Annotated in this window: 54 protein-coding genes (1 of these 54 cut by a window edge); 19 read left to right on the top strand and 35 right to left on the bottom strand. The window is 66.2% G+C overall.

Annotated elements, in window-relative coordinates:
• Positions 1-3 precede the first annotated feature (3 nt).
• The gene (rsmI, locus tag J6U32_RS09500) at positions 4-855 is read right to left on the bottom strand and encodes a 16S rRNA (cytidine(1402)-2'-O)-methyltransferase (protein WP_208794989.1); all 852 of its coding nucleotides are present in this window, start codon (positions 853-855) and stop codon (positions 4-6) included.
• Between the two features lie 109 nt (positions 856-964).
• Here rsmI and J6U32_RS09495 point away from each other — a divergent pair, with 109 nt between their 5' ends.
• Positions 965-2509, top strand: coding sequence for a dolichyl-phosphate-mannose--protein mannosyltransferase (locus J6U32_RS09495; RefSeq protein WP_244332909.1), 1545 nt, complete (start codon positions 965-967; stop codon positions 2507-2509).
• Positions 2510-2530: 21 nt separating this feature from the next.
• On the opposite strand, the gene J6U32_RS09490 is transcribed toward J6U32_RS09495, so the two are convergent.
• Positions 2531-3355, bottom strand: a complete 825-nt coding sequence (locus J6U32_RS09490; protein ID WP_208794985.1) for an alpha/beta fold hydrolase — start codon at positions 3353-3355, stop codon at positions 2531-2533.
• Positions 3356-3469: 114 nt separating this feature from the next.
• The gene (locus tag J6U32_RS09485) at positions 3470-4531 is read right to left on the bottom strand and encodes a GlxA family transcriptional regulator (RefSeq protein WP_208794983.1); all 1062 of its coding nucleotides are present in this window, start codon (positions 4529-4531) and stop codon (positions 3470-3472) included.
• A gap of 173 nt (positions 4532-4704) precedes the next feature.
• On the opposite strand from J6U32_RS09485, the gene J6U32_RS09480 reads away from it, so the two are divergent.
• On the top strand, positions 4705-5328 hold the full coding sequence (locus J6U32_RS09480) for a TetR/AcrR family transcriptional regulator (protein WP_208794981.1): 624 nt from the start codon (positions 4705-4707) through the stop codon (positions 5326-5328).
• 24 nt (positions 5329-5352) lie between these two features.
• On the opposite strand, the gene J6U32_RS09475 is transcribed toward J6U32_RS09480, so the two are convergent.
• The 7 genes from J6U32_RS09475 to J6U32_RS09445 all read right to left on the bottom strand — a co-directional run bounded on the left by J6U32_RS09475 (position 5353) and on the right by J6U32_RS09445 (position 12483).
• The gene (locus J6U32_RS09475; RefSeq protein ID WP_208796035.1) at positions 5353-7047 is read right to left on the bottom strand and encodes a BCCT family transporter; all 1695 of its coding nucleotides are present in this window, start codon (positions 7045-7047) and stop codon (positions 5353-5355) included.
• A gap of 73 nt (positions 7048-7120) precedes the next feature.
• Entirely contained in the window at positions 7121-7516 is a 396-nt protein-coding gene (locus J6U32_RS09470) for a GntR family transcriptional regulator (RefSeq protein WP_208794979.1), read from the bottom strand.
• Between the two features lie 7 nt (positions 7517-7523).
• On the bottom strand, positions 7524-8789 hold the full coding sequence (locus tag J6U32_RS09465; RefSeq protein ID WP_208794977.1) for an arginine deiminase: 1266 nt from the start codon (positions 8787-8789) through the stop codon (positions 7524-7526).
• An 11-nt stretch (positions 8790-8800) separates the two neighbouring features.
• Positions 8801-10024 (bottom strand): MFS transporter, encoded by a 1224-nt coding sequence (locus J6U32_RS09460; protein WP_208794975.1) that lies wholly within the window; start codon positions 10022-10024, stop codon positions 8801-8803.
• Between the two features lie 10 nt (positions 10025-10034).
• Entirely contained in the window at positions 10035-11060 is a 1026-nt protein-coding gene (locus tag J6U32_RS09455; RefSeq protein ID WP_208794973.1) for a patatin-like phospholipase family protein, read from the bottom strand.
• 47 nt (positions 11061-11107) lie between these two features.
• Positions 11108-11554 (bottom strand): redox-sensitive transcriptional activator SoxR, encoded by a 447-nt coding sequence (gene soxR / locus J6U32_RS09450; protein ID WP_208794972.1) that lies wholly within the window; start codon positions 11552-11554, stop codon positions 11108-11110.
• Positions 11555-11616: 62 nt separating this feature from the next.
• Positions 11617-12483: a universal stress protein gene (locus tag J6U32_RS09445; protein WP_208794970.1), complete on the bottom strand. Its 867-nt coding sequence runs from the start codon at positions 12481-12483 to the stop codon at positions 11617-11619.
• A gap of 178 nt (positions 12484-12661) precedes the next feature.
• Here J6U32_RS09445 and J6U32_RS09440 point away from each other — a divergent pair, with 178 nt between their 5' ends.
• Both J6U32_RS09440 and J6U32_RS09435 read left to right on the top strand, forming a co-directional pair.
• Positions 12662-13024 (top strand): hypothetical protein, encoded by a 363-nt coding sequence (locus tag J6U32_RS09440; RefSeq protein ID WP_208794967.1) that lies wholly within the window; start codon positions 12662-12664, stop codon positions 13022-13024.
• Between the two features lie 69 nt (positions 13025-13093).
• Positions 13094-14854 carry a serine/threonine-protein kinase gene (locus J6U32_RS09435; RefSeq protein WP_208794965.1) on the top strand — a complete coding sequence of 587 codons (1761 nt, stop codon included), beginning with the start codon at positions 13094-13096 and terminating at the stop codon, positions 14852-14854.
• Positions 14855-14895: 41 nt separating this feature from the next.
• Here J6U32_RS09435 and J6U32_RS09430 read toward each other — a convergent pair whose 3' ends face one another.
• The 8 genes from J6U32_RS09430 to mrf form a co-directional block, all read right to left on the bottom strand.
• Positions 14896-15726 carry a protein kinase domain-containing protein gene (locus J6U32_RS09430; RefSeq protein WP_208794963.1) on the bottom strand — a complete coding sequence of 277 codons (831 nt, stop codon included), beginning with the start codon at positions 15724-15726 and terminating at the stop codon, positions 14896-14898.
• 1 nt (position 15727) lies between these two features.
• A complete protein-coding gene (locus tag J6U32_RS09425; protein WP_208794962.1) occupies positions 15728-17908 on the bottom strand; it encodes a cation:proton antiporter in 2181 nt (726 codons plus the stop codon).
• Between the two features lie 34 nt (positions 17909-17942).
• Complete coding sequence (locus J6U32_RS09420; RefSeq protein ID WP_208794961.1) at positions 17943-19511, bottom strand: FHA domain-containing protein; 1569 nt, start codon at positions 19509-19511, stop codon at positions 17943-17945.
• Positions 19508-19948: a hypothetical protein gene (locus tag J6U32_RS09415; protein ID WP_208794960.1), complete on the bottom strand. Its 441-nt coding sequence runs from the start codon at positions 19946-19948 to the stop codon at positions 19508-19510. The genes J6U32_RS09420 and J6U32_RS09415 overlap by 4 nt, the downstream gene beginning before the upstream one ends.
• A gap of 1 nt (position 19949) precedes the next feature.
• Complete coding sequence (locus tag J6U32_RS09410; protein WP_244332754.1) at positions 19950-21836, bottom strand: hypothetical protein; 1887 nt, start codon at positions 21834-21836, stop codon at positions 19950-19952.
• The gene (locus J6U32_RS09405) at positions 21833-22438 is read right to left on the bottom strand and encodes a hypothetical protein (protein ID WP_208794958.1); all 606 of its coding nucleotides are present in this window, start codon (positions 22436-22438) and stop codon (positions 21833-21835) included. Before J6U32_RS09405 ends, J6U32_RS09410 begins: the two co-directional genes overlap by 4 nt.
• An 86-nt stretch (positions 22439-22524) precedes the next feature.
• Positions 22525-22809, bottom strand: coding sequence for a type B 50S ribosomal protein L31 (locus J6U32_RS09400; RefSeq protein ID WP_208794957.1), 285 nt, complete (start codon positions 22807-22809; stop codon positions 22525-22527).
• Complete coding sequence (gene mrf / locus J6U32_RS09395; protein ID WP_432276988.1) at positions 22806-24155, bottom strand: ribosome hibernation factor-recruiting GTPase MRF; 1350 nt, start codon at positions 24153-24155, stop codon at positions 22806-22808. The genes J6U32_RS09400 and mrf overlap by 4 nt, the downstream gene beginning before the upstream one ends.
• An 85-nt stretch (positions 24156-24240) precedes the next feature.
• Here mrf and rpmB point away from each other — a divergent pair, with 85 nt between their 5' ends.
• The 4 genes from rpmB to rpsR are packed head-to-tail and all read left to right on the top strand — an operon-like array spanning position 24241 to position 25274.
• Positions 24241-24477 (top strand): 50S ribosomal protein L28, encoded by a 237-nt coding sequence (gene rpmB / locus J6U32_RS09390; protein ID WP_020172065.1) that lies wholly within the window; start codon positions 24241-24243, stop codon positions 24475-24477.
• Entirely contained in the window at positions 24477-24641 is a 165-nt protein-coding gene (gene rpmG / locus J6U32_RS09385) for a 50S ribosomal protein L33 (protein ID WP_006369586.1), read from the top strand. Before rpmB ends, rpmG begins: the two co-directional genes overlap by 1 nt.
• A complete protein-coding gene (rpsN, locus tag J6U32_RS09380; protein ID WP_208794954.1) occupies positions 24641-24946 on the top strand; it encodes a 30S ribosomal protein S14 in 306 nt (101 codons plus the stop codon). Before rpmG ends, rpsN begins: the two co-directional genes overlap by 1 nt.
• A 58-nt stretch (positions 24947-25004) precedes the next feature.
• The gene (rpsR, locus tag J6U32_RS09375; RefSeq protein WP_208794952.1) at positions 25005-25274 is read left to right on the top strand and encodes a 30S ribosomal protein S18; all 270 of its coding nucleotides are present in this window, start codon (positions 25005-25007) and stop codon (positions 25272-25274) included.
• Between the two features lie 8 nt (positions 25275-25282).
• On the opposite strand, the gene J6U32_RS09370 is transcribed toward rpsR, so the two are convergent.
• The gene (locus tag J6U32_RS09370) at positions 25283-27205 is read right to left on the bottom strand and encodes a cation:proton antiporter (RefSeq protein WP_208794950.1); all 1923 of its coding nucleotides are present in this window, start codon (positions 27203-27205) and stop codon (positions 25283-25285) included.
• Positions 27206-27449: 244 nt separating this feature from the next.
• Between J6U32_RS09370 and J6U32_RS09365 the strand changes: the two genes are divergently transcribed.
• The 3 genes from J6U32_RS09365 (at position 27450) to J6U32_RS09355 (ending at position 31074) form a co-directional block, all read left to right on the top strand.
• Positions 27450-28451 carry an AurF N-oxygenase family protein gene (locus J6U32_RS09365; RefSeq protein ID WP_208794948.1) on the top strand — a complete coding sequence of 334 codons (1002 nt, stop codon included), beginning with the start codon at positions 27450-27452 and terminating at the stop codon, positions 28449-28451.
• A gap of 94 nt (positions 28452-28545) precedes the next feature.
• Positions 28546-30087 (top strand): 4Fe-4S binding protein, encoded by a 1542-nt coding sequence (locus J6U32_RS09360; protein WP_208794946.1) that lies wholly within the window; start codon positions 28546-28548, stop codon positions 30085-30087.
• Between the two features lie 159 nt (positions 30088-30246).
• Positions 30247-31074, top strand: coding sequence for a maleylpyruvate isomerase N-terminal domain-containing protein (locus J6U32_RS09355; RefSeq protein WP_244332753.1), 828 nt, complete (start codon positions 30247-30249; stop codon positions 31072-31074).
• Between the two features lie 3 nt (positions 31075-31077).
• On the opposite strand, the gene J6U32_RS09350 is transcribed toward J6U32_RS09355, so the two are convergent.
• Positions 31078-31695, bottom strand: a complete 618-nt coding sequence (locus tag J6U32_RS09350; RefSeq protein ID WP_208794942.1) for a helix-turn-helix domain-containing protein — start codon at positions 31693-31695, stop codon at positions 31078-31080.
• 18 nt (positions 31696-31713) lie between these two features.
• Between J6U32_RS09350 and J6U32_RS09345 the strand changes: the two genes are divergently transcribed.
• A complete protein-coding gene (locus J6U32_RS09345) occupies positions 31714-32472 on the top strand; it encodes an AzlC family ABC transporter permease (RefSeq protein ID WP_208794940.1) in 759 nt (252 codons plus the stop codon).
• Entirely contained in the window at positions 32469-32792 is a 324-nt protein-coding gene (locus tag J6U32_RS09340; RefSeq protein ID WP_208794938.1) for an AzlD domain-containing protein, read from the top strand. Before J6U32_RS09345 ends, J6U32_RS09340 begins: the two co-directional genes overlap by 4 nt.
• Before the next feature lie 7 nt (positions 32793-32799).
• Here J6U32_RS09340 and J6U32_RS09335 read toward each other — a convergent pair whose 3' ends face one another.
• Positions 32800-33750, bottom strand: coding sequence for an esterase/lipase family protein (locus tag J6U32_RS09335; RefSeq protein WP_208794936.1), 951 nt, complete (start codon positions 33748-33750; stop codon positions 32800-32802).
• A gap of 76 nt (positions 33751-33826) precedes the next feature.
• Positions 33827-34045, bottom strand: a complete 219-nt coding sequence (locus tag J6U32_RS09330) for a hypothetical protein (RefSeq protein WP_208794934.1) — start codon at positions 34043-34045, stop codon at positions 33827-33829.
• 108 nt (positions 34046-34153) lie between these two features.
• Between J6U32_RS09330 and J6U32_RS09325 the strand changes: the two genes are divergently transcribed.
• Entirely contained in the window at positions 34154-34357 is a 204-nt protein-coding gene (locus tag J6U32_RS09325) for a cold-shock protein (RefSeq protein ID WP_006369600.1), read from the top strand.
• A 757-nt stretch (positions 34358-35114) separates the two neighbouring features.
• Complete coding sequence (locus tag J6U32_RS09320; RefSeq protein WP_208794932.1) at positions 35115-36179, top strand: fatty acid desaturase family protein; 1065 nt, start codon at positions 35115-35117, stop codon at positions 36177-36179.
• 17 nt (positions 36180-36196) lie between these two features.
• On the opposite strand, the gene J6U32_RS09315 is transcribed toward J6U32_RS09320, so the two are convergent.
• Positions 36197-37315, bottom strand: a complete 1119-nt coding sequence (locus J6U32_RS09315) for a hypothetical protein (RefSeq protein WP_208794930.1) — start codon at positions 37313-37315, stop codon at positions 36197-36199.
• A 257-nt stretch (positions 37316-37572) separates the two neighbouring features.
• On the bottom strand, positions 37573-38301 hold the full coding sequence (locus J6U32_RS09310; protein ID WP_208794929.1) for a hypothetical protein: 729 nt from the start codon (positions 38299-38301) through the stop codon (positions 37573-37575).
• A 234-nt stretch (positions 38302-38535) separates the two neighbouring features.
• Between J6U32_RS09310 and J6U32_RS09305 the strand changes: the two genes are divergently transcribed.
• Positions 38536-39021, top strand: a complete 486-nt coding sequence (locus J6U32_RS09305; RefSeq protein WP_244332751.1) for an excalibur calcium-binding domain-containing protein — start codon at positions 38536-38538, stop codon at positions 39019-39021.
• 783 nt (positions 39022-39804) lie between these two features.
• Here J6U32_RS09305 and J6U32_RS09300 read toward each other — a convergent pair.
• The 9 genes from J6U32_RS09300 to J6U32_RS09260 all read right to left on the bottom strand — a co-directional run bounded on the left by J6U32_RS09300 (position 39805) and on the right by J6U32_RS09260 (position 49464).
• Positions 39805-40293: an Lrp/AsnC family transcriptional regulator gene (locus J6U32_RS09300; RefSeq protein ID WP_208794927.1), complete on the bottom strand. Its 489-nt coding sequence runs from the start codon at positions 40291-40293 to the stop codon at positions 39805-39807.
• Positions 40294-40473: 180 nt separating this feature from the next.
• Positions 40474-42096: an AMP-binding protein gene (locus J6U32_RS09295; protein ID WP_208794925.1), complete on the bottom strand. Its 1623-nt coding sequence runs from the start codon at positions 42094-42096 to the stop codon at positions 40474-40476.
• A gap of 84 nt (positions 42097-42180) precedes the next feature.
• Positions 42181-43200: a 3,4-dihydroxy-2-butanone-4-phosphate synthase gene (locus J6U32_RS09290; protein ID WP_208794915.1), complete on the bottom strand. Its 1020-nt coding sequence runs from the start codon at positions 43198-43200 to the stop codon at positions 42181-42183.
• A gap of 65 nt (positions 43201-43265) precedes the next feature.
• Positions 43266-43784 carry a flavin reductase family protein gene (locus J6U32_RS09285; RefSeq protein WP_208794913.1) on the bottom strand — a complete coding sequence of 173 codons (519 nt, stop codon included), beginning with the start codon at positions 43782-43784 and terminating at the stop codon, positions 43266-43268.
• Positions 43785-43808: 24 nt separating this feature from the next.
• A complete protein-coding gene (locus J6U32_RS09280; protein WP_244332749.1) occupies positions 43809-44567 on the bottom strand; it encodes a creatininase family protein in 759 nt (252 codons plus the stop codon).
• Between the two features lie 88 nt (positions 44568-44655).
• Positions 44656-46602, bottom strand: a complete 1947-nt coding sequence (locus J6U32_RS09275) for an AMP-dependent synthetase/ligase (protein ID WP_244332747.1) — start codon at positions 46600-46602, stop codon at positions 44656-44658.
• Between the two features lie 30 nt (positions 46603-46632).
• On the bottom strand, positions 46633-47415 hold the full coding sequence (locus tag J6U32_RS09270; RefSeq protein WP_244332745.1) for an enoyl-CoA hydratase/isomerase family protein: 783 nt from the start codon (positions 47413-47415) through the stop codon (positions 46633-46635).
• 4 nt (positions 47416-47419) lie between these two features.
• Positions 47420-48277: an enoyl-CoA hydratase/isomerase family protein gene (locus J6U32_RS09265; protein ID WP_208794911.1), complete on the bottom strand. Its 858-nt coding sequence runs from the start codon at positions 48275-48277 to the stop codon at positions 47420-47422.
• Complete coding sequence (locus tag J6U32_RS09260; protein WP_208794909.1) at positions 48274-49464, bottom strand: LLM class flavin-dependent oxidoreductase; 1191 nt, start codon at positions 49462-49464, stop codon at positions 48274-48276. Before J6U32_RS09260 ends, J6U32_RS09265 begins: the two co-directional genes overlap by 4 nt.
• Before the next feature lie 311 nt (positions 49465-49775).
• Here J6U32_RS09260 and J6U32_RS09255 point away from each other — a divergent pair, with 311 nt between their 5' ends.
• Together J6U32_RS09255 and J6U32_RS09250 are read left to right on the top strand one after the other, a co-directional pair.
• A complete protein-coding gene (locus tag J6U32_RS09255; protein ID WP_208794908.1) occupies positions 49776-50384 on the top strand; it encodes a TetR/AcrR family transcriptional regulator in 609 nt (202 codons plus the stop codon).
• 576 nt (positions 50385-50960) lie between these two features.
• Entirely contained in the window at positions 50961-52376 is a 1416-nt protein-coding gene (locus tag J6U32_RS09250; protein WP_208794906.1) for an MFS transporter, read from the top strand.
• 68 nt (positions 52377-52444) lie between these two features.
• On the opposite strand, the gene J6U32_RS09245 is transcribed toward J6U32_RS09250, so the two are convergent.
• Positions 52445-53689 (bottom strand): MFS transporter, encoded by a 1245-nt coding sequence (locus J6U32_RS09245; RefSeq protein ID WP_208794904.1) that lies wholly within the window; start codon positions 53687-53689, stop codon positions 52445-52447.
• Positions 53686-54291, bottom strand: coding sequence for a FadR/GntR family transcriptional regulator (locus J6U32_RS09240; protein ID WP_244332743.1), 606 nt, complete (start codon positions 54289-54291; stop codon positions 53686-53688). Before J6U32_RS09240 ends, J6U32_RS09245 begins: the two co-directional genes overlap by 4 nt.
• A gap of 767 nt (positions 54292-55058) precedes the next feature.
• Between J6U32_RS09240 and J6U32_RS09235 the strand changes: the two genes are divergently transcribed.
• A protein-coding gene (locus J6U32_RS09235) for a transketolase-like TK C-terminal-containing protein (RefSeq protein ID WP_208794900.1) crosses the window boundary here: on the top strand, positions 55059-56545 show its 5' portion. The gene runs 853 nt beyond the window's last position; the window shows 1487 of its 2340 coding nt (coding positions 1-1487); it begins with the start codon at positions 55059-55061; its stop codon lies beyond the right edge, outside the window.

Raw genomic sequence — 56545 nt, 5'->3', positions numbered from 1 at the left:
CGGTCAGTCCGGTGACCGCGCCGCCAGCACCGCCTCGTACACGTCGCGTCGAGAGGCGTTGGTGCCCTTGACGACCTGCGCGCACGCATCTTTCAAACGCATTCCGTCATCGGTGAGTGCTGTTGCGCGGGCGACGAGTTGTCCGAGGTCGGGTTCGCCTGCCACGGCGCCGGCCACCACCACGGTGATCTCCCCTTTGACCCCGTCGGCGGCCCACGCAGCCAGCTCGGCGAGCGTTCCGCGCCGCACCTCCTCGTAAGTCTTGGTCAGCTCACGACACACCGCCGCCCGACGCTCCGGGCCGAGAACCTCCACGGCGTCGGCGAGACAGTCGGCGAGTCGGTGCGGCGATTCGAAGAACACGGCGCTGCGTGACTCGTCGCGCAACGCGCCCAGCCAGTCGCGGCGGGCCCCGGACTTGCGGGGCGCGAACCCCTCGAAGCAGAACCGTTCCGACGGCATCCCCGACACCGCCAGCGCGGTGGTGACCGCCGACGGCCCGGGCAGTGCGGTCACCCGCAGTCCGGCGTCGGCGCAGGCCACGACGATGCGATAGCCGGGGTCGCTGACCGATGGCATGCCGGCGTCGGTGATCAGCAGCACCGTGGCGCCGCCGGCGATGGCCTCCACGAGGCGCGGAGTGCGGGCGGCCTCGACCTGGTCGTAGTAGCTGATGAGTTCACCGGCGATGGTCACCTCCAGCCCGGCGGCCAGGGCCCGGGCGCGACGGGTGTCCTCGGCGGCGACGATGTCGGCGGTGCGCAGGGCCTCGACCAGGCGAGGTGACGCGTCGTCGTATCGGCCCATCGGGGTGGCCGCGAGCACCAGGGCACCCGTCGGCGACGGCGAAGTCATCCCGCAAGCCTACGGCTTGGCCGGTCACCGTTCGGCGACCATTACGATCGGACGAGTGACCCTCACCGCCGGCGACGTCGCCCAGCGCGACCGACACCTCAGCGCCGAGATCACGGCGTCGGCGCACCCGACCGCTCCACGACCCGGTCCGGAGATCCCGACGCCCCTGTTCGGCGCTCCCGATCGCGTTCGCGGACTGATCGTCGGCCTCGTCATCACGTTGCTCGCGACGATCACACGCTTCTGGTCGCTGAACACGCCGACCGACGACGGCACCCCCATCTTCGACGAGAAGCACTACGTCCCGCAGGGCTGGCAGGTGCTCACCGGCGGCAATTGGATCGAGGACAACCCGGCCTACGGGCTGGTCGTGCATCCGCCGGTCGGCAAATGGCTGCTCGCCGCCGGCGAGGCCATGTTCGGCTACACCCCCCTCGGGTGGCGGGTGATCTCGGCGCTGTCGGGCATCGCGATCGTGGTGATGATCTACCTCGTGGTGCGGCGCATGACGCGGTCCACCCTGATCGGCGCGATCGCCGGGATCTTCGCGATCTGCGACGGCGTGCTCGTCGTCCAGTCACGGCTGGGCATGCTCGACATCTTCCAGGCACTGTTCGTCGTGGCGACCTTCGCCGCGCTGATCGCCGACCGCGACCAGGTGCGGGCCCGCATGCACAAGGTGTATCTGGAAGGCCGCATCCACGATTCGGTGTTCGGGCCGCGCCTGGGTTTTCGCTGGTATCGCTTCACCGCGGGCGTCATGCTCGGGCTGACCTGCGGTACCAAGTGGTCGGGGATCTACTACATCATCTTCTTCGGGCTGCTCTCGGTGGGCTTCGACGTCGCCGCCCGCAAGGCCTATCACGTGCAGCGCCCGTGGCTGGGCACGCTGCGTCGCGACGTCGTCCCGGCGGGCATGAGCCTTGCGGTGATGCCCATCGCCATCTACCTGGCCACGTTCATCCCGTGGTTCTCCAGCGAGACGTCGGTGTATCGCTATCAGGTCGGCAACACCATCGGCACCGGCGGCACGTGGTCATGGGTGCCGGGCGCGTGGCGCTCACTCTGGTATTACGAGGCCGGTGTCCTGAATTTCCACGAGCATCTCACCAACTCGGCGGGCAACCACCACCCGTGGGAATCCAAACCATGGACGTGGCCGATGAGCCTGCGGCCCATGCTCTATGCCCTGGAGAACGGACCCGACCAATGCGGCGGCGGCGAATGTGTCCGCGCGCAGATGCTCATCGGCTCACCGGCGATGTGGTGGTTGTCGGTGCCGATGCTGCTCTGGGGCATGTGGTCGTGGTTCGTGCGACGCGACTGGCGCTACGCCGCGGTCGTCACCGCCTACGCCGCCGGCTACCTGCCGTGGTTCATCGAACTCGACCGCCAGATGTACTTCTTCTACGCGACGGTGCTCGCGCCGTTCCTGGTGATGGGATTGGCCCTGGCATGCGGCGACATCCTGCGCGGATCGCGACGCGCCGTGCCGGGCACGAGACCGGAGAGACAGGCGCTCGCGGTCATCGTAGTCGCCCTCTATGTGGGACTCGTCGTCGCCAACTTCGTCTGGCTGTGGCCGATCCTGACCGCCTCCCCCATCTCGCCGACGATGTGGCGGCAGGAGATCTGGTTGCCCAGCTGGGGCTGAGCCACCAGATCTCCGGCGCACTCACGACGTGATGAACTTCAGGAGGTCGGTATTGATCACCTCGGCGTGCGTGGTCGGCATGCCGTGGGGGTACCCCGGGTAGCTCTTGAGTGTCCCGTTCGGTAGCAGTTCCGCCGACAACGGTCCCGAATCGGCATACGGCACAACTTGATCGTCTTCACCGTGCATCACCAAGGTGGGCACGGTGACGGCCCGCAGATCGGCGGTGAAGTCGGTCTGGGAGAACGCCACCACCCCGTCGAAGTGGGCCTTGGCACCGCCGGCCATGCCCTGCCGCCACCAGTTGGCGATGACGCCTTCTTTGGGTTCTGCGCCCGGGCGGTTGTACCCATAGAAGGGACCCTCCGCGAATTCACGGAAGAAGTCCGCGCGACGAGTCGCCACCTGCTCCTGTACATCGTCGAAGAACTCCTTGGGCAGTCCGCCCGGGTTGTTCTCGGTCTTGACCATGATCGGTGGTACCGCACTGATCAACACCGCCTTGTCGGCTCGGTCCTGCCCGTGCCGCGCCAAGTAGTGGACCACCTCGCCACCGCCTGTGGAATGACCCACGTGCACCGCATCGGTGAGATCGAGGTGCTCGACGACCGCCGCGAGGTCGTCGGCGTAGTGATGCATGTCGTGACCGTCGGCGACTTGCTGCGATCGGCCGTGTCCTCGTCGATCATGAGCGACGACCCGAAATCCCCGGCGAACGAAGAACATCATCTGCGCGTCCCAGTCGTCGGACGACAGTGGCCACCCATGACTGAAGACAATGGGTTGCCCACTGCCCCAATCCTTGTAGAAGATCTCGACGTCGTCCTTCGTGGTGATGGTGGGCATGATTTCTCCTTCAGAGATGGTGATCGATGCACTTGCGCATTGCCCCGGTATCCACCCGGGATGACGCCACGCGACACGACGGCGGTTCCCGGATCGCGTCACTGCCAACAGTATTCACCCCTGCGAGCCTCTCCCACCCACACCAGACGGGACCGAAATCCCTCGGTTTGCGACATGGCGGACCGGTACGCCCTGCGCAGTGCGCGACCGGCTCTCGACCTGTCGCGCGAAGGCACTGGGCGAGATGCCGATTCGCGCGATGAACGCTCGCCGCATGATCTCCGCGCTCGAGTATCCGGCGCCATGCGCGGCCGCGGCGACGTCGTATCCGCCGCGGAGCCGATCACAGGCGATCTCGAAACGAAGGTCGGCCACATAGCTCGCGGGAGTCGTCTGCAGCTCCTGTCGGAAGAGTCTGGTCAGCTGGCGCTCACTGAGATTGGCTGCGGCAGCCATGGTTCGGACGGTGTGCGGCGACGCGGGGTCGGCCCGTACCTGATCGATCACCTGCCGAACGAGGTCGAGCGCGCTGACCGGCCCGGCGTACACCGGAGAGATCTGCGACTGATGTCCCCGCCGCTGTGTGTACACCAGGAGGTCGCGAGCAATCCGATCGGCAATCTCGCTCCCGAGATCATCGGCCACGAACGACAGGGCCAGATCGATACCGGCGGTTGCGCCGGCAGAGCTGTAGGTGCTGCCGTCGCGGACGAAAATCGCGTCCTGCGCAACCGAGATCGCCGGATATCGTCGTGCGAGGTCCGCGGTGTACTTCCAATGGGTGGTGGCCCGACGGCCGTCGAGGAGTCCCGCGGCCGCGAGGACGAATGCGCCGGTGCACACCGACGCGACCCGACGGGCACGCGAGGCGAGTTCGCTGACGGTGTCGATGAGCTCCGGCACGACGAAGCGGTCGGGCGAGATCGCGCTACCAGGAACCACCAGAGTGTCGAGAAACTGTGATTCCATAATAGTGGCCGTCGCCAGCGACGCTCCGATCGACGTGGTCACCGCGCGGCCCGCCGACACGATCTCCAGGGCATACGCTCCCGGCACCTGCCGATTTGCAGCTACGAAGACCTCTGCGGGGCCGCTCAGATCCAGCAGCAGCACACCATCGAAGCCCACGAGCACCACCGTGCGCGTGTCCCCCGGAAGCCTCACGTCTCCACTCATTCTGGAATAGTAGATCCATAACGGTTTCCAGGCCACCCCTCGGTGGGTGACGGCCGATCGACGGGCAATGAAAACGCCGGACTCCTGGACAGGTCGGCCGAAGATCGTGGTGGCAGAACACGATCGCAACTCCACCAGGCGAAGCTGGTGCGCCGAGGTCATAGACTCGGTCCATGGCACGGCCACGCAGCTTCGACGAGACCGCTCTGCTCGATGCAGCACGCGAGCGATTCTGGAGTCGCGGATACAACTCGACGTCCATCGAGGATGTGTCGCGTGACTGCGGGGTGGGCAACGGCAGCATCTATGCCGCATACGGCTCCAAGAAGGGCCTCTACCTGGCGGTACTGAACCGGTACTGCCAGGATCTGCAATCGTCGGTCGGACGGGCCATGGACGGACGGACGGGCGATCCTCGGACAAGCTTGCGCACGTACCTGGAGATGATCATCTGCGATTGTGTCGACCAGCCCGGGCGGCGAGGCTGCCTCATGCTCAACAGCATCGGCCTCATCGATCAGGTGCCCGAGGTTGCCGGCCCGATCGCCACCACGACCCGGCAGCTCGAAACACACATCGCCCGCCGACTCCACCGAGATCTCCTCGGCGACACCACCACACCGGTCCCCTGGATCGCCGACCTCGCTGCGGAATTCGTGACGCTGTCACAGGGATTGATCCAACGCAGCCGCCTCGGCGAGGACGCCGCAACACTGCGTCGGATCGCCGACACAGCCGTCGCACGCCTCGATGTGGCAACCCAGGAGTCGGCCCGGGGCTCGGACTGCCCTGCGTAGGTCGGAAAGCGGGCGAGGTCTTCCTTACCCGTCGTTCCCGGGCCTCCGGTTCGCGCCGTCGGGTCCGGCGCCGTCACCGGCCGAAACCCGCCCGTCCGGAACCTGCCCGTCCGGGCTCGCCACGATCGGGGTGGTACCGGCTACCGGCATCTCGCCGGTGCTGATCACCTCGGCCTGTTTGCGGATGTGGTCGTCGACCTGTCCGGCGAGGATCTGACGCGAAACGATCAGCGGGTCACGCCGCAGATCCATGTACAGCGAGACGCACATGCCGATCATCACCAGGACGAACGGCAGCGCGGCGATGATCGCCATCTGTTTGATGCCGTTGAGGGCTTCGTGGTCGGGGTCGTCGCCGCCCATCGCGAGCAGCAACGCGGCGACGGCACCGGTCAGCACACCCCAGAACACGGTCGTCACCCGCCGCGGCTCGTGCGTGCCGCGCTCGGAGAGCGTGCCCATCACCAGTGACGCCGAGTCGGCGCCGGAAACGAAGAAGATCGCGACGAGGATCATCACCAGCGCCGAGGCGATACCCGTCCACGGCAGGTTGGCCAGCACGTCGAACAGGGTGTCCTCGCTGGCGGCGGTGGCCGGGTCGAACGGCAGCACGCCGTCCATGTTCTCCCGGATCGCGGTGCCACCGAAGATGCAGAACCACAGCAGCGATACCACCACCGGCACCACCATGACGCCGATGACGAATTCGCGGATCGTCCGGCCCTTGGAGATCTTGGCCAGGAACATCCCGACGAACGGGGTCCACGACACCCACCACGCCCAGTAGAAGATCGTCCAGTCGGCCAGCCACCGCTGACCGTCAGCGTCGACGGTGGCTCCCGAGCGCGCCGAGAAGAACGGCAGATCGTTGAGATAGGCACCGAGAGTGGTCGGCAGCAGATCGAGGATGAACACGGTGGGGCCGACCACGAAGACGAAGACCGCGAGGATCAGCGCCAACACCATGTTGATGTTGGACAGCCACTGGATGCCCTTGGCGATCCCCGACACCGCCGACGCCACGAAGCACGCGGTGAGGATCGCGACGATCGCCACCAACAGCATGGTGCCCGGATTGTCGAGCCACCCGACCTTGCTGATACCCGAACCGATCTGCAGCGCACCGAGTCCCAGCGAGGCAACGGTCCCGAACAGGGTCGCGAAGATCGCGAGGATGTCGATGATCTTGCCGATCGGACCGTTGGTCCGCGAACCCAGCAGCGGCGCGAACACCGAGCTGATCAACTGGGTACGCCCACACCGGTAGGTGCCGTAAGCGATGGCCAGACCGACCACCGCGTACATCGCCCACGGGTGAAAACCCCAGTGGAACATCGTCGTTGCCATGGCGGTACGTACGTCGGCGGCGGTCATCTCCGGTGGCGCGTCGACGAAGTGGAACAGCGGCTCGTAGGAACCGAAGAACATCAGGCCGATTCCCATTCCGGCACTGAACATCATCGCGATCCAGCTGACCGTGCGGTATTCGGGCTTCTCGTCGTCGGCGCCGAGCGGGATACGTCCGTACTTGCTGACCGCGAGATACACCGCGAAGATCACGAATCCGGTGGCCGCCAACACGAACAGCCAGCCGAGGTTGGTGGTGATCCATCCGAGGACGGTGTCACTGACCGTGTTGAGGCTGTCGGGATCGATCAGTCCCCAGGCGACGAACCCGATGACGATCGCGGCAGTGACCCCGAACACCGTCGGATCCAGCGCCACTCGCGCTCCGGTTGCGGTTTTTTGGGCTTTTTGCACCAATTCACACAAGCAACAATCTTGGCGAACTTCAACTCCAACCGAGCGCTCGCCGCAGCATGTCGAGGATCGCCGCGTCGTCGAATCCCAGCTCACGCAGGCTTTTCACATGCTCGACGGTGGTGTTCTGGGCGGCCGCGAGCCGGGCGTCGGGCCCGGCCTTGATGAACGATCCGAGACGTCCGCGGGTCTCGATGACGCCGCCCGCCTCGAGTTCGCGGTAGCTGCGGGCAACCGTGTTGGGCGCGAGGTGCAGATCCGACGCCAGGGCCCGCACCGTCGGAATCCGCGCCCCCACCAAGATCTTCCCCGACCCGATCAGCTCGATCACGCCCTGCCGGATCTGCTCGTACGGAGGGCGGGCGGCCGCGGGATCGATGCGCAGGAGCCCGGCGAGGTGGATGGGGACGTTGGGGTCGGTGGTCACAGAGGCCTCAGATCTCGTCACGTGCGAGCGGGCAGGCCATGCAGCGCGGGCCACCGCGCCCGGCGTCGAGTTCGGAACCGTCGATCTCGATGACCTCGATACCCGACTCCCGCAATCGTCGGTTGGTGTCGGAGTTGTGGCGGTAGGACACGACGACGCCGGGCTCGACGGCGAGGGTGTTGCTGCTGTCGTTCCACCGACCGGGATCGGCCACCCCGGTGGCCAGATCGGGTTCGATCAGGGTGATGCTGTCGCGACCCATCGCCTCGGCCGCGGCGTCGGCGAACGGACGCGCCGGTGACACCCTCACCCCACCTGCTCCGTCCGCGCGAACGGCGAAGGCGGACATGCCTTCTGCCATCACCGGGTGTACCAGGAACTTCTCGGCGTCGACCATGGTGCACATCGTTCCCAGATGCATGAACACCCCGGTCCGATCGATCGGGATCGCGAGGACGGTGTGCGCGAGCTCATCGGCGAACAGGCTCTGGGCCAGTGCCTCCGCGCCGGCCGGGGTGGTGCGCTCCCCCACCCCGACCGCGACGACCCCCGGGGCGAGCAACAGGACGTCGCCGCCCTCGACCGGCGCGACCCGCGACTCGTAGGCGCGGCGCGCCCCCAGGAAACGCGGGTGATGGGCGTAGATCAGGTCGACGAGCGACGCCTCACGGGCTCGCGCCCGACGCGCCAACGACGAGATCGCGAACCGCGCACCCACCCAGAACGAGCTGTCGCGGCTGTAGAGCAGATTGGGCAGCGGCTCGATCGCGAACTCGTCACCGCGGTGCATCTGCCGCACCAGCGACGACGACGTCGACACGTTGATGTCGGGCAGTTCGTCGAAGGTGATCCCGGCGGTGAGTACGCGGGCGAGATCCGCGGCCGGCAGCGCGCGCAGATGGCGGCTGAGCTCGTCGACGAGGTGCGGGCCGAGTCGGCGCACCCCGACTGCCGCCGAGATGCCCTGGATGCGTGCCGCCCCACTGTGTTCGATCGCCTCGGTCAGCAGGTCACCGAGCAGCGCCACCTCGACGCCCCGGGCACGCAGCGCGTCGGCGAAGGCGTCGTGCTCGTCGCGGGCTCTCGCCGGGTCGGGGACTCGCGCGAACAAGTACTCGGCGTCGTTCGCGGTGGTCAGCCGCGCCAGCTCCGGGCCGGGGCGATGCATGATCACCGCACGCAGTCGGCCCACCTCGGTGGTGCATCCCAGGACGGACGGGCCGGGCTGCACACGGGATTCCGTGTGCGTCGGGGATTCGGGGGTCCTCGCCATGCCCTCATACGTTAGTCGGGAGTGGCCGGTGTCTCCGGGTCGGTGAGCTTGGCCGGTGCGCCGAGCACCTCCGGGGCGGTTTCCCGGGCGAAAAGCCACATCACGAAGGCGAACGCCGCGACGGCGGCGGTGAAGACGAAGGCCGGCCCGAATCCCACTCTGTCGGCGACATATCCGACGATCACCGGCCCGCCGATGGCACCGAGATCCGACGACATGCCGTACGCGGCCAGCGCCGATCCACCCTGTTTTCGGGCACCGAGCACGTCGGCCAGGGCGGCTTGGTGGGTCGGAGCGAACAACCCGGAGCCGACGCCGGCGAGCACCGAGAGCCCCAAGGCCACCCAGATACTCGGTGAGAATCCGAGCACGGCGGTCGAGACCGCCATGATGAGCAACCCGGGCAACATCACCTTGCGGCGTCCGTAGCGGTCGGAGAAGCGGCCGGCCGCCAGGATCGCGGCGACGTTGCCGACGGCGTACACCGCGAGCACCACACCGGCCATCGCGGGCTCCTGACCCAGACCATCGGTGATGAACAGCGGCACCACCGCCACCCGCACACCCATCGACGCCCAGCCCTGGGTGAAGTTGGACGCCAGGATGGCCCGATAGGCGCTGTCGCGCAGTGCAGCCCGCAGCGTCATCACCCCGTGGGCCGGCCCGGTCTCGGTGGGTGGGGCACCACTGTCGCGCAGCTGGGTGGCCACCACCAGCGAGGCGATCACCAGCGCGATCGCGTACACGACGAACGGCATCCGCAGCCCGAACCCGACCAGCGCCGCACCCACCAGCGGACCGGTGATGTTGCCGATCAAGAAGCCCGCGGAGAAGAACCCCGCCACGCGGCCGCGGATGTCGTTGGGTGACAACCGGATCAGCAACGCCATCGCCGAGACCGTGAACATCGTCGACCCGATACCGCCGAGACCCCGGAAGATCAGCAGCTGCACGTAACTCTGCGCGAAGGCGCACGCGAAGGTACTCGCGGCGACGATCAGCAGGCCGCACAAATAGATTCGGCGTTCGCCGAGCATTGTGACCAGCAGCCCGGTGGCCGGGGCGAACAGCAGACGCATCACCGCGAACGCCGACACCACCGCCGACACCGCGGTGTAGCCGACGTCGAAGCTGCGCGCGAAACTCGGTAGCGCCGGGGCGATCAGACCGAAGCCGAGCGCGATGACCACATTGGCGCTCAGCAACACCCAGATTCCGCGGGGGATCTGCCTCATCCGCGGTCACTCATGCGAGCTCGGGCAGCCGGTCGAGAGCCTCGGCGGTCTTCGACCGGCCGAGCTCGATCATCTCCGATGCCTTGTGGAAGTCCATCGTGCGCACCGACTTCCGCGGGATCTCGATGAGGATGTCGGGTGGATACCCGGCGATCTGATGTCGCGTCAGGGCGATCGACATGATGTCGAGGGACCGGCTGAGCACCTCGATGCGGCCCATGCTCTTGGGTTCACCGCTCTTGGGTTCACCGGACTTGGGCTCACCGGTCATGGAGTCACCGCCCGGATCCTCTCCCGCAGGCCCGATGTCCTCGGTCCCCGCAGGTGAGGTGTCGGCGGAGTCCGGGGCGTCGGTGTGCGGGTCGAGACCGATGCGGTCGCGGACCGAGCGCACGAACTCGCTCGACAGGATGGGGTCGACGTTGCGTCGGATGACGCCCTTGGCCTTGGTCTCTCGGGCCGCGCGCGCCGCGGAGCCGCCCTCCCCGTCGAGGACGACACCGATGGTGACGTCGCTGGCGACCGCCGAGGTCGGGGCCACCGGCAGCGGGTCGAGGATGCCGCCATCGGCGAGCAGCCGGCCGTCGAGCAGGTGCGGTGCGATGACGCCCGGGATCGCGATCGACGCACGGATCGCATCGACGAGTCGCCCACGCTGAAACCACACCGACCGGCCGGCATCGAGGTCGGTGGCCACAGCGGTGAACGGGATGGGCAGGTCCTCGATCGCCACGTCGCCGAGAATGTCCTGTACGCGCGCGACGATGCGTTCGGCGCCGATGACCCCACCCGGCTTGGTCAGCGACACGTCGAGCAGTCGCATCACGTCGAGTTGGTTGAGTCCGCTGATCCAGTCGACGTACTCGGCGAGTCCACCGGCACAATGCAATCCGCCGACAAGTGCGCCCATCGACGAACCGGCGATGGTGACGAGGGAGAAACCGCGGGCCTCGAGTTCGGCGATCACCCCGATGTGGGCGTACCCGCGCGCACCTCCGCTACCCAGGGCAAGGGCCACCCGTGAACCTCCGGCCATGGGTCCAGCCTAGGCCGGGCGCTTTGTGCATCCGCCGGGGAGTGGTCTCATTCCTCGAGCAGCCGACGCGGCCCGGGCCCCTGCCGGTGCAGTTCGTCGCCGGGATTGAGCAGATGGCACGCACTCAGCGACAGGCAACCACATCCGACGCACGAGCCGATCATGTCGCGCATCTTCTCCAGCAGTGCGATGCGGTGATCGAGGTCGTCGATCCAGCGTTTCGACGCCGCTTCCCACATGGCCGCCGACGGTGATTCGGAATCACCGAGTTCGCCGAGTACCTCGGCGATCACCGCGAGTGGGATCCCGGCGGTCTGGGAGGCCTTGATGAAAGCCACCCGGCGCAGCATCGCGCGGTGATAGCGACGCTGGTTGCCCGCGGTGCGGCGGGAGAAGATGAGACCTTGCTCCTCGTAGTACCGCACCGCGGACGTGGCGATTCCGGCTCGCAGGGCGAGCTCCCCGACGGAGAGCTCGATCTTCTTCAGGCCCATGGGAACCGATCATGCCCGACCGGGCGGCGATCCCCGCCGCAGCCGTGCCGGGCCGGCTCGGCTCAGCTGCGGACGACCATCACCGGCAGATGCGCCTGGTGCAGGATCTTCTGGCTGGTCGAGCCGAGGAGCAGGCCCTTGAATCCGCCGCGGCCACGACTACCGACGACGACGAGACCGGCGTTGTACTTCTCGGCCGCGGACAACACGGCCTTGCCCGGTTCTTCCGGCAGCACCTCGCGCACCACCTCGACGTCGGGGAACTCCTGGCTGTATCCGGCCAGGCGCTCGGCAAGGGCGGCGACGGCGTCCTGCGACATCCGCTCGACCTCGTCGGGGTCGATGCCGTAGCCGTGCAGCGCATCGGCATCGAGCGGGGTCCAGGTGTGCACCGCGATGAGCTTGGTGTTGCGCAACGACGCCTGGCGGAAGGCCTCCTTGACGGCGCTGTCGCTGACGGGTGTGTCGTCGATGCCGACGACGACCGGTGCACTCGGCTCCGACGGCCCGCAGACCACCACCACACGTCCGCGCGAGTGTGCGGCCACGGTGGTGCTCACCGATCCCAGGAACAGTCCCTTGATGCTGCCGAGCCCGCGGGTGCCGAGCACGATCGCGGCCTCGTCCTTGCCGAGTTCGAGCAGCACCCGTGCAGCGTCGCCGTCGACGATCGAGGCGTGGACCGTCAGATCCGGGGCGATGGCCTTGGCTACGTCCGCGGCGGCATGCACGGCGTCGGTGGCGTCCTGGCGGATCGCGTCGATGACATCCTGCGGGATGATCAGGCCGGGCGCGTAGTCGCTCGTGCTCGCGTCGTAGACCCCGACCAGCTTCAGCTCATGTCCTTCGAGGTGAGCGGCCGCGGCGGCCCACTTGACTGCATCGGTCGACGCTTCCGACCCGTCGACGCCGACGAGGATTGCGCTCATTGTCTAGTCATCTCCCTTTGTGGCGAACATCTGTGGACATACCTTCCACTGTTCATCCTGCCACGTCCGAACTCACCGGTAATGAGAAGAAAGTCCTGACCATCGCGGGTTTCGGTCCGCAGCGTAGGGTCGGAGATGACCGATTCACTCGCCGCACGAGCCGATGTCCGGAAGGTCGATGACGCCCGACGACACACCCCCACCACCCGGTTCTCCGCCACCGGATTCTCCCCCGCCCGGTCCTCCCCCGGGACCGGAGGCGCCGTCGCCCCTGCGTGCCGCCGTCACCTACGGGATCGTGGTCATCGGTCTCGGTCTGGCGACGCTGCTCGTCGCATTGGCGTCCTCGGGCGGACTGCGCACCGCACTCGTGGTCGCCGCACCCATCGTCGTCGGCGTCGGCGCCCTCGGCGGGCTGTGGCGGACCTACACCGTCTGGCGCGCGGGTGGGCGCTGGCAGGTGTGGCAGGGTGCGGCGTGGTTTCTGCTCGCCACCTTCGTGGTCTTCCTGTTCAACACGGCTCCCGCCCTGGTCGGCTGATCGGGCCACGCCCGATCGGTCCCCACACCGCCGGATCATCGCTGCGCCACCGGCTACACTCGTACCGCAATGGGCCAGGAGCGCAACGGGAGCGAGAACGTGACGCAGGGTGAGGTTGCGCCGGAGGGTGACGGCCCGGTCGCGTCGCCCGAACCCCGGACGCCGCCCGAGCCTGACCTCACCCAGCCGCAGGCACCGGCACACTACGGCCAGCTCAGCCCCGGAACGGTTTTCGCCGGCTACCGCATCGATCGGGTGCTGGGTCACGGCGGGATGGGCACCGTGTACGTGGCGGCGCATCCGCGTTTGCCGCGTCTGGACGTCCTCAAACTACTCAATCCGTCGTTCTCCAACGATCCGAGCTTTCGTGCCCGCTTCGAACGCGAAGCCGACCTCGCCGGCAGCCTCGAGCACCGCAACATCGTCTCGGTCTACGACCGTGGCGTCGAGAACGGCCAGCTGTGGATCGCGATGCGCTACGTCCGCGGCTACGACGCCGCATCGCTGATCCGTAGCCGCCCCGCGGGCATCGACCCGGCCTTCGCCGTGCACGTCATCTCCGAGATCGGGATCGCGCTCGATCACGCGCACCGCCGCGGGATGGTCCATCGCGACGTCAAGCCGGCCAACATCCTCATCGAGTCCGACGACGACGGCACCACCAGCGCGATCATGTTGACCGACTTCGGTATCGCGCGCGCCGTCGACGACGCCATGCATCTCACCGACACCGGGCTGACCGTCGCCTCGGTGCCCTACGCCTCCCCCGAGCAGTTGCACGGCTACGAGCTCGACGGGCGCGCCGACATCTACGCGCTCGCCTGCACCTTTGTCGAATTGCTCACCGGCGCACCACCGTTCCCGCGGGACAATCGACTTGCCGCGATGAGCGCGCACCTGCACGACACACCGCCATCGGTCCGTGAACGGGTGCCGACGCTGCCCCCGGAACTCGACACGGTCCTCGCGACCGCACTGGCCAAGGACCCCGTCGAGCGATACCGCACATGCGCGGAGTTCTGCTATGCCGCCGCCACCGCCGTCGGGGTGGCGCCGTCACCGAACTCGCCGCTGTCCTCGGGGATGCACACCGCCCTGATCACCGGGCAGACGTCGAATCCCGGTGCGCACACCGGCGCCCGGCGGGCGCCGACGTCGGTGTCCTCCGATCCGCGCTTCTCCGACCCGAGCCGGTCGGACCCACGGACCGGTGGAATGTCGGGCCGCGTGTTCTCCCCCGCCGGAAACCCGGACAGCGCAACCCAAGTGGTCCAGACCCGGGGCCGGCGCCCGGTCACGCCGCCACCCGCCGGGCGCGACGATCGTCGCAAGACGACGATCCTGGTGTCGCTGGCGACGGTACTCGCGCTGATCGGCGTGATCGCCGGCGCACTGGCCTACCTCGACCGTCCCGATACCGGAACATGGTCGGCGGCAAGTGATTCCATCGCCGAACAGTTCCCGCAGCTACTGCCCGCCGGACCGAAGGCGCAGGGCTTCGGCGACGCGACGTGTTCGGCCGCCACCGGCAACGGACTCGACGCGATCAGCTGCACCGCGTCCTCGGGGGTGCAGTACACGGTGTGGCACACCCCGACCGCCGAGGACCGCACCATCGTCGACGACCTCGTCGGCTCCCAGCCGGGCACTGCCCGGACGTGGTCGCAGGGCCCGGTCCGGGTGTCGCGCAACTCCGTCGCCAACGGGTGGGTGATCACCAACTTCAACGATTCCGCCCGCTCGCCGTACACGGTGGTGGCGACGTGGGCCGGGCACACCGGCGAGCAGGTCCTCGACGAGTGGTGGCGCAACGCGCCTTTCGGCTCGTAGGGCGGGGCCTGGCCTCCGTCCGGGCCGGTGGCCGACGCCGGTCAGGTGTGCGTGAGCCGGTCGATCCGTTCGGCCACCTCACCCGCGGTCGCCGGCCGCTCCCCGGACAGCGCAAGACAATTGGCGATCAGGGCGCGTTCGGCGCGTTCGAGGTTCTCCGAGAGCGCGGGCGGGGTGGACAAGGCGGCCCGGATCGCCAGCAACGGCTGAGCGTCGGGAACCTCGCCGTAGACGCCCTTGCCGGTCAGCGCGCGATGCAGAACCGCGCCGAGTGACCAGATGTCGGTGGCACGCGACGGCACATCACCGGCCAGCAACGCGGGATCCATGTACTGCACGGCGCCGGGCTGGGCGAAGCTGGTGATCGGTTCGTCGGCGGCGAGCACCCGGGCCAGGCCGAGGTCGGAGATCTTGCCGCCGTGCACCTTCGGGCCCTCGCCCCCGGTGAGCATCACACTCGACGGGGTGATGTTGGCGTGTGCGATCCCGGCCTCGTGCAACGCGTCGACACCACGGGCGGCGTCGGCGAGCGCGGCCAGCGCCACCTCCCGGGTGAGCGCCTCCGCGGGCGCCTGCAACGATCCGAGCGGAAAGAACTCCATCGCGTACATGAACTGGCCCTGCAACACCGCGTCGTACAGGGACGCGAGGTAGGGCGAGCGCACCGCGGCGAACGCCCGCAGCTCGCGTACCCCGCGCCGGTAGGCGTCGTCGCTGCACACCCCGCTGAACACCTTGAGCACCACGCGGTCGGTGGCGAGCCCGAGTCGTTGCGGCGGCACCGCGAGATAGAAGGTGCCGTTGCCGCCTTCACCGAGTCGGCGCAGCACGGTGAAATCCGCGAGCTGTTGTGGGACATCGACTTCTGCCATGTCAGTGCCTCTCCGAGGATGCGGTGGATGGTGGCGGCGATTGTGGGGACGGGGATTCTGGTGCCGGGGATCCTGGTGACGGCGAGTGCGGTGGTGTGGCCACGGCCGTCCCCGGCCCATGCCCGGCGAACCGGATCCCGATGCGTTCGGCGATCGACTGCTCGCTCGTGCCGGTGCGGTCGATCACGGTGTAGGCCGGGGCCATCGTGAGGGTGGCCGGTCCGGTGCCCGGCGTCGTGGTGTCCTCGGCGACGAGAACCAGCGTGCGGGGGATCACCAGCAGGTCGGCGTCACCGGTCACCGTCACGCGCACCCCGAGGTCGGAGACCGGCGCCAGGTCGGCGGCCAGGCGCCGGCGCGACGAGGAGGTGATCACCGTCAACGCGCCGCCGACCGGTTGGCACAGCGCGGCGGCCAACAGCACCGCGGTGCGCCCGGACCTGCTGTCGGTGACCGCGCAGACCAGGGGCACGGTCCCCGGTAGCGCACCGGCGGCCGGTGCCTCGTCGACGACGAGCACCGGTGCACTCGTGACCTCGGCGGCCATCTCGCGCCGGCTCGTGTCGACGACGACGACGTCGGCGGCACAGTTGGCGACCATCTCCTCCAGATCCGCACCGGGGTCGGAACTGAAGCGGCACAACACCGAGACCGAGCGGACGTCGTCGAGCCGGTTGCCCAGCGCGGTCAGTTTCTCCACCGCCGACGCCATCGCCGAGAGGTCGGGCACCAGCGGCACCCCGAGTTCCAGACGCTGTGTGGGGCCGACGCCGGGTAGGACGCCGGCGATCACGACGTCGGTGCCCGTCCCGGCGGCGAGCAGTCGGCGGTGCCGGGCGAGGAGTTCGCCGACCTCGGCATCGAGGTCGCCGAGCACGATCATGGTGCGCGAGGCCGTGCCCGCGGCCAGCGCCCGCCGCTCGGCGGCGGCGACGTCCCGGGCGATCACCGAGTCCGGGTAGATCACCCGCAGCAACGGCTCGGCGAGGATCGTGGTGACCAGGGCCATGACCACCATCATCGCGAACAGCTCGTCGGAGAGAACCCCGAGTTGCTTTCCGGCGCTGAGGATCACCAGCTCGGTCAGGCCACGGGTGTTCATCAGCACCGCGATCGCCGACGCCTGACGCGACGGTATCCGCGAGAGTCGCGCACCGGTGAAGGCCCCGGCGAACTTGCCGATGATCGCGACCGCGAGGACCGCGATCAGTTGCCACCACGCGTTGGGACCCATCCCCGCGAGGTTCACACCGAGTCCGGTGACCACGAAGAACATCGGCAGCAACAGCAGCACACTGACCTGCTCGAGGCGTTCGAGGATCTCGCGGGTCAGCGCTTCACCGCCCACCTTGGGCATGATCGCGCCGAACACGAAGGCGCCGAAGATCTGATGAATGCCGATGACATCGGTCGCCGCAGCCGAACAGAACAAGCCGATCAGGATGACGGCGAGTACGTCGGGCGTCATGCGCCCGGCCCGGTCACGCCAGGTGACGAGCTTGCGTAGCAGCGGCCGCACGATCAGGAACATCACGGCCACATAGGCCGCCGTCAGTCCGACGATGCGCGCGACTGCGAGTGGGCTGCCGCCGGAGATGACCGCGATGACGAAAGCCAATGCGGTCCAGGCGATGATGTCGTCGACGGCCGCGGCGGCGAGACTGAACACGCCCGGCGGCGTGCGCTGCATGCCCCGATCGGTGAGGATGCGGGCCAGCACGGGAAACGCCGTGATCGACATCGCGATGCCGAGGAACAAGGCCATCCCGGTCAGGCCGATCTCCTTGCCGCCCACCACATTGTTGGTCGGGTAGAGCACCACCGCGAGACCCACGCCGAGTGCGAACGGCACCACGATCGAGCACACCGAGATGGTCGCTGCCGCCCGTTCGCGTCCGGCGACCAATCGCATGTCGAGTTCGAGTCCGACGATGAACATGAACAGCACGAGCCCGATCTGGGCGAGCGCGCCGAGCAGCGGTTGCACCTCGGCGGGAAACAACGCCTCGGTCGGATTTCCGGGCAGCAGTCCGAGCAGGCTGGGGCCCAACGCGATTCCCGCCGCGATCTCTCCGACGACAGCGGGCTGCCGGAAGGCCTGCGCGATACGTCCGCCGATCCGCGCGGCGGCGATCACCACCGCCACGTCGATCAGCAGGAAGGCCACCGTGTGTGCGTCCATCAGTCCGACCCCGTCATCATTGTCGCCGCCCGGATCACGCCCGTGCGTGCGGGGACTCGAAGATGAAGTGCCGTCCCCCGATGCGCACATGCGACCCGGGTGTCAGCAGGTGGGGTTGGCGAGGCGTCAGCCGGATCTCCCGATTGCCCATCGCGGGATCGCTGACGTAGGTGCCGTTGGCCGAGCCGAGGTCGATCAGGTGCACATCCCACTCGACCAACCTGATCTCGATGTGCCTGCGGGAGAGCTGACCCGACTCGTCCTGCACCCGGATGGGCTTCGGCGCTCCGCGGCCGGGACGCGTCGGCGCTCCCGGCTCCCGTCCGATCACCAGGTCCTCGTCGAGCAGGTAGGTGGAGCCGTTGTCGAGTAACAACCACCCCAATGGCGGGCGTTCACCCTCGACGAGGATGCCGGTCAGCTGATCCATCCGAATGCCGCAGACCCCGCACAGCCAAGACCGCGGATGGTTCAGATGTCCACGACTACAACGGATTCCGTGGACGTGAGCGCGGGACTCGACGATCTTGACGACCTCGGTCGCAGGTTTCTGCTTTTCCTGCACCGGCAGCGGTTCACGTTGTTCGGGCACGGCATCCTGCAAGGAGTCGACCCGGAAATCGTGATTCGGCGCCGGCGCCGGTGGTGGCGCCGGTGGTGGCGCCGGGTCGCGGCGCGGCAACGGCTCACGCTGCTGTCCCGGCTCGCGCTGCTGTCCCGGCTCGCGCTGCTGTCCCGGCTCGCGCTGTCCCAGCTCACGCTGCTGGGCCGCGGGCTCGGGGCGATCGGCACGGGCGAGCCCGGGACGCGGCAGCTCGTCGGCGTCATCCGGGGCCAGCGAGGACGACCGGAACTCCCGGGGCGGCTCCGGGGTCTTGGCGATCGACACCGGTGGTGCGGCCTCACCCTGAGTGGGCTCGGGGTGATCGGGACCGGAATGGACAGAGTCGGAGGGTTCGGGAACCGGTTGTGGCGCTTCGTGTTCCGGCACAGGAGGCTGGGGTGCGGGCGGCTGGGGCACGGGGGGCTGGGATACGGGGGGCTGGGGTGTCACGGCGCGCGGCTCGGGGGCCGCCGAGCCGAGATCGAGAACCTCGGTGCCGCGCATACCCAGCGGTGTGTGCAACAGTGCACCGGCGGCCGGGACGAAACCCTCGACGAGATCGTAGGTTTCCTCACCGGGCTCGGCGGGAACGGCATCGTCGAGATACAGCCCGAGACCTTCGTACGGCCACGGGATTGCCCGGTCGAACGGCTCGGAACCCTCGGCACGCAGACGCCGACCGTCGGCCTCACCGAAGACCGCGCCGCTCAGATAGATTGCGATCCCGACACTGTCGGGGGCGGCGAACCCGATGTCGGCGACCTGGTCGAGATCGGCGGTCGCCGCGAGTTGTGCCACCGCCCGCACCACGTGGCGGCCGCGCCGCGGCATCCGGTCGGCGGTGGCCACCGCGTCCTCGATCGCGAGGATGTCGGGCAGCAGCGCACGCGCGTTGTCCCCGAGTACGCAGAGGAACGCGGGTTTGCGGATGACGATGCCCGATCCGGGTACCAATGTCACCAGTGGCGTCACATCCGGGCTCGGCACAGGAGCGCTCACACGAACCGCCCTCCCTGAAATCTCCAGTGCGGGAAGATCGCCCGCAACGGCCCGTTGAGGACCACCCACACGACCAGCCAGGTCGTCACGAACTGCAGCGCGTATGCACCGGCCGGGGGCGGGCCGAGATCGCCCGGGAAGATCGGCACGTACTGCACGACGAACCAGGCGACGATGCCCTCGTTGATGCCGGTGAGCAGCCCGAACAACGTCGGCCAGTCCTTCTCCCAACGGAATTGCTGCAGGAGGTGGTACAAGAACTCCCACGCGACCCCGAGTACGACGACCACCGCGAGCACGAGGAACGCCACCGCGTAGGTGTCGCCCAGCGGGGCGCCGTCGGGCAGGAACGGACCGATGATTAGCGTCCAGATCCCACCGACGATGCCCAGCACCAGGATTCGCGTCTGAATCCTTCCCCACAGGGTCGGCAACATGTCAGTCCACCCCCTTCCCGCGTACCCAGCGCCACCACTGCGCCGTCGAGCGCCAGGGCGACAGCCGCTTGCAGAAGCCCTGCTTCGCCAGGTCGTCGACGATCTCCAGCGCGGCGATCTGCAATCCGAGGAAGGTGTCGACGCCGGGGAAATAGCCTCCCAGAGTGGCCGACCCGGACGCGTAGATCCGGCCGTTGCCGTTGCGCGTACCGATCAATTCGAAGTTGCGGTCCACGTCCATCCGGCCGACCGGGTTGGTACCCGCGCCGGTGTGATCGAGCAGATCGGCGAGCAGCCGGTGTTCGCGCACGTCGGCTTCGAGCCCCGTGCAATCGATGACGTAGTCGGCGTACAGCTCGAAGGTCCCGTCGGGCCGGGCGTCCTGCTTGATCGAGGCGTGCGGGTCGACGCGAACCGTCGCCACCACGCCCTGTCCACCGGCGGCGGGCACCAGTGACTCCGCTTTGCCGACCGCCACCCGATACCAGCCTTCGCGGCGGCCACGCCGGAGCTGCTCCTGCCACGAGTCGCGCACCGGCGTGTTGGTGCCGCCCATCAGTTTGTACGCCTCGGCGCGTTCGTGCCCCTCGAGCTTGCGCATCCGCGCCTTGAGCTGGCCGCCCCACACCGACTTCGGATAGTTGAAGCCCTGATAGGCCCAGCCGTCTTTTCCCTTGCGCCGCATGAAGATGTGCGGGCCGTGCGCCTTGTCGACGTAGGTGCGGAACAGGTGCACGATCTGCGTCTGCAGACCGAGTGCGTCGCGGTCGTCGATCAACCGCTGCAATACCCGCGAGGCGACGATGCCTGCGCCGCGGATCATCACCGTTCCCGGCCTCCGCTGCAGCGCCTGGTAGATGTGCTCGTGCGGCTCATATGCATTGACGACCTTGCTCGCATCCCGATAGGTCTCCCGGAACGCCTGCAGGTCGGGCAGCAATTTGATGCCCGGATAGCCGATCGCGACGTGCACCCACTGACTCCGGAACGCGATTCGCTTCGTCGGCGCCCCCACACCCGCCTCGGGTCCACTCGGTGGCGTGAGGATCGTGAAGTATCCGCCGCCTGCACGGCGCCGGATCATCCGTACCTGGCCCTGTCGCAGGCAGTGCAGATATCCGATGCGATGGCATTCCTTCTCCATCGACTCGAAGGCGTGACCTGCCTTGGGTGTGTAGTAGTTGGCGAAGATCGGTTCGACGGCGACGTTCCAGAGCGGCTTGATCGACTTGGTCGCCCACGCCTCGCGGACCGCGTAGGACGGGAAGCCCCAGATGTTGTCCGGTGTGGACGCCGAGTCCGATCGCAGCCGCTCGCCACGCGGGATCTGCGAGACCCGCGTGAGGTATTCGTAGGAGTGCCATGGCACGTCCTGTGGGCCGAGGACGACGATCCGGTCCAGTGGCACGCCGCAGATCCGCAGGTAGTCGACGGTGACGAACGATCCGATCCCCGACCCCACGGTCACGAACGGCACGTCGACGACCGGGATTCCGGCCTGTTCGACCATGGCGTCGGTCCACACGTCGGTCTCGATCAGTTCCGGGGTGAGATCGCCACGCCCCGAGCGTGTTCGGCGTTCGGCGTCGCCGAGGCCCCGTGGGTCGGGACCCGGTGCCGGCGGACCTCCCGGGGCGGGCGGCGCGGGACGGGGTGGCACCGGACGGGGTTGGGCCGGACCGGGCCGGTAACGACCTGGCTGGGGTGCACCCGGGTGGCGGCCCGGTGGCGCGGGCCGAGGTGCGACACCCGGCGGCGGCGCGAGCGGGCCGGGGGCACCCGGCGCCGGAACGTGACGCGTCGGGTTCGCCGGCGGATGCACGCCGGGCTGATGCGGTGACCCTCCCGGCTGATGCGGGCCACGAGAACCAGGGCCCTGCACCGTCATCGCCGACTCCGCATTCGGCCGATGAGCAGATAGGCCAGGATCACTGCGGCACCGATGATCGCGATCACCGAGACGGCGATGAGGGCGGTCCGCGAGGTCGTCGATTCCTTCTGCGCCACCGGGATGACGTTCTGGGTCACGGTCGCCGGCGCCGACGAGGGTGCGGTGGTGCTCGGCAGCGGGATGACCTGCTGCGGAACCTCCTGCACCGTGGTGGGCGCCACCGTCGTCGACGGTGCCCGGCTCGGGGTGGACGGCGGCGTCGACGACGGCTCGGAGGGCGGCGTCGACGACACGGGCGGCTCGGAGGTGGTCGGCACCGTCGTCGTCTCCGAAGGCGTGTCCGAGGGCGTCGGATTCACGCTGCCGGACTCATCGACCACCGGCGTCGACGGCGCGACCGTGGGTTCGGCGAGCGCCGACGCGCCCGTCGCGAAGATCGCCACCAGCAACGCCGCCGTCACCAGCAGGGCCCGGACGGCATGGCCCCGGAAGGATCGGGCCGGTCGCGCGGGGCGCGGGAACGCCGGTCGCGCGGGGCGCGGGAACGCCGGTCGCGCGGGGCGCGGAAACATGGTGTCCTCCGGTGGGTTCGACTGCATGACGCAGCCACTCTAACCCGCGCCCGCCGGTGGTAGCGGCCTGAACCAACCGAACAGAGGACGACGCCGTCGCCGCTGGTGAGGGCCTATTCGGGTCCGGTAGCGGATGTACGCTTCGCCCGATTGGCCCGATCGCCGTATTTGCGGCGGAAACGCTCGACCCGGCCCTGCGTGTCGACGAGCCGATTCGCCCCGGTCCAGAAGGGGTGTGAGTCGCTGGTCACGTCGACGACCACCAGCGGGTAGGTGTTGCCGTCTGACCACTCGACGGTGGCCTCCGACGTGATCGTCGAGCGGGTGAGAAACGCGGTGCCGGTGGAGGCGTCGCGGAAGACGACCGGGTGGTAGTCGGGGTGGATTCCGGGTTTCATGGGTGGTCCTCTCGAGGGATGTCGGTGTGGTCGGCGAGTGCGGGGTCACCGAGGGTCAGGTCGTCGCACGGATCGGTGTGTTCGGTACCGAAGGGGTCGGGGAAATGCGCCCATGCCCGGGGGCCGGCGGCCATCTCGTGGTCGTCGAGGCGGGCGCCGTCGAGGGCGTGTCGGATGTGGTCGGGGTCGGCGCGATGGGTGATGACGACGAGTGCGCTGTGCCGGTCGCCGTGTTCGGGATGCCAGCGCAGTGCCGCCATCGCCCGGCGTTCCGGATCCTCTGCGGCCTGCTCGTCGGCGTCCATGGCGGCCAGCCACCGGCCGCCCTCGGCCACCTTCAGCGCCTCCCCCGCCGACTCCAACCAGAACGCCTGGTCGGGGCGGGTCGCCAGCCACAGTCGACCTCGGGCACAGACGACGCCGTCGAGGAGTGCGTCGAGCGCGTCGTGCAGCCGCTCGGGATGGAACGGACGATCGGCGTTGAATTCGACGATGCCGACCCCACATTCGTCGACCAGCGGAGGTTGGTGACGCAGCAGTGGATCGTGTGGGCCGTCGATCCGGCCGCGACGCGCATCCTCCGGGATCGCGCGCAGGAGTTGCATGACGGTGACCGCGGTCATGCGGCGCTGCGGCAGTTCCATGAGGATCGGTGCGCGCGGCGCCACCCTGCGCAGTACCGCCATCAGCCGGGCCGATTGCCACGCGTCGCGCATGACCGGGTCGGCGGCCTGGATGATCAACGCGTCGGCGAAGGCGACCTGACCGACCGCGAGCTGGGCCAGCGTGCGATCGTCGTCGTCGACCCCCATCCCCGCCTCGGCCAGGGTGACGTCGCCGGTGGCGTCCTCGAGCCATCCCATCTCCGAGACACAGGCGATGGTCGCGGAGATCTCGACATCGCGACCGGCCGGACCGTCGACGAAGCCGGGCATGTCGGCGACGATGACGTTGTCGATGGCCCAGCTCGGGGCTTCGGGCTCGACGAGTGGGTCGAGCCGCAGCACGATCTCGTCGACGGAATCGCGCTGATGCAACCGTCGCAGCAGCGGCAGCAGGTCCTCACGCAGCGTGCAGGAGACGCAGCCGTGCTCGAGGACGACCTCGGTGATCTGCTCGACAGCGCATCCGTCGGGGCTGACCGAGGTGACGGTGCGGATCACTCGACCCGAGGCGATGGCCCCGAGATCGTGGTGCACCACCACCGTGCCGACCATCACGAGTGCGTGGGCTGCACGCCCGACCGCGGCGGAGTCGAGCCCGGTGACGAGCGTGACCGGTGTCCGGCGGCGCGTCGGCTCGGGGACCCCGGGCAAGTGCGGGTCGATCTCGATCACCCCTTCCATTGTTGGCAACAATTTTCATTTACTGGGCTTTCACGGTAGCCTTCTGCGGGTTCTAACGCCAATCGTTTTCAATAAGGAGGTGTGCATGTCTGCGCGTTGCCAGGTCACCGGCGCAACACCCGGATTCGGCAAGTCGGTGTCGCACTCACACAAGCGGACCAATCGCCGCTGGAATCCCAACATCCAACGACGCCGGTTCTATCTACCGAGCGAGGACCGCCACGTCACGCTGCGGGTCAGTGCCCGCGGCATCAAGACCATCGATCGGCGCGGCATCGAGGCCGTCGTCGCCGAGATCCGCGCTCGCGGGGAGAAAATCTGATGGCACGCAACGAAATCCGCCCGATCGTCAAACTCCGCTCGACGGCCGGTACCGGATACACCTACGTGACCCGCAAGAACCGCCGCAACGATCCCGATCGCATGGTCCTCAAGAAATACGACCCGATCGTTCGACGGCACGTCGACTTCAAGGAGGACCGCTGATGGCCAAGAAATCGAAGATCATCAAGAACGAGAAGCGCAAGGAGATCGTCGCCCGCTACGCCGAACGGCGCGCGCACCTCAAACGCGTCATCGCCGATCCGACCGCGAGCCCACAGGAGCGTGACGACGCCCGTCGCCGCCTGCAGGCACTGCCCCGCGACGCCAGCCCGGTGCGCATCCGCAACCGCGACGCCGTCGACGGCCGTCCCCGGGGATACATCGGCAAGGCCGGCCTGTCCCGAGTCCGCTTCCGCGAGTTGGCACATCGCGGCGAGCTGCCGGGGATCGCCAAGTCCAGCTGGTGACCTCGCACACCGACACCGGCCCACACCTTCTACATCCGTCACCCTGAGGAGGACATCCATGCCCCCGTCGAACACCAAGCGCGGCAAGCGCCGCGACGAAACCCCGCAACGACCACGAAACAAGCTGACCGCCATGGGCATACACCCGACCGGTCGGGATCCGGTGGACTACAAGGACATCGAGACGCTCCGGCAGTTCATCTCCGATCGCGGCAAGATCCGGCCGCGCCGGGTCACCGGGCTGACGCCGCAGCAACAGCGCCAGGTCGCCACCGCGATCCGCAATGCCAGAGAAATGGCGTTGTTACCCTTCGACTCCCGACGCTGACGCCGGGTTCAGCCGCCCTGGAGCTCGAGGCTGATCTCCTCGGCGTCGAGCTGATTGAGGACTCGCGACAGCGCCGCCGAGGAATAACTGCCCTCGCGGCGCAAACTCAGCAGTCGCGCACGCTGGACCGCGATGATCTCCCGGCGCACCGCCCGCATCTGCGCGCGCTCGGCGAGGTTCAGGCCGTAGGTGGCGCCCGTCCCGATGGCGGGCCCACCGTCGCGGTTCCCACCCTCCCCACCCCCGTCGTTCATGTCCCCGTCATTCATGTCCCCGTCATTCATGTCCCCGTCATTCATGTCCCCGTCATTCATGTCCCCGTCGTTCATGTCCCCGTCGTCGCCACCGACGTCCTCGGCCTCACGAGTGGCCTGCTCGATACGCGCACGCAGCCAAGGGATCTCACGCACCATCTCCGATTGCGCCATCGCGGTCTGCATGGTGGCGTCCATCTCGGCGCGCAACCGCAGGCGTTCGGCCCGTTTGTCCTCGACGGTGTCGGGCAGTCGCAGTCTGCGGATCAGCCACGACAGCGTCCCGCCCTGGAGGAGCAAGGACGCGGCCGCCACCACGAACGCCGTCAGCACCAGTAGCGATCGGGAGTGGGTGTCGTCGGGCAGGGTTTGTGCGGCGGCGACGGTGACGACGCCGCGCAGTCCCGCCCACACCATGATGACGCCCTCCTTACGACCCAGCGGCGCGTCGTCGTAGTAGTCGATGTCGGCCAGCGCCCGGGTGATCCGCGCGTTGATCCGACCCGCGGTCTCCGGCGACATCGTCGTCGGCGCGATCTTGTCCGGGTCGGGGTGGCGACGGAGACGGAACCGGCGTCGCCACCGCGTGAAGCGTCGGCGGACCCGGGCGTCATCACGTCTCGACGTCCCGGCCGTGGCGGTCGCGGTGTAGTTCTCCAGAATCGGCCGCATCGCCTCGCCGCGTTGTCGACGCCGATCGACCCACCACACCAGCGGCACGATGTAGACGGCCCGGATCGCCAACGCCACCCCGAGAGCGGCCAGGCCGAGCCAGACTGCGTGCTGTACCCCGTTGTGTTCGTTGACGACGTCTCCCATGAGGCCGAACAACTCCAGGCCCATGAGGAAGAAGACGCCGCCCTCGGCGAGCATCGCGATCATGCGCCAGTTCTGGGTGTCGGAGATGCGGTGGCGTGGGGTGAGGAAACGCGCCGCCCCGGCGCCGGTGATCAGCCCGGCGGTGACGGCCGCGACCAATCCCGATGCACCCAGTTCCTCGGTGGGCAGATACGCCAGGAACGGGACGGTGAATGAGATCGCCGTATTGACGGCCGGGTCGTGGACCCGGGCCCGCACGCGCAGATTGAGCATCCCGATGACCGCGCCGATCGCCACAGCCACCACCACGGCGTACACGAAGTTGACCAGTACTCCCCAGAAGGAGATGGTCGCGGCCGTGGCGGCGATCGCGGCCCGCAACAGCACCAGCGAGGTGGCGTCGTTGAGCATGCTCTCGCCCTCGAGCACCGCGGTCACGCGCGAGGGCACCCCGAGTTTCTTGGCGATCGATGTGGCCACCGCGTCGGTGGGACTGACGATGGCCCCGAGCGCCACCCCGGTGGCCAATCCGATCCCGGGAACCACCGCCCAGAAGAAGAACCCGAGAGCCAGCGCGCTGACCAGCACGAGCAGCACCGACAGCGCGCTGATCGTCCCGAAGTCGCGTCGGAACTCCATCGCCGGCATCTGCACGGCTGCGGCGTAGAGCAGCGGCGGGAGCACGCCGACGAGAATCCACTCCGGGTCCAGGTGCAGGGCCGGGACGATCGGCATGATGCCGATGGCAGCACCGATCACCACCAGCGCCAGCGCCGCGGGCACGCGAATACGCGGAGCGAATTCGGTGACGGCAACGATGAGCAGAATCGCTCCGACGACGATCAGGATCTTCTCCATGCCCCACATCGTCTCCCGAGGGCCGGTGCTCGAGCCAGGCGGATTCCAACGGCGTCAGGGTCGAGCGGCGCAATACCGTACGGGCGTCCGGCAAACATGAGGACACCTGGCACACCGTCGACTGTGACATTGACTGTTGACACAAGAGGGTGGGCGCCCTTACCGTCAGTGACAACGATTGTTGTCGCATGACGCCCGACGCCACCGGCGTACGACGCCCCACCGATCTCGGAGGAGACCGACGATGACCCAGGCTCTCAAGTACGTCCCGGAACACGACAAGTCCGACGCCGACAACGACTACAACCAGGTCCTCGAAGACCTGTCGGCCGCGTCGGTGCATCGCAACTTCGACCCCTACCTCGACATCGACTGGGATGCCCCGGAGATGGCGGTCGTCGCGGATGATCCGCGGTGGATTCTGTCCTATGACGTCGATCCGATCGGACGCCACCCGTGGTATCAGGCGCTCCCGCAGGACAAGCAGATCGCGATCGGCATGTGGCGTCAGGCCAACGTGGCCAAGGTCGGGCTGCAGTTCGAGTCGATCCTGATCCGCGGTCTGATGCAGTACAGTTTCGCACTCGACAACGGCGACAAGCGGTTTCGCTACACCACGCACGAATCCAAGGAGGAGTGCAACCACACCCTGATGTTCCAGGAGCTGGTGAACCGCATCGGGATGGATGTTCCCGGGGCCAAGACCTTCTACCGCCGGATCTCGATGTTCGTCCCACTCGTGTCGACGATCTTCCCGACGGTCTTCTTCTTCGGCGTGCTCGGCGGTGAGGAGCCGATCGATCACCTGCAGAAGGACTTCCTGCGCACCACCGACAGCCTGCACCCGGCGATGGCCGCGGTGATGCAGTTGCACGTCGCCGAGGAGGCGCGCCACATCTCCTTCGCCCATCACCACCTGCGCGAGACGGTCCCGAAGAAGAACCGCTTCCAGCGCTTCGCGCTGTCGTTGGCACTGCCCATCGCCATGCGTCTGCTGCTGGGAGCGATCATGGTGCCCCCGCGCAGTTTCCGTCGCGAGTTCGACGTCCCGGACTCGGTGATGCGCGAGATCTTCTGGCGCTCACCGGAATCCAAGCGTGTGCGGCGCAACGTCTTCGGTGATGTCCGGATGCTCGGCGAACAGTGCGGCCTGATGAATCCGGCCTCCCGCACGTTGTGGCGCGCGCTCGGCATCTCGGGTCGCTCATCGCGGTTCCGCAGCGAACCGGTCTACACCGCGCCCTGATCGCCCCGGTCCTCGGTCGCCCGTCCCTCGGTCGCCGCTCACCGGCGTAGCAAGCGTCCGGTCCCTTCCGTCGAAGCAAGAGATCGCTCATCCCATGCCCCATGTAGTCACCCAGGCTTGCTGCGGCGACGCGTCGTGTGTGTACGCGTGCCCGGTGAACTGTATCCATCCGACCCCCGACGAACCCGATTTCGGTATCGCCGAGATGCTCTACATCGACCCCAACACCTGCGTCGATTGCGGAGCCTGCGTCACCGCGTGCCCGGTCGGCGCGATCACGGCGTCGCATCGTCTCACCGACGGCCAGGAGCGGTTCATCGACATCAACGCGTCGATGTACGCCGGCACCGTTTCGGGTGCCGCGGGCTCGCGGATCGGACTGACCGAGGCCCGCTTCCCGGTCGATCCGGGCCGACGCCTGCCGCTCGCGCCGATCAGCCACCCCGACGCGCTCGACGTGGCCGGCAAGGTGTCGGTCGGCATCGTCGGATCGGGGCCGTCGGCGATGTACGCCGCCGACGATCTGCTGCGGTATCCGCAGGTGAGCGTCACGATGTACGAGCGGCTCGATCGGCCGTTCGGACTGGCGCGCTTCGGCGTGGCCCCCGACCACGAGTCCACGCGCTCGGTCATGCGCCTGTTCGACGACATCGCGGGCCATCCGCGTCTGGAGATCCGGCTGAACACCGAGATCGGCCGCGACCTCACCCTCGACGAGCTGCGAGCCCGGCACACCGCGGTGATCTGGGCGGGCGGCGCGCCCACCGATCGCCGTCTGCAGATCGCCGGTGCCGACGCCCGTGGCGTGACCAGCGCGACCTCCTTCGTCGGGTGGTACAACGACCATCCCGATTTCGCCGACCTCGACGTCGACCTGTCGTCTCCCGAGGTCGCGATCATCGGCACCGGCAATGTCGCGCTCGATGTCGCGCGCATCCTGGTTCGTGATCCCGACGACCTCGCCGCCACCTCCATCGCACCCCGTGCGCTCGCTGCGCTGCGGTCGTCTGCGGTGCGCAGGGTGACGGTCATGGGCCGTCGCGGCGCCGAACACGCGGCGTTCACCCTGCCCGAACTCGTCGGGCTCGTCGACGGCGGCATCCCGGTGACCATCGACGCCGACGAAGTCCCCGACCCGTCGTCGACGACCGATCCGACCGCTCGCGCCAAACTCGAGGTGCTCGGCGAGATCGCCGCCCGCCCGACCCCGACGGTTTCGCACATCCGTTTCGCATTCGGCCGGGCGCCGCGCGAGATCCGTGTCGTCGACGGCCGCGCGACCGGGGTCGTCACCGACCGCCCCGACGGCGCCGCCGGCGAGGTCGTCGACGCCGGGCTGGTGCTGACGTCGATCGGGTACCGGGGCCGCCCCGTCCCCGGACTGCCCTTCGATGACGCCGCGGGTGTGGTGCCTCATTCCGGGGGACGTGTCATCGCCGACTCGTCGACCGGCGAGGCGATGCGCGGCATGTACGTCACGGGGTGGATCAAACGTGGGCCGTCGGGGTTCATCGGCACCAACAAGACCGACTCCGCGGAGACGGTCGGGTCACTCGTCGACGACCTCGAAAGCGGCGTGCTCACCCCCGCGGGAAGCTCGCGGCGACGAATTTTATCCCGACTCGGCCGCGGGTGATCCCCACGAATTTGTGGACAGCTCTCACGATTTCGTGGATGGTCTGTCCCGCAAACCGGGAACGATCACGATTTGGCGTCCTTTGACTCCTGCCTGTGAATCGCCTGCTGCGCAGGGCCCCAGCGCCGAGTAACGTCGTCGGCGCGAATGGGGGTGAGCATGCCCGGAACGATCTCTCGTTTCGACTACATCGACGCGGCACGAACCATAGGCGAGCGATTCGCCGGACTCGTGCGTGACGTCGACACCCCTGATACGCGCGTCGAGTCCCGGCGAGGATGGTCGCTGGCCGACTGCGTCGGCCACATCGCCTGCGAACCCTCCCGCTACCTCGACCTGGTACACGGCAAAGACGAATGGCCATGTCATCCAAGCTTTTTGACCGACATCTACGCCAAGCAGATCGCCAACCTCCCCACCCGTGACACGTGCGCGCTGAGCGAGCGCTTCCTCGCCGATCTCAACGACCTGCTCGACACCGTCTCGCACTTCGGGGCCCGCGTGCCGATGATGCGCATCGGCGGCCGTCAGCGCGTGCGCTCGGACACCGCGCTGGGAATCCTCATCGGAGAAATGGCCGTGCGGGGTCGGGACATCGCGCGCGCCGTCGGCGAGCAGTGGGACATCGACCCGGCGATCGCGCCACTGGTGACACGAGGCGGCCATCAACTGCTGCGCCCGTGGGCCGACTCACATTCCTGCTGCGGCCACAACGCCACCTACGACATCCGCATCCGCCGCACCTCCGAGCGGATCATCTATCGGTTCGTCGACGGCCGTCTGGAGATCGACCCCACCGACCCGCCGCATCCCGATGTCTTCATCAGCATCGACGCGGAGACCGTCGTCCTCGCCGCGCACGGCCGATTCTCGCCCGGGTCGGCGTTGTTGGGCGGCCGTGCCTTCGCCTGGGGCGCCAAGCCGTGGCTGGCGCTCGGACTCAACCGGCGACTCGCCGCAGCGCGCAGTCACACGATGACGTCCTGACTTCTACAGCGATTCGCTGACGAGCACCGCCGCGGTGCCCGGCTCGAGCGCGTCGAAGATGTGCTCCACGTCGCCCGGGTAACCGATGTAGTCGCCGGGTGCGAGCTCGACGGGGTTCTCGGTCGGCCCGATCAGCGCCCGGCCGGCGCTGAGCACCACATGCTCGACGACGCCGCGGGCGTGCGGGGCCGACCGTCGCGGCGCACCCGGTTCGGCCCGGATCAGGTAGATGTCACGACGCGAACCGGGCGGGGCCGCCGACAGCAGTGTCGTCAGATAGTCGGCGTCGGCGGCCGCGATGACCGGCCCCTCCCCCGCGCGCACCACCTCGACCCTGCGTTCGGGGGCGTCGAGCAGTGCCGAGAACTGGATTCCCAGTGCGGTACTGAGCGCCCACATCGTCTCCACGCTCGGGTTCCCGACGCCGGATTCGAGCTGGGACAAGGTGGACTTGCTGACCCCGGCCTGACGCGCGAGCTCGCCGAGCGACAGGCCCGCGCGGGTGCGCTCGCGCTTGAGTCCGGCGGCGACGAGCTTCTTCGGATCGACCGACGCCGCGGCACCCGCCGACCCGTCGTTCGCTTCGTCGAACGATCGTTCTTCTTGACGTACGACAGCCATGTGTTCATCATAGTGGCCATGCGTTCGCCAGACAGTACGACTCTCACGGCCGGGAGGCCTCGCCGGCCATGGCGGGACCTGGACAACGCCACCATCCGCGCCGTCACGGTGATGTGCCTGTCGGTGATGGTGATCGGCATGTCCTACGGAGTCTCCGGACACAGCGCCGGACTCGCATGGTGGCAACTGGTGATCATCGCGACCGTCGTCCTGGCCGGGTCGTCGGAGTTCGTCTTCGTCGCCGTCCTCGCCGCAGGCGGCGCCCCGCTGCTCGGCGCCGCCGCCGGGCTACTCGTGAACACCCGCAACCTCGGGTACGGCCTGGCCGTCGGTCGCCACCTCGACCGCGGGATTCCGATGCTCGTCGGCGCACATCTCATCAACGACGAGACCGCCGCCCTGGCCACCGCCGAGACCGACCGCCGACGTGGGCGTGCGGTGTTCTTCCTCTGCGGCACAGGCATTCTCGTATGCTGGCCGCTCGGTGCGGCGTTGGGTGCCGCGCTCGGGTCACTCGTCGCCTCTCCCGATTCGCTCGGGCTCGACGCGGCGTTCCCCGCCCTGTTGGCCGCACTGGCACTACCCGCTCTGCGTGATCGGGCGACACTGGCGGCGGCGCTCATCGGTGGCGCCGCGGCACTGGCGGTGACGCCGTTCGTGCCGCCCGGGCTGCCCGTGCTCGTCGCACTGGTCGGGGTGCTGGCGACCGTCCGGCATCATTCCCGAAAGCCGGCAACCGCGGCCGCGGACGAATGCCTCGAGGCCGGCGCATCATGAGTCACTCCATCGGAATCATCGTCGGCGTGGCGGTTCTCGCGATCGGCACCTACCTGCTGCGCATCGCCGGCCCGGCCTTGCGTACCCGGATACAGGTGTCGGCGCGCACCGCCGCCCTCCTGGACCGCGCCGCCGTCGTGCTGCTGGTGTCGGTGGCCCTCACCGGAGCCCTGTACTCCGGCCACGAGGTCATCGGGTGGGCCCGTCCTGCCGGAGTGGCCGTCGGAGTCGTTGCCGCACTGTGTAAAGCGCCGATCGTGGTCGTCGTGATACTCGCCGCCGCGAGCGCCGCGGGACTGCGCGCGCTCGGTATCGCGTGATGCGCGGCTAGAACGCGCTTCCCGTGATCGGCGCGGCCCGGTCACAGGGCACCGGTTGCGGGTGAGGCGGGTCGAGCGCATTCAGAACGAAATACGCCGCCCGACGCGAACCGGCGAGACCCGCATGCTCGGTGTAGTCGACCGAACACCCTTGTTGCACAACGATGTTGTGGACGTTCGCACCACCGGGAAGCTGTCCGGACGTGTACGGGACGACGAGTTCGTCGTAGCGGGTGCTGATGTTGGTGTAGGTGATGTTCGGCAGGTACACGCCGCCGGCGCGCAACTTGGTCAGAAACGGTGACGTCGGATCGAATTGGGCGCAGGCCTGACACAGCGGGAATTGTGCGTCGGTCAACCCGAGTCCACGCAGCAAGGGCATCAGCACGGCGGCGCCGCCGACGTTGGTGCCCTGCCACAGCGGCGCCAGTGAGACGTACTTGTCGATCTTGTTCGCTCCGCCGAGGAATTTGGCGTAGTAGTCCGGGATCACGGTGCCCTGGGAGTGGCCGACGATGTCGACCTTGCGGGCCCCGGTGGCGGCGAGGACCTTGTCGACGAAGGTGGCGAGCTGCGCCGCACTGGACTCCATCGGCTTCATGCCACCCACCGCGCTGACCGGCCACGGCGCTCCGTCGATCACCCCGTAGGTCAGTGCGAAGACGCAGTACCCCCGGTTCTTGAGCAACGGCACATAGGTACCCCAGTTGGTTTGCTGTGAGCCACCCGTTCCGTGCACGAGCACCACCGGCTCCGGATGCGCCGTCGACGGCTTGCACCCGAAGTCATTGGAGCCGGGCAGGGAGCCGCCCGGATGGGCGAGTTCGTCGGGGATGCCGCCCAGAAAGTTGTAGGTCACCGGCAGATCGGCCCGGGCGATTCCGCCACCCGAGCCGATGAGCAGTGTGACTGCGGCGGCGAGCACACCGATGACGACGACGATCCCCCGGAACCTCATGGAGGCAACCTAGCAAGCGCTTGGGTGATGGATTCGATGTTCGCCGAAATCGGCGATGGGATCCCCGGGCCGTCGGCTACCGATCCGCGATCAGGTCGGCGAGCGCCTCGGGGACGATGCACAGGGTGTCAGCGATCTTCTGAACCGTCGCCGCGTCATCGATTGCGCCGGTCAGGACGCCGCGCGCCTCGTCGACGTCCACTCCGGACTCGTCGGCGACAGCTTCGAACGTGGGGTCGATGCCGACGTCGCCGAACATCGATTCGAACTTCGCGGGAACGCGAGTTGCAGTCATGGCGAAAGCGTACGCGGGCCCTCCGATGTCAGGTATCGGCGGAAAGTATGAGACCCTGGTTACGGGTCGTCGCATCGACGGCCCAAAGCAACAGGAAGAAGTAGCAGGATGGCACAGGGAACCGTCAAGTGGTTCAACGGCGAAAAGGGCTTCGGCTTCATCGCCCCCGATGAGCAGGGTGAGGACGTCTTCGTCCACTTCTCTGCGATCACCGGGAACGGATATCGCACCCTCGAGGAAGCCCAGCGCGTCGAATTCGACGTCGAGCAGGGCGCCAAAGGACTTCAGGCCACCAACGTGAGCGCTCTGTAAGAGTTCTCGCTTCGGCCTTTCGGCCCCGGCACCGATTCGGTGCCGGGGCCGAGCCGTATCCGGACCCCATCCACCGGCCTGTCGCCTGCCGCTCGCCGTCTGCTGCTGTAGGGTCGAACCCGTAGCCCGCGCACACCGCGCGATCCGGCCGCCCACTCGCCTCGCCCATCACCGACGGCTGATGTGGATCGTCATGCGTGAGAGACCCTCAACGATGACGGATTCTCGCAACTTACCCTGACGAACGGCGTCACCCACAGACATCGAGGACCCCGATGGACCACAACCTCTTTTCACATCAGAACGAAAACCCCTCCCAGACAGACGATCTGACACAGAATCCGATGTCTTTCCAGCTCGTGTTCTCCGACACCGCAGAGCGCCGCGCCGCGGATTCCGCACGCGACTCCGGCGGTCGCCGTTCCGGCCGATAGTCGGCCCGCCGACCCGCTCGGCCGCACGTCACCGCAACCACCGGCGGAGAGCCACGGGCTCCCCCGCCGGCGGTCTTCTCCTGCCGCAGAGTCGCCTGCTGTAGAGTCGGCCCGGTAGCCCGCGCACACCGCGCGAACAGGCCGCACGATCATCTCCTCTCTCAATGGCGTCGCACGACGCCGACGGCTCAGATCGCCGCACAGTCGATGCCACGCGACGCATCCACCCGCCGATCGGGCCGGTGGCCGACTTCCGCTCTCGCACAACACGTCAGCCCGACCCACTTCACTGCCGGCGCGCAGCACCACAGATCGAGGCACTTGTGTCCCCCACCCGAGAACTCTCGGCCCCCCGCAACGAATTCGTGAGTTCTTACACGGAGCTGGCCGCCGAGGTTCGCGCCTCCGGCCTTCTCGACCGTCGCCGCAACTACTATCTGGTCCGCATTGTCGCCACGTCGGCGAGTTTCTTCGCGCTCTGGACGGTGGTTCTCCTCCTGGGTGATTCGTGGTGGCAACCGGCACTCGCCGTGCTGCTCGCCGTGGTCAGTACCCAATTCGGTTTCCTCGGGCACGACGGTGCCCATCGCCAGATGTTCGCCTCGGCTGCGGCCAACGAGTGGACGGCTCGCATCGTGGCCGCGGTGGGCGCAGGACTCTCGCTGCACTGGTGGCGCGGCAAACACAATCGGCATCACAAGGCGCCCAACCAGATCGGGACCGATCCCGACATCATCGACGGCCCGATCGCCTTTGTTCCCGACGTCGCGGCGCGGCGGTCGGGCATCGCCGCGTGGCTCACCCGTCGGCAGGGCTGGTTCTTCTTTCCATTGCTGACTCTCGAGGGCGCCGCCCTGCACGTGGCCAGTATCCAAGGACTCGTCACCAAAGCACCTGTGCCGCATCGATTATTGGAGCTGTCACTCATCGTGGCCCGGCTCGGCGTGGCGACCGTCCTGCCATTCGTGGTGATGACGACGGCCCAGGCCGTCGTGTTCGTTCTGCTCCAGATGGCCGTGTTCGGCGTCCTGCTCGGCGGCGCTTTCGCCCCGAATCACAAAGGTATGCCGTTGGTGCCCAAGGATGTACGTGTGGATTTCTTGCGCAGGCAGGTACTCATGTCGCGCAACATCCGCGGCGGGCGGATCATCGACTTCATGATGGGTGGCCTGAACTATCAGATCGAGCATCACCTCTTCCCCAGCATGCCGCGCCCCAACCTCGCCAAGGTCCGGCCGCTGGTGCAGGCGCATTGTGCGCGCCACTCGGTCACCTACACCGAGACATCGCTGATCGACTCCTACGCCATCGTCGTCCGATACCTCAACCAGGTCGGGCTCGGCGAACGCGATCCGTTCACCTGCCCCCTGGTTCGTATGTATCGCTGAGGCCCCGCCTCACACGCTCAGACCCGCACGTCACCGACCCCCGGTTCGCCGACACCTCGCTCACCGACCCCTGGCTCCCCGACCCCGTGCTCGCCGATCTCGGCCGACATCCGGGCCGAGAGGTGATAATTCATCACCGCCAGGGCGACGAGGCCGACAGCGAGGTTGCTCAGGGCGCCGAACCCCTCGAGCGCAAAGTCGACGAGCGCATTGCTCAGCGTGAAGATCAGTGCGGCGAGTCGCAGCAGACGAAGCGGCCAGGCCTGCTCGGTTCGGCGGCGGGCGAGCATTCCCGGTATCGAGAGCAATGCTGTCGCAATGCCACTGATGAACAGAATCCATGCGGCATGCCGGTTTCGACTGAGTTCGAGGTACAGGTGGAGTTCGCCGCTGTCGATGTGTCCGACGAACAGCTGCCACGCCCCGAGGACGGTCGCCCACACCGAGGTGATCACCAACAGGGCGCCGAACACCGTCACCCAGCGGGGGCTGCGCGCGAACCCGGGGATCAACCGCACGGCCCGAGCCCGCAACGCCACGAGCCGGTCGGGACCGGTGGCGCTGGTGGAGAGCAACTCTCGGATCGTGGCGATCTGCGTCGGGTCGCCACCTCGATCGGCGGCATAAGCGAGAAACCACTGAGCCTGCGTCCGTCGACGGGGCGGCAAACCGTGACTCACCCCGTCGGCGGCGATCGACGCGGCGTTCGCCAGCGCCTCGGCCACGGTCGGTTTCGCGAGGTCTCGGACCACCCTGCTGATCACCAGCACGACCACGACGAGGATGTACATGATCTCCGCCGACGGTCCGTAGAAGTAGTCGTTGTTCTTGGTGACGAATTTGCCGACCTCGTCGAGGAACAGCCCGAATCCGATGCCGCCGAGGGCAACCGCAGCAAGGCGAACGGTGGCACCGAGAAACAGCCACCCGACGATGAGCGCGATCATCATCAGCGCTCCACCCCACAGCGCATGCGCGATGTGGAGTGTGCCGCCACCGATCTGCGGATAGCCGGTGAGCCGAAGATAGGCACGCGTAACGAGAATCGTGCCGATGGTGAATATCAGAAACCATTCGACGGTCGTGGTCCCGTAGGCGCTACGGACCACGACCGCCGTTCTCTGGGGCCGTGACATCGTCCGATTATGCTGGCTCGACGTCGGCGCAATGCCGGTTTCGACGGGTTCGTGTCCAGACCTCACCCCCCGCTGGTCCGGCGCATCCATGTCGGTGATGCCCCCTACTGCAACACCACCGACCGGCCCGCCGATCGCGCACTCCGGCATTCGCCATCATGCCCACGGGGAACCCAACCACAGCTCACCAAATTCGGCAAGATAAAGAATTCAATCACTTTCATAAATCGCGAAAGTGCGCGATCCGGCTACCGACGTCAGCGAGCGGTGGCGATCCCCAGCGACGGGAAGAAGTAGCACGTCGCATTGCCTTTGTTGACGGTGCCGTAGATCGCGGAGAGCACGGTGCCCGAACCGGTGTCGACCAGGCCGCCGCGGACGCCGTTGGAGGGCAGTGCGTTCACCACCGAGGCGAGCGCCTTGTTTGCCACGGTTTGCGCCTCCGGAACCCCGGCGGCCTGAAGTCGCTTTGCCACGGCGTTGACGAGAGTCTCGGCCAAGCCGCTCATCGGCGCCCCCAACCCGCCTTGGAAGGTGTTGACGTTGAACCACGCCACCTGCATTCCCGACTTGTTGCCGGAGTCGTTGAACGTGCCGACCGGAACGAAGCCGTAGAGGATCTCGCCCTTCCGGACGGCGTTGATGTCACCGACGACAGGAAAGGTCAAATTGCCCAAGCCCGGCGTATAGGGCCCCGCAATCGCTCCGCCGAGCGCCGATGGAAAGGTGAAGTCGGTGCAGGCGCCGATGGTCGGGGTGAACGGGGTGATGCCCAGCTTCTTCAGAACGGCGTTCGCCGCGCCGATTCCGTCGACAACGCTCGCCGCGTCCTGGGGGTGCGGGGTGATCGCGTCGAGAGCCTGCTTGGCGGCCAGCGCTTCTCCGGTCGGTGCCGCCGACGCCGCAGGTGCCCCCAGTGCCGAACCCGCGACAAGCGCTACGGACACGGTGGCCGCGGCCACGAGGCCGCGGAAGCTGATCTTCATTGAGTACTCCTCGATCGACGGTTCCCAACGTCGGACGATATCGCAGTCGGCGGGCGATACCGCAGTCGGAGGTCGGCAGCGAGAGAATTCTTGCCTTTCACCGAATGGGCCGGTTCGTCCGGTCAACGGATACCGAGCACGGTCGATTCGAGCGCACAATCGACGCAATTGTCGCTCGCTTCTTCATCACATGCTCTCGGCCCGCGACTTCCTCTGCGCAAAGGAGCCCCACCAGTGACAGCGCCATTCGGTCCACCACCCCCCTTGCCGGTCCCGCCCGGCCGCAAGAAGCGTCCGTTGGCGATCGGGCTGGGGATCATCACGGTGCTGGTACTCATGTTGTTCTCGTGCGGAGTCGGATCGGCCATGCACGGCAGCGACAAGGCCGCGGCCCCGGAGACGCGGACGGTGGTCAGTACGGTCACCGCGACGATGACCGAGACCACCACCGCCACCGCTGTCGCGAGCACCACCACGCCGGCGCCCACCACCAGCGAGCAGACGGGCGGTCCGACCGTGGCGCGTGGGCTCATCCCACAAACGACGACCCCGATCACCACCGATGCGCCGGCTGCGCCGACCACCGACGAGGGATCGAGCGTCTACTACAGCAGTTGTGCCCAGGCACGCGCCGCCGGAGCGGCGCCGCTGCACGTGGGAGACCCCGGCTACCGAGCCGGACTCGACCGTGACGGCGACGGAGTGGCCTGCGAATCCTGATCGCGCGCTTGGCTGTTCGCTCGATTTCCGCACCCCGGCGTGCCGCCACCACCGGCCGGGGAATCTGGTCGAGTCCCGCCGATACGAATACAGATCCCACCGATCCGACACGACACGCCGAGTACCGGGCCTTTGTCACGGCGTGTCTGTGTCAACTATATTCGTATCCGACCGGCCGGTCAGCCGGCAGTACGAACCGGACGGACGGTCGTCCCACGCCGGGTAGAGCGTCGAAACAGTTGTGGGACACGGCTTTCGGCTCGCCCACCGGCCCCAACCGTTGCCATTGAAGGGCATGATCGGCCCCGCTCCCCGTCCTCATTGCGAGGCGCGATCGGTGAGTACCCCCCACCTATCGAGTGATAGACGCGCCTCTCGCGTCGCGGCCTCAGCTCGCTGAGCCGATCCCGCCACCCTTCATGCCCGTTCCCGCGTCCCATACAGCCAGGCCACGAACTCTCACCCTGCATCGGCCACCGTTCAGTGATCAGCTCGACCATTCGTCGACCCACGTGTCATCGAGCGCGGCGTCGCTGCGCATGAATACGATTCCACTCCCTCCGCGCCCAGCGGGCGGACAACCTTGGCGAGCCCCCATTGGCCCGCTCGGTGCTTGACGGGCATCGGTGCCAATTCGTGCGTCGATTCGCGCCTCTGTTGACGTCGATCTTCTTGAGTGTTGCGCCAGATTCGGACCGTAAGGGCCCTCGCCAGAGACCAGAAATGGACAGTCTTTGATGCACTGGTCTGTCCAGTACGACGGATTACCGTCGGAGAGAGCGATCAGTCGTGTACGCGGTCTCCAGCGATCGAAGACAGAAGCGGCGCCAGCCGGTAGTCGATGAACTTTCGCATCACCAGCGCGGTTGTAGTCTGCTCGACACCCTCAATGTCGAGGATGCGTCCGGCAACTCGGTAGAGATCGTCTGCTTCTCGGGCGACCACATGAATCAGCAGGTCGGTCACGCCGCCGAGGCCATGAACCTCAATGACTTCCGGTATCCCGTCGAGCGCAGCAGAAATGCGGGAGAGCTTCTGCTGAGTCACGCGGGTAAGAATGAATGCGGTCATGGTGTACCCAAGCGAACCGGGATCGATCCGTCGTTCGAAAGACCTCAGCGCTCCCATCTGCTCGAGTTTTGCGATCCGGGCATGAACGGTGTTGCGCGACAGCTGCGTAGTTGAAGCCAGGGCGATCGTGGTGGCTCTCGGATCGTCCTTGAGCGCGAGGAGAATTCGGGCGTCGATAGAATCGATCATCTTCCCGCTCATTGGCACCGCCTTCAGGTCCGTGTGATAGACGACGTAAGCAGAATTATCATCAATGTTCCGATACGACAGATGCCGCGGAACGACGAGGGCACGGACCGCAACGGATGCTCGGGAGCTGACCATCCATCTCTGCGCGCGGCCGAACGAATGCATTCATACTCTCGCCGTGGCCGCTTTGGCTCATCCACTGATCCTGGCGGTCTGGTTCTTCCACTCGTGGGCACGCAGTTCGTTCTTTCGGACTTTCCCCGTTGACGTCTTGGGAAGTCCTGACACGAACTCGATGACACCCGGCGTTTTATAGGACGCAATTCGTGCTCTCACGTGCTCTCTGAGCGCAGCTTCGTCAAGGCCCGAGTTCGGGATCGGCACCACGAACGCCTTCGGTCTCTCCCCCCACTTGTCGTCAGGAGTACTCACGACTGCTACTTCCAGTACTTCAGGATGCGATAAGAGGGCATGCTCGACCTCAATGGTGGAAATGTTCTCGCCTCCCGAGATGACGACGTCCTTGGCGCGATCAAGCAGCTGAACGTAGTTGTCTGGATGCATCACACCCAGGTCACCCGAATGGAACCATCCGCCCTCGGTCGCCTTTCGGGTTCCTTCTTCGTCTCGGAAATACCCCTTCATCACGCCGTTACCGCGCATCACGATCTCACCCATCTCGCGGCCGTCGGCTTCGACATCTACCAGCTCCCCTGTCTCGGAACGCTTCTCGCGCACGACGCGCACACGCTGGCCTGAGATCAGGCCAACACCTTGTCGGGCCATCAACTGCGCTCGGCGATCATCATCGAGCCCAGTCCATTCGGGCTGCGGTTCGCAGACGGTGTAGGGGCCGTAGGTCTCAGTGAGCCCGTAAACATGCACGACCGACGCTCCGAGCGCTCGGAGCGCCGCAATGATGGTCGGGCTCGGCGGTGCCCCGCCACTCGATATCGTCAACGGGGTCGGCAGGGTATGAGCCTGCTCGGCGTGGGCCAGCATGGTCAGGACGGTCGGTGCTCCGTTGAGGTGGGTGATCTGATGCTCATCGAGCATCGACCACACTGTGTCGGCACGAACGCCACGCAGACACACATGGGTTCCGAGCGCCGCGGTGACCGCCCACGTGGTGCACCAACCGTTGCAGTGGAACATGGGTAATGTCCAAAGGTACTTGGTCGACGCGTCGAAGCTCGAGTGATGCACACCGCCAAGCGAACTCAAGAAAGCTCCCCGGTGTGAGTACAAGACACCTTTTGGTCGTCCGGTGGTCCCAGAGGTGTAGTTGATCGAAATGTCCTGCTGTTCATCATCGACGGCCCACGGGAGATCCGGACCGTGACCGCCCGCCAGAAACTCGACATAATGCAGGCCCAGCGCCGTCGGAGGCTTTCCGCCGTCGCTGCCGGGCAGCGAGATCCACTGGTGGATGGTCGTGAACTCGAGCTCAGAGGAAAGCAGCGGCCCGAGCAGATCCTCGTCCCCGAACAGGAACCGGGCTCCCGAGTGACTGCAGATGTAGTCAACTTCGGCGGGTGCCAAGCGGGTGTTGATTGCGACGAGAACTCCACCAGCGAGAGGAACCGCGTAGTGCGCGATGAGCATTTCGGCGGAATTGCCGGCGAGGTACGCCACTCGTTGACCGTCGTCGAGGCCGGCGTTGCGAAGAGCCTTCGCGAGCTTCTGTACCTCATCGGCAAATTCTGCGTATGTCCAGCGCCGTTGACCGTCGATGATGGCGACCTTCTGCGGTACGACTTCGTTTGCGCGCTCCAGGAACCGAAGCGGCGTGAGCGGGACGTCGAGAGTGGTCATTCATACCTCCCCAATGGGCCACGTGGCCGAAGTGAAACCAAGGATCTGTTGTTCAGCGTCACCGCTGCCCCCCCGAGGCGGCAATCAGGATGCAGCGACATGACGGTGTTGTGGCTCGGGTCGGCACTCGATGAGACGGGCCGCCCCGAGCTCGGAACCATCAGGCCAGCCGACCACCCACGCACTGCTGATACCGAAGTGGTTGAGAACGGCGACGACGGCTCCGCGGGCCAGTTCGAACTTCTCGGTCACGAAGTACTCAGTGGTGTCCCGCAACGTGATGATCATCCCACCGTGTTCGGGGACCCGATAGCGGTCGGCCTCGAGGTCGAGCCGCCCGTCAACGCCGGCGGACTCGTGGTCCGATTCCCAACGGGCGCAGGCGGTCAGCACATACACCGTGGGGATCTGCCCGGGAACCAGGTGCCCGGCCAGCACCGTATGGGTTGCGCCAGTCACCTCGTCGGCGAAGTCGATGAGGAAGGGACCCTCGACACCGAGCTTCACAGGTCGCTCGGCGAGTCGCCGCAGCCGTCCGCCGTGCGCAGTGCCCTGGCGCAGGATGTAGTGAGCCAGGCTGTCGGCGCTGACGGTCTCGATCTGATGCCTGATTGCGAAATCGGCGAGTTCGTCCCCTTGGAGCAGGTCTCCGTCATCGGTGAGCAGGGTCGCCACCACCGCGACCGGTGCGAGGCCTGCGATCGTGCACAGGTCGACGGCCGCTTCGGCCGTGCCTCGCTGCTGGAGCACTCCTCGGTCTGCGGTTCTGATCGGCACCACATGGCCCGGGCGGGTGAGGTCGTCGGCCTCGGTGCCGAATGCGGCAAGTACGCGCATCGTATGGGCGCGATCGACGGCGCTGATTCCTGTTCCGATTCCTTCCGCCGCATCGACCCCGACACCGTAGGCCGGGGTCCGCATTCTCGCGGGGTCATCGGCCTGTTGGGCCGGCAGATTCAGCTGGTCGGCTCGCCCGGCACTCATCGCTGCGCAGAGGAACCCCGACGTGTATCTGATGGCCCACGCGACCCAGGGGGCTTCCGCCCGCTCGCCCGCGATGACGATGTCAGCTGCCGACGGCGAGCCACCACCACCGGCAGTCATGATGATCGGGCGCCCCGTCGCCAGTGATTCAGCTGCGCGGTCAACCCGACCACGCCCGCCGGCACTCATTGGTCGAGTCCAACCAGAGAGCGAAATCCGCTGTCGTGAAAGACAAGTGGCGCTACGGTGCCATCCATCCAGATGCGGTTCACCTGGAGCAGAACGACGTCGTGATCGCCTGCCGGGAACGAGGTCGTGATACTGCAGTCCAGCCACGCCGCGGCCTCGGCGAGAAAAACCGCGTTCGACTCGCTGGAAAACCAGGATATACCGGCGAAACGGTCCACGTTTTTCGCAGCGAGCTGCCGAGATTCGGATTCCTGTTTGGCGGAAAGAACCGAGATGCCGATGTGGTCTTCTTCCGACAGTTGCGGCCAGGTCGTGGAGGTGTGCTGAACGCAGATCGAGACCAGCGCCGGATCCATGGAAACCGGAGTGAATGAGGTTGCCACGATGCCGACTGGCTTCTCTGCGCGGAGGGCACAGAGGGCCGCGACGCCGGTGGGGTACCGGCCATACAGTCGCCGCAGCCGCGAGGTGTCCTGCGCTGAATCTCCGGTCTTCACCGGCTTGAGATCACTCATGTTCATTGCCACCTTTACCGGTCATCAGGGACTGGTGAGATCACCAGAATGGTTCGTCATGTCCGTTGCCGTAGGGCCGCTTTCGGCATCTGGGAGACCACGGGCGTCGGTGTGCTCCACGATCAGCGAGGTGACCGCCTCCATGCACTTCAATCCCAAGTCCGCAGTGGCACCGCGTGGGTCGCCCAGGATACCGTTTGGCGACACCGAGTGAATTCCCTCGTCGAATGCGCGTCCGAGGAGTTCACTGTCCACGATTCCGGTGTAACCACATTCGAAGGCGTCCGAACGCACCTGTTCTGGCCACAGTGCGAGCAGCACTGCCGTCTCGGCGATATCCGCGTGGCCACCGACATTCGCCCCCAGCCCATCCGACTGCTCCGTACACCGGCGCCAGGTGTCGATGATGGACTCGCCGTCGGTGAACAGAGCGACCGACAAGGGTGCGAGATTTCGTTTCAATCGTTGCTCGAACTCGCGCATCACCGGATGGTTGCCGATGTGCGCGGAGAAGATGATCGCGCGTTCAAAGCCATATCCGGCAAGAGGTCCCAGGTAATCCTCGCAGATGGCCTCGAGTGTCGAGGACCGAAGGGACAGGCTTCCGGCAAAACCCAGATGGTGCGGAGAGTATCCGACTCGGACGGTCGGCAGGACCAGAGCGTTGCCCAGACGACGGGCGATCCGAACCGCCAGTTCGTCGGCATGCAGGGCGTCCATCGCCAGCGGGAGGTGTGGGCCATGTTGTTCGGTTGCGCCCAGCGGCAGAACCGCCGTGCGCATGCCACTCTCGATCGCAGCAGCGACCTCGGGACTGGTGAGGTAATCCATTCGCAGTTCAGGATGTGTCGCGCCATCCGACGCCGGTGGGTTAATCACGATCGGCCCTGGAAAGGCGTGCCTGACGGGCGATCTCGGTGTGCTCGTCGACGTCGTACATGGTCTCGACCAGCTCGGCGAACGAGGTGAGCACATTCGCGCGTCGAACGGTTGCCTTCAAGGTCAACTCCCCGGCGTCAGCCGACAATGCCCGCGGTAATACTCGGAAGTCCTTCAATTGCAGCGGCCGTGCGAGTTCGGAGTTGACCTCGTCGATCCACTGTCGCAGCGCGCGGTCACGCTCGTCGGAATCCAGCTCTTGCGCCTGCTCGCTGATGGCAAGCAATGACGTCAGATACTTGCGCCCCTCACCGACGACGATCGCCTCGTCAATCAACTGGCTTGCCTTGAGCCTCACCTCGATCGGCTGGGGGCTCACCGATTTGCCGCCACTGGTCTTGATGAGATCTTTGCAGCGTCCGATGATCTTCACCTCACCATCTGATGCGATATCGACAAGGTCACCGGTTCGGTACCAGCCCTCCGCGTACGCATCTGCCGAGGCGTCCGGATCGTTCCAGTATCCCGCGAACAGGCATGGTGCCCGCAATTCGAGCTCACCCTCGGGCGACACACGCGTCTGCCACCGGTCGTCGGGAAGGCTTTTGCCAATGGTCCCCGGCTCGGGAAAGTCTCGGTCCCACTGCGCAACAACAGCCCCGCATGTCTCGGTCGTCCCATAGAGTTCGCGCAGATCGAGCCCCCAGGTATGCCAGAGTGCGGCCACCTCCGGTGTCATGCTTCCCGAGGCAGTCCAACTGACCGTGATTCGATCCATGCCCACCTTCGCCCGAAGCGGCAGAAACACCAGCTTCTTGCAGAGGTCGTCGATGACACGCAGATACATCGGTATCGGCGCCTGTTCCCACCTCAGCGAACTCGTCCGCCGTGCCACTCTCATGGCGAGCGAATAGGCCGCACGGAAGGCTCGGTTCGATTCTGTAACAGCCTGCAGCGCTTCAGTGGCGAGCTTCTCGTGCATTCGCGGTGGCCAGACGACCGCGCTCGGCCGTACGTTGACGAGGACCTCGGAGCGCTGCTCCATCGTGCAGTACGTAATGACCAAGCGAGTCATGATCGGGGCGAAGACCCCGATCAGTGCGGGCGCCACATGTGACAACCCCAGAAAGCCAACCAGATCGTGACGTTCACGCCCGATCTCCGGGTAGGTCATCGCCACGCCCGCGACCGAGTACTGGAGCGATCGGTGCGTGTGCACGACGCCCTTGGGCAAGCCTGTTGAGCCGGAGGTGGAGAACAGCACGGCGGGCTGGTCGATGACGCCGGCCTCGATCAGTTCGGTGTGCAGATCCGGTGCGGAGCGGGCAAGCTCGCTCCCGGATTCCCTGATCGAACCCCACGTGGTCCCGACGATCGATTCCTGGGTCGATGGGGCCGTGTCGAATCCGATCACGACGCGAAGGTGGGGCAACCGGGGCGCCACTTCGGCAACCTTGGCGAGATCGGCATCCGTCTCGGCGAAGATCGCGGTCGCCTCGCAGCTGCCGAGTACCTGCTCGAGTTCGTGGTGAGAGCTCGTGGGGTATACCCCGACGACAACGCCGTTGATGCTCAGGACCGCCATCGCGGCAATCACCCATTCTCGCCGCGCTGAGGACATGATGGCGATGCGGTCCCCGTCTTGCATACCCAGGTTGTGCAGGCCGAGGGCGACCTGCATGACCGCGTCGTAGTATTCACCCCAGGTGGTCGGCTGGGCCGTTCCGTCTTTCCACTGACTGAACGCGACAGTGCGCGGCTCATGCTGTGCCCGGTCGTAGAGCATCTGGGCGAACGTACGATCGACTGCCTGAAACCCTGAGCCGTGCTGTAGTACCGGAATCTTCTGGCTGCCGGGAGGCATCGTTGATGTGGGGCTGGTCGGTGCCATTGAACTTGAATCCTTGGCCTGATGGGCGGTGGTGGGACTGTCTGTCATCTTGCTCTTAACTCTTCGCAGTTCAGCGGATCACCTGCTGCTCTTTCCGGACCAGCCCTCACGTAGGGCTTTGCATGTGGGATCGTCGAAGTAGGCTCCTGCCGCAGTCAAAGTGTGCCGCAGCGACTCGGCGTCGTCCGTGTCAACCGGATTGTTCACACTCCGCTTGAGGGATGCGAAGAGCACGGGAGGTTTGCCGGCCAGCTCACGTGCAGTCTCAACGGCGATCTCGATGAGGCGTGCGGGCTCGACGACGGTTTCGACGAGACCGACCTCGATGGCGCGTCGGACATCGAAGAGTTCGCCGGAGAAGAGCATCGTTCGGACCGGACGCACGCCGAGGAGTGCCACCGCCCGCTGAATCCCCTTGTCCGCCGGCAGAAGGCCGTGGTTGATCTCAGGAAAGCCGAATCGCGCGTGATCGACTGCCAGGACGCTGTCGGTGAACAAGGCGAGTTCCATGCCGCCACCCACACAGTGGCCGTTGACGGCGCTGACGACTGGCCGCGGATATCGCTCAAGGGCGGTGAGGACCGCGTGAAAATCCCGCATGCGTCCGTCGATTTCCGATGCGCCGACTCCCTGCAGCTCCTTGATGTCGCCACCCGCGGTGAAGAACCGGTCTCCTCCGCCGGTCAGCACCACGGCCGGCGCATCGGCAACCTCGGCAAGATCAACGAACAACTGAGTAAGTCCACGGATGAGCGCGCGATTCATCGCATTTGCGGGCGGGTTGTCCATGGACACGACCAAGACTCCTGATCGGTCCACGGTGGAGAGCTCCGCGACGCTCGGGGAATAACGTTCGGTCACGATGTCACCTGGTCGTCGCGGCGCCGGATGACTCTGCCAGAGCCATGTCCGCGCCCGCGTGGGCCGACGGGAAACGTGTCTGGCGACCCTCGCGGAAAGCCTGGCGCGCCTCGAGGTAGTCGGCGCCGGCGAATCCGAGCGTCTCCAGGGCAGCAGAGAGCTCCTGCTGCGGCAGCGCGTTGGTGAGCCAGCCGGTGTTGAGAGAACGCTTGGTCCACCGGATCGCCTGCTGTGACCCATGAGCGAGATCGCCGGCTATCTCCAGTGCACGTGAAAGGACGTCCTCGTGCGGTACGGCAAGGCTGACCAGACCGATACGCTCGGCTTCTGCGCCACTGAGCCGAGCCGAAGTCAGTTGGTAGTACTTGGCTTTCGCCATGCCGACCAGGAGCGGCCAGATCAGCGACGAATGGTCACCGGCGACGACTCCGACCCGAGTGTGGCCGTCGAGCAGGACGGCATTCTCGGCCACCACGCTGATGTCGGCAAGTAGGCCCATTGACAGTCCCCACCCGACGGCAGGTCCGTTGATCGCCGAGATCAGCGGCTTGTCCATGCTGACGAGATTGTTCAGACGCCGACGCTCGGTCTCCATGAGCGCAATCGCCTCGTCGAGTGACGGATCCGGTTGGCTCACATCCATTCCGGTGCAGAACCCTCGACCGGCTCCGGTGACCACGGCCACCCGCGTCTCGGGGTCTCGGTCGATGTCGAGCCAGATGTCGGCCATGTACTCGAACATGGGCATCGTCAGCGAGTTCAGCTGCTCGGGACGGTTGAGGGTGATCAGCAGTACGCCGTCGGGTTTGCGCTCGATCTGGATCTCGTCGGGGTAACGCGCGAAGATATCGGTACTCGTCATCGGGTTTCTCCTACCATGAGACTCTCAGCCGCTTGCTGATCAGAGTGATTGAACGCTTCCAACTCGGCATAGTGGGCGGGCCTCGCGTTGCGAATGTCGGCGAGGATCGCGTCCGGGGTCCGAACGACGGCGCGCGGATTCTTGAACTTGGGAATCACGTATTTCCCGAACAGCTCGATCGACTTCATCAGCTCCTTGTGGGGGAGCCCGTCGATTCGCATGACCAGCGCATCCGCGCCCAGATCGGCGAATCGCTGGACTTGCGCGACGCAGTCCTCCGGGTCACCGACAATGAAACCAGCCGAATCATTGAGCATGTAGTTCTCATCGGTGAAATCGATATCCTTGACCGCTCCCATGTACTGGTAGTCGGCGGACAGCTTTGACAGGCGTTGGTATGCGTCTGTCGAGAGCGCGACGGTCTCGGTGAGCGTCCGCGCCCACCGGACGGCTTCTTCGCGGGTCTCGGCACAGTGCATCCCGCCGCCCACGGCGACGAGCTTCTCCGCCTGCAGTGGGTATGTGTGCGTAGCGCCCGCGAGGGCGTCGTCGTAGATGCGCAGCATGTTCTCGATGAAACCGAAGCCGAGATAGAAGCCACCAACGATCGCGCCGATTCCGAGTTCTGCTGCCGCACGAACCGATTCCGGACTTCCGGTGGCCATATGGATTGGCGGATAAGGGTTCTGCACTCCCCTCGGGACAAGGCTACGGGGAGGGATCTTGTAATGATCGCCCACGTAGGAGAACACGTCGTTGTGCAACGCCCGGCGGATGACCTCCAGGCCCTCCAATTGCTGCGCCTTGTTCTCCGCGGGAGACACTTCGAAGGCCCGAAGGGCGAGCGTGGTGTTTCCGCGCCCGACTCCGAGCTCGACGCGTCCGTTGGACAGGATGTCCTCTGTCGCAAGTCGTTCAGCGACACGCAGAGCGTGGTTGATACGGGTGGGCAGCAGCGTTACCAGGTGCACGAACCGTATGCGGCTGGTCAGCGCCATCAGATACGGGTAGATGACTTCCGGTGCCGAGGTGGTCGCCGTCCCGATCGCGACGTGCTGCTCGGACGTGCCGAAAGCGTCGAACCCAACCTCTTCGGCAAGGAGCACCTCGTCGACCAGTTCTCGGTAGCGATGTTCGTGCGTATGACCGGGCATCGTCTCGCCCTCACTCATGAAGATGAACCGCATCACAGAATCCCTTCTCTATGTGATTGATCATTAACCTAAGACCGAAGTGGCCAAGTGTCAACCAGGTCAGGCATCGGCCATGCCAAAGGGGGCATTGTGTCACTATCTATCCAGCTCAGATGCCGCCAAACGACGCTTCCCTGCCCTTTGAATGTAGCCGAGGTTCAGCGACTGCAGCACGGAGCGGCGTTAATGCTGAGTAACATTTCGTCCAGCCCCTCTCGAGGTCCGCGCCTGGGTCCTCCGACTCCGTTCGACCGGGTCACGAACGGGGCGCCGAGCTGGAGAAACCGCAAGATAGGGTGATGCCCATGGCACGAGAGACGCATATCCCTTCGGGTGCCGGCACAAGTTCGCCGCGACGGGAGCAACTGATCGCCGTCGCAGCCGAACTGTTCCTGCACGATGCGTACGACTCGGTCACCGTTGAGATGATCTGCGCCAAGGCAGGGGTTTCCGGGCCGGCGCTGTATCGCCACTTCCAGAACAAGCAGGCACTGCTGGTCGCGGTCGTGGAGAAGGGCCTTGGGGCGCTACAAGATTACGCTCGCAGCACGATCGAATCCGAGACCGATCCCGCGCGGGCGTTGCAGGCGATGGTGGACCACCACATCAGGTCCGTCATGGATGCGCCACCGACGCCTTTGATCTTCCAGAAGAACGAGCACGCGTTCTCCGAGGTCGAACGGCGTCGCATCCGGAGGGAGATGAGCAGGTACGCCGAGGAGTGGATCTCCGTTGTGATCCCCCTTCGCCCCGATCTCTCAGAACCACAGGTCCGCCTGCTGACCCACTCGGTCTTTGCGATGCTCAACGCGGTCGCAACCCTCAACAAGGGCCTGGATCGGGCAACGACTGTGTCGATGATGTCGCACGCGGCCTTACAGGCGCTGACCTCGTCGACCCTCTCGGACGGGTAGCCGCGGCAGCCGCCCGGCCACGGTGTGTCACGCACGCATGCCGACGAACCGCGGCGGCGCACTCGGCGTTAACACCAATTAACTTGCTCGGAACCAATGAGCGCCAGAAATGCGCTGTACTAACTCGCGTGGACACAACCGTTGCCAACGCTAATCACGTGGTGCGCTTGAAGTCTTCTGGTTGCACAGGGCTTCAGGCCGCTCCGGTTCAGGCTGGGTTGACACTGACGCTCAGCCTGTCTATGTTATTTCCTAATCACTTGAGATGACCTAGATCACATCGCAACGCTGGTGTCGTCCAGGTAACCCGCCCCGGAAACGTCAGCGACGATGTTTGTCCCCACCCCGGGACCGCGACCTGAGGATCTGCGCAGGAAGCCATTACTGGACCTGGCAGGCTCTGCGTCGGCGCACCATGGCCGGCGAGGGGTTGCCCTGATTCCCCGGGTCGCCGTTGCTCGGCCACACGTGTTAGCAGAGATTCACCTCGGAACAAGACCGATTCGGTCCCACACAACGCTCTGTCGCCCTGGTTTCCCCCACCCGGATACTCCACGAAGACAAAGGACGCCTCCGATGAATATGACCGTTTCCCCTTCTCAGCGCACTCGTGCCGGTGCCATCCTCGCCGCGTCCATCGGCTCGGTCGCGGCCTTCAAGGGACTGGAATCCGTCACTCCGCCGGCGCTACCCATGCTGCAGACGGAATTCGACGCTTCCCAGGCCAGTATCGCCTGGGTTCTGACCGCAGTTCTCCTGACCGGCCCCATCGCCACCCCCATCGTCGCCCGACTCGGCGAGATCTGGGACAAGCGCCGAGTTCTACTGACAGTGCTGGTCATCGTCGCCTCGGGAACGCTGCTGTCCGCACTGTCCATCTCCATGCCCATGCTGATAGCCGGCCAACTCTTGCAAGGAATCGGTCTCAGCACGGTACCGCTGGCGATAGGGATAATCCGCGAGACCCAAAGCGCTGCGCGCACGAAGGCAGCCAACGGCCTGATGGTCGGCGCCATCTTCGGAAGCACCGCAATCGCCATGTTGGCCGCCGGGCCGATCGCCGACAATCTCTCCTACAGGTGGTTGTTCTGGACCCCCTTCCTCGTTCTGGTGGGAACCATCGTTGCCGTGTGGACGATTGTCCCGAACTCGCCGACGAGTCCGACACGAGGTGGCCGTGTCGACTTGATCGGTAGCACATTGCTGGGTGCGGGGCTTGCGATCGTCCTGCTGTCGTTGACCTACGCACCCGATTGGGGTTGGTACTCAACCCCCTTCCTCCTCCTTCTCGGTCTGGGGATTCTGGTGCTGGCGCTCTTCGCATTCGTGGAGCTGGCGGTCGACGAGCCACTTGTGGACTTGCGAATCATGTTTGACTACAACGTGATCACCGCTGCAAGCCTCATGTTCTTGGCGGGTTTCTGCATCAATGTGGTCCTGGTGGTGGTTCCGATGCAGGTGCAACAGCCATCAGAGACCGGTTACGGTCTCGGTGCCAGCGCAACGCTCACAAGTCTCATTCTGGTGGTGGCCACGCTGATAGGCCTGACGGCACCGTTGGCATCATGGTTGGACAAGAACATCAGCGCGCGGGTGGCCTCGGCAGGCGGGCCGGTTTCGGTCCTCATCTCCATGGCGGTCATGATCTCCCTGGGTGATCGGGGAAGTGGGCTTCTCGTCCTGGCGGCTGTGATGCTATGCGCCTTCGGATTCAGTATCGCGATGACTCAATCAATGAATCTTGTGGTGAGTGGCGTCCCGGCCGAGCGCGTCGCGGGGTTCAACGGAGTCACCTACGCGATCCAGGCGGTCGCCGGTACCTTCGGCGCACAGATTGCGGGCAGCGTTCTGTCCACCAACTCAGCAGATGCCTCGGCCTCCCCGTCTTGGACAGGGTTTTCCACGATCTGGGGAATCTGTGCACTCGTTGCGGCGGCGGTACTGGTGTTGGCAGTGACCAATCGAAACAACCAGCGGGTCAACACGCGATAGCCCGCCACCATGTCGACGGTGAAACTTCGCCCTTCGTGACAATCGCGTTTACACCAATCGATCGGTGCTCAGCTCAGCAGTGTTCGTATTCGGGCTGTACGCGACGCGATCACAAGGACGCTGCAGGCACCTACTGCGAACGCGAGCATCACCGCGGTTGTTGCGGTGAGCCCGACGGCATCGGAGAGTGCGCCGCCGCAGATTCCGGGTACTGCCAGTCCCAGGAACATGATCACCAGGAACAGGGAGATCGTCTCTGCTCGCCGTCCGTCGTCGGCGATGTGCCCAACCGTTGCAGTGGCTCCCATCATCATGAGTCCACACCCGGCTCCCGCCATGAGGGTGCCCCCGATCAACACCGCGGATTGGTGGGCGGCCAGCGACGGGACGATAGCCCCCCATCCCACCGCGCATGTGACTGCCCCGGACGAAAGAGCGACCAGGGGCCGGAGGCGGTGCAGCGCGAACTGAGCCACTCCGATGGCTGCGAACATGCCGAAGACAAGCAGCCCACCGGCCGATTCACCGTCCAGGTTTCCCAGGTGCGCGATGGGGGCGCCGAAAGCGGCATACAGTGCCATGCTCGCGCTCGCGACCACAGCGCCCAGGGAAGCAATCGCAAAGGGGCCCCGGTGCTGTGGGGGGCGCGGGAACCGTATCCGGTGCGTGCGTAAGGATCCGCGCTCAACTGTCTCAGGCATCAAGACCACACCGATGATGCCCAAGCCGAGCAATCCGAGTACGAGCAGGTAAGGCGCCACCGTCGCAGGGGCGACGTGCGCGACGAGGAATCCCGCTGTCAGCGGGCCGAGCGCCGACCCTACCGCAATACTCGCCGAGTTGGCCAAGGCTGCGGTCTTCTTGCGTCCGCCAGGGGCCAGGTCCATGAGCGCGGCGCCAGCAGTGCCGGTCACGATACCCGTGAATATTCCCTGTAATGCCCTGCCTATCAACAGCATTGTCACATTGACAGACGTTGCGAGCACGACGATCGCAATCACGACTCCGGCCAGTGCCGGTAGAAACGCAGCGCGACGGCCGATGTGGTCCGACAATGATCCCGCGACCAGCAGGGCCACGACCGTTCCGAGTGAGTAGCACGCGAAGGCCACGGAGAGAGTCAGATCCGAAAAGCCCCAGCGCTGTTGGTAAATCGGGTAAAGCGGTGTCAGAGCATAGCTCCCCAGAAGCCCGGTCACGATGAGCGAGACCACGACCCAGAACCCCGCCGTCGGAGGGATCTGCCAGCGCCGTCCGTCCGACGCCGCGTGGGAGATCGGCGCCTCGGACGGCTCAACATTCGAAGTGGTCACGAGATGCCGCCCTTCGCGAGCAGTGCCATCACCGATTCCAGGTGCTCGGTTGCCGCTTGCTCCGCGGCGACGGGATCCTGTGCCACGATCGAAGCAAGCAGCTGATCGTGCAGGGTGATATGGCCTTTGACGCCGCCGGCCAAGCTGTCGACTACCGCCGCGATGGACTCTCGGACCGCATCGGTCATGAAGGCATAAAGGTCCAACATCAACGAGTTGTGGGCGGCGGCCACTATCGCTGTGTGGAAGGCGAGCTCTGCATCGACTGAGGCGCCGTTGTCGCTGTGGGCCATTTCGGCTCTGCGTCGCTCGAGCGTGCGTAGGTTCTCGATATCGTCTGCGGTGCGTCGACGCGCGGCCATGCCGGCCGCGTCCCGTTCGATCATGCGACGTACATCGAGAATCTCGAGGGCTTCGCTGTTGCGGAACCGCCGGGCCAACGCGGCAGCGAACCCGTCGGTCGCGGCAACATAAGTGCCATCTCCCGGTCGCGAATCGAGGACGCCGGTGTGAACCAGGGCCCGGACTGCTTCGCGCAGCGTGTTTCTACTGACCTGTAGGTCTCTCATCAATTCCGGCTCCGGCGGAATGCGGGTTCCCACCGGCCACTCCCCCGACTCGACCAGTCGCTCGAGCTCATTGATCACCTGACCGCTGAGGGTTGTTCGGGATGTTGACCGTAAAGACACAGCTTTCTCCTGACATCTGCAATAGCAACGTGGCTGAAACTACCAAACATCCTACGGTTGGATGTATGACAACCGCCACATCTCCGCTACGCACATCTCCGGCGCTGCTGTCGGCTACCCGAACCACCGGACATCCACCCCGAACCCCAGGGCACTGCGGAACCGGCCGACTGAACCTCGCACCTTCCACCGCTCTCGAATCTCGCCCTCATCTGGGACCGCAAGAGATGGCTTGCCGCGCAAGCGGTGTCTCGATCGGCGATCACTTCCCGCGCCATTCGCGCAGCGGGATCGGCCGCCTGTCCGATCCAGTGCCTGGTGAGCGCCTGTCCCGGCATGCCTCTCGTCGGAGGCCAATCGAACGAGAACCGGAGTTCAGCGCGAACGGCATCAGCGAGTCAGCCGGTGCCCATCGTGCTCATCCGCATGGCGCTGTCACCCGTGTCGGCGTGCAGTTTGCACAAGCGCACCACCCGCTCTTGCGGATACAGATCGAGTCGGTCACCGTCATGAGCAGTGCGAGGCAGTCCAGAACGGCTCGTTCGTTCGACGCGCCGCCGCTCGTGTCCACCGCTGATAGATCATCCCCACCCTTTGATGACTGTCCGCGCTTCGAGATCCGAACGTAGTCAAAGACACGTGGCGATTCCCTCGCGTACCCCGATGCCTGAGGAGCTTTCATGTCCACCCCCGTCCCATCCACACGCCGATCGACAGATGTGTTCGCCAGTGCCGATCCGTCCGTGCTCAACGCGGTCGCGGACCGCGTACTGTGGCTGTCCACCGCGATCATCCACCACGCAAACAGAGTTCGGCCAAACACGAGCGGGCTCAAAGTCGGCGGACACCAGGCCTCGTGCGCGTCGATGGTCTCGATCATGACCTCGCTCTGGTTCGAGCAGCTACAACCGGGCGACCGCGTGTCGGTCAAACCGCATGCCTCCCCGGTGTTGCACAGCCTCAATTACCTTCTCGGCGAGCTCGACGAGAAGTACCTGACGACTCTGCGCGAGTACGGGGGCCTGCAGTCGTATCCGAGCCGATCCAAGGATCCCGACACCGTCGACTACTCCACCGGCTCGGTCGGCATCGGTGCCACCGCGCCCATCTGGGGTGCCATCGCTCGTCGGTACGTCCAGACCGCGACAGGCACAGCCGAAAGCGGTCGCCAGTACTCGCTCGTGGGCGATGCGGAACTCGACGAGGGCGCGGTGTGGGAGGCGATCCTCGATCCCGGCGTCGCCGAACTCGGTGAGGTGGTGTGGATCGTCGACCTGAACCGGCAGTCGCTCGATCGGGTGGTCCCCAACATCGCCGCCGGCCGGTTGGAGAAGATGTTCGCCGCCGCTGGGTGGCAGGTCCTGACCGTCAAATTCGGCGCGCTCTTGGAGTCGCTGTTCGCCAAACCGGGCGGAGACGCCCTGCGTACCCGCATTCTCGAGATGCCCAACCCCGAGTACCAGCGGCTGCTGCGCTGCTCGGCCGACCAGGTGCGCGATCGCCTGCCCGGTGCCGGCCCCGGCGGTGTCGACATCATGGCACTGCTTGCCGACCTGGACGACGAGACGCTGTTGGCCGCCATCCGCAACCTCGGCGGGCACGACATGGCCGCGCTGATCGAGGCCTACCGACAGATCGACGACACGCGTCCCACCGTCATCATCGCCTACACGATCAAGGGCTACGGGCTACCCACCGAAGGACATCCGCAAAACCACTCATCGCTGCTCAGTGTCCAGGAGTACCAGCAACTGGCCGAGCGGCTCGGCCGCGACCCGGATACACCCTGGGGTCGATTCGACGACGACTCCGAACCTGCACAGTTGTGCGAGACCACCGCCGCCCGCCTGCGTCGGGAACCGATTCCCCCCGCTGACGTTCCCGCCGTGCCGGTCGACAGTGGACGCACTCCGAAGGGCACCGCGAGTACCCAGGCCGGCCTGGGTCGCGTGCTGCTCGACCTCACCCGCAGCGCTCCCGAGGTCGCCAAGCGTCTGGTCACCGTCAGTCCGGACGTGAGTTCGACGACCAACCTCGCGGGCTGGGTCAACAAGGTCGGGGTGTGGTCGTCGTCCGAGCGCCGCAACTGGTTCGACGACGATCCGGAAACCCTCATGCACTGGCGCGAGAAGCCGACGGGCCAGCACATGGAACTCGGAATCGCCGA

Origin of the sequence: Gordonia polyisoprenivorans, assembly GCF_017654315.1 — a bacterium.
GTDB classification, from domain to species: Bacteria; Actinomycetota; Actinomycetes; order Mycobacteriales; family Mycobacteriaceae; genus Gordonia; species Gordonia polyisoprenivorans_A.
This window is presented reverse-complemented; position numbering and strand designations above follow the sequence as displayed.

What these genes read in the sequence shown, in the direction of transcription:
- rsmI (WP_208794989.1), bottom strand. Translation starts at nt 855, where the DNA reads ATGACTTCGCCGTCGCCGACGGGTGCCCTGGTGCTCGCGGCCACCCCG.
- J6U32_RS09490 (WP_208794985.1), bottom strand. Translation starts at nt 3,355, where the DNA reads ATGCCCACCATCACCACGAAGGACGACGTCGAGATCTTCTACAAGGAT.
- J6U32_RS09485 (WP_208794983.1), bottom strand. Translation starts at nt 4,531, where the DNA reads ATGAGTGGAGACGTGAGGCTTCCGGGGGACACGCGCACGGTGGTGCTC.
- J6U32_RS09480 (WP_208794981.1), top strand. Translation starts at nt 4,705, where the DNA reads ATGGCACGGCCACGCAGCTTCGACGAGACCGCTCTGCTCGATGCAGCA.
- J6U32_RS09465 (WP_208794977.1), bottom strand. Translation starts at nt 8,789, where the DNA reads ATGGCGAGGACCCCCGAATCCCCGACGCACACGGAATCCCGTGTGCAG.
- J6U32_RS09460 (WP_208794975.1), bottom strand. Translation starts at nt 10,024, where the DNA reads ATGAGGCAGATCCCCCGCGGAATCTGGGTGTTGCTGAGCGCCAATGTG.
- J6U32_RS09455 (WP_208794973.1), bottom strand. Translation starts at nt 11,060, where the DNA reads ATGGCCGGAGGTTCACGGGTGGCCCTTGCCCTGGGTAGCGGAGGTGCG.
- soxR (WP_208794972.1), bottom strand. Translation starts at nt 11,554, where the DNA reads ATGGGCCTGAAGAAGATCGAGCTCTCCGTCGGGGAGCTCGCCCTGCGA.
- J6U32_RS09445 (WP_208794970.1), bottom strand. Translation starts at nt 12,483, where the DNA reads ATGAGCGCAATCCTCGTCGGCGTCGACGGGTCGGAAGCGTCGACCGAT.
- J6U32_RS09440 (WP_208794967.1), top strand. Translation starts at nt 12,662, where the DNA reads ATGACGCCCGACGACACACCCCCACCACCCGGTTCTCCGCCACCGGAT.
- J6U32_RS09435 (WP_208794965.1), top strand. Translation starts at nt 13,094, where the DNA reads ATGGGCCAGGAGCGCAACGGGAGCGAGAACGTGACGCAGGGTGAGGTT.
- J6U32_RS09430 (WP_208794963.1), bottom strand. Translation starts at nt 15,726, where the DNA reads ATGGCAGAAGTCGATGTCCCACAACAGCTCGCGGATTTCACCGTGCTG.
- J6U32_RS09425 (WP_208794962.1), bottom strand. Translation starts at nt 17,908, where the DNA reads ATGGACGCACACACGGTGGCCTTCCTGCTGATCGACGTGGCGGTGGTG.
- J6U32_RS09415 (WP_208794960.1), bottom strand. Translation starts at nt 19,948, where the DNA reads ATGTTGCCGACCCTGTGGGGAAGGATTCAGACGCGAATCCTGGTGCTG.
- J6U32_RS09410 (WP_244332754.1), bottom strand. Translation starts at nt 21,836, where the DNA reads ATGACGGTGCAGGGCCCTGGTTCTCGTGGCCCGCATCAGCCGGGAGGG.
- J6U32_RS09405 (WP_208794958.1), bottom strand. Translation starts at nt 22,438, where the DNA reads ATGCAGTCGAACCCACCGGAGGACACCATGTTTCCGCGCCCCGCGCGA.
- J6U32_RS09400 (WP_208794957.1), bottom strand. Translation starts at nt 22,809, where the DNA reads ATGAAACCCGGAATCCACCCCGACTACCACCCGGTCGTCTTCCGCGAC.
- mrf (WP_432276988.1), bottom strand. Translation starts at nt 24,155, where the DNA reads ATGGAAGGGGTGATCGAGATCGACCCGCACTTGCCCGGGGTCCCCGAG.
- rpmB (WP_020172065.1), top strand. Translation starts at nt 24,241, where the DNA reads ATGTCTGCGCGTTGCCAGGTCACCGGCGCAACACCCGGATTCGGCAAG.
- rpmG (WP_006369586.1), top strand. Translation starts at nt 24,477, where the DNA reads ATGGCACGCAACGAAATCCGCCCGATCGTCAAACTCCGCTCGACGGCC.
- rpsN (WP_208794954.1), top strand. Translation starts at nt 24,641, where the DNA reads ATGGCCAAGAAATCGAAGATCATCAAGAACGAGAAGCGCAAGGAGATC.
- rpsR (WP_208794952.1), top strand. Translation starts at nt 25,005, where the DNA reads ATGCCCCCGTCGAACACCAAGCGCGGCAAGCGCCGCGACGAAACCCCG.
- J6U32_RS09370 (WP_208794950.1), bottom strand. Translation starts at nt 27,205, where the DNA reads ATGGAGAAGATCCTGATCGTCGTCGGAGCGATTCTGCTCATCGTTGCC.
- J6U32_RS09365 (WP_208794948.1), top strand. Translation starts at nt 27,450, where the DNA reads ATGACCCAGGCTCTCAAGTACGTCCCGGAACACGACAAGTCCGACGCC.
- J6U32_RS09360 (WP_208794946.1), top strand. Translation starts at nt 28,546, where the DNA reads ATGCCCCATGTAGTCACCCAGGCTTGCTGCGGCGACGCGTCGTGTGTG.
- J6U32_RS09355 (WP_244332753.1), top strand. Translation starts at nt 30,247, where the DNA reads ATGCCCGGAACGATCTCTCGTTTCGACTACATCGACGCGGCACGAACC.
- J6U32_RS09350 (WP_208794942.1), bottom strand. Translation starts at nt 31,695, where the DNA reads ATGGCTGTCGTACGTCAAGAAGAACGATCGTTCGACGAAGCGAACGAC.
- J6U32_RS09345 (WP_208794940.1), top strand. Translation starts at nt 31,714, where the DNA reads ATGCGTTCGCCAGACAGTACGACTCTCACGGCCGGGAGGCCTCGCCGG.
- J6U32_RS09340 (WP_208794938.1), top strand. Translation starts at nt 32,469, where the DNA reads ATGAGTCACTCCATCGGAATCATCGTCGGCGTGGCGGTTCTCGCGATC.
- J6U32_RS09335 (WP_208794936.1), bottom strand. Translation starts at nt 33,750, where the DNA reads ATGAGGTTCCGGGGGATCGTCGTCGTCATCGGTGTGCTCGCCGCCGCA.
- J6U32_RS09330 (WP_208794934.1), bottom strand. Translation starts at nt 34,045, where the DNA reads ATGACTGCAACTCGCGTTCCCGCGAAGTTCGAATCGATGTTCGGCGAC.
- J6U32_RS09325 (WP_006369600.1), top strand. Translation starts at nt 34,154, where the DNA reads ATGGCACAGGGAACCGTCAAGTGGTTCAACGGCGAAAAGGGCTTCGGC.
- J6U32_RS09315 (WP_208794930.1), bottom strand. Translation starts at nt 37,315, where the DNA reads ATGTCACGGCCCCAGAGAACGGCGGTCGTGGTCCGTAGCGCCTACGGG.
- J6U32_RS09310 (WP_208794929.1), bottom strand. Translation starts at nt 38,301, where the DNA reads ATGAAGATCAGCTTCCGCGGCCTCGTGGCCGCGGCCACCGTGTCCGTA.
- J6U32_RS09300 (WP_208794927.1), bottom strand. Translation starts at nt 40,293, where the DNA reads ATGAGCGGGAAGATGATCGATTCTATCGACGCCCGAATTCTCCTCGCG.
- J6U32_RS09295 (WP_208794925.1), bottom strand. Translation starts at nt 42,096, where the DNA reads ATGACCACTCTCGACGTCCCGCTCACGCCGCTTCGGTTCCTGGAGCGC.
- J6U32_RS09290 (WP_208794915.1), bottom strand. Translation starts at nt 43,200, where the DNA reads ATGACTGCCGGTGGTGGTGGCTCGCCGTCGGCAGCTGACATCGTCATC.
- J6U32_RS09285 (WP_208794913.1), bottom strand. Translation starts at nt 43,784, where the DNA reads ATGAGTGATCTCAAGCCGGTGAAGACCGGAGATTCAGCGCAGGACACC.
- J6U32_RS09280 (WP_244332749.1), bottom strand. Translation starts at nt 44,567, where the DNA reads ATGCGCACGGCGGTTCTGCCGCTGGGCGCAACCGAACAACATGGCCCA.
- J6U32_RS09275 (WP_244332747.1), bottom strand. Translation starts at nt 46,602, where the DNA reads ATGACAGACAGTCCCACCACCGCCCATCAGGCCAAGGATTCAAGTTCA.
- J6U32_RS09265 (WP_208794911.1), bottom strand. Translation starts at nt 48,277, where the DNA reads ATGACGAGTACCGATATCTTCGCGCGTTACCCCGACGAGATCCAGATC.
- J6U32_RS09260 (WP_208794909.1), bottom strand. Translation starts at nt 49,464, where the DNA reads ATGCGGTTCATCTTCATGAGTGAGGGCGAGACGATGCCCGGTCATACG.
- J6U32_RS09255 (WP_208794908.1), top strand. Translation starts at nt 49,776, where the DNA reads ATGGCACGAGAGACGCATATCCCTTCGGGTGCCGGCACAAGTTCGCCG.
- J6U32_RS09250 (WP_208794906.1), top strand. Translation starts at nt 50,961, where the DNA reads ATGAATATGACCGTTTCCCCTTCTCAGCGCACTCGTGCCGGTGCCATC.